At 71.4% G+C, this 46,078-nt stretch carries 43 protein-coding genes and 3 pseudogenes (1 of these 46 cut by a window edge); 23 read left to right on the top strand and 23 right to left on the bottom strand.

From position 1 onward, the window contains the following. Nucleotides 1-432: 432 nt before the first annotated feature. Nucleotides 433-1,161, bottom strand: a complete 729-nt coding sequence (gene pepE, locus ACFY3J_RS23500) for a dipeptidase PepE (RefSeq protein ID WP_384184159.1) — start codon at nucleotides 1,159-1,161, stop codon at nucleotides 433-435. A gap of 29 nt (nucleotides 1,162-1,190) precedes the next feature. Continuing rightward, nucleotides 1,191-2,030, bottom strand: coding sequence for an IclR family transcriptional regulator (locus tag ACFY3J_RS23495; protein ID WP_390841676.1), 840 nt, complete (start codon nucleotides 2,028-2,030; stop codon nucleotides 1,191-1,193). A gap of 140 nt (nucleotides 2,031-2,170) precedes the next feature. Here ACFY3J_RS23495 and ACFY3J_RS23490 point away from each other — a divergent pair, with 140 nt between their 5' ends. From ACFY3J_RS23490 to ACFY3J_RS23480, 3 genes are read left to right on the top strand one after another with little or no spacing between them, the layout of a single operon-like run. Then, the gene (locus ACFY3J_RS23490) at nucleotides 2,171-3,124 is read left to right on the top strand and encodes a DUF1177 domain-containing protein (RefSeq protein ID WP_384184153.1); all 954 of its coding nucleotides are present in this window, start codon (nucleotides 2,171-2,173) and stop codon (nucleotides 3,122-3,124) included. Between the two features lie 2 nt (nucleotides 3,125-3,126). After that, complete coding sequence (locus tag ACFY3J_RS23485) at nucleotides 3,127-4,533, top strand: cytosine permease (protein ID WP_390841675.1); 1,407 nt, start codon at nucleotides 3,127-3,129, stop codon at nucleotides 4,531-4,533. Further along, entirely contained in the window at nucleotides 4,530-5,855 is a 1,326-nt protein-coding gene (locus ACFY3J_RS23480) for a M20/M25/M40 family metallo-hydrolase (protein WP_384184147.1), read from the top strand. Before ACFY3J_RS23485 ends, ACFY3J_RS23480 begins: the two co-directional genes overlap by 4 nt. A gap of 48 nt (nucleotides 5,856-5,903) precedes the next feature. Here the strand turns inward: ACFY3J_RS23480 and ACFY3J_RS23475 are convergent, their stop codons facing one another. Genes ACFY3J_RS23475 through ACFY3J_RS23465 form a run of 3 tightly spaced genes read right to left on the bottom strand, consistent with a single transcriptional unit; the run spans nucleotide 5,904 to nucleotide 8,716 of the window. Then, nucleotides 5,904-6,272 (bottom strand): DUF4440 domain-containing protein, encoded by a 369-nt coding sequence (locus tag ACFY3J_RS23475; RefSeq protein ID WP_390841674.1) that lies wholly within the window; start codon nucleotides 6,270-6,272, stop codon nucleotides 5,904-5,906. Nucleotides 6,273-6,329: 57 nt separating this feature from the next. Then, nucleotides 6,330-7,772, bottom strand: a complete 1,443-nt coding sequence (locus ACFY3J_RS23470; RefSeq protein ID WP_390841673.1) for an MFS transporter — start codon at nucleotides 7,770-7,772, stop codon at nucleotides 6,330-6,332. Further along, entirely contained in the window at nucleotides 7,769-8,716 is a 948-nt protein-coding gene (locus tag ACFY3J_RS23465) for a nucleoside hydrolase (protein WP_141364909.1), read from the bottom strand. Before ACFY3J_RS23465 ends, ACFY3J_RS23470 begins: the two co-directional genes overlap by 4 nt. 317 nt (nucleotides 8,717-9,033) lie before the next feature. On the opposite strand from ACFY3J_RS23465, the gene ACFY3J_RS23460 reads away from it, so the two are divergent. The 3 genes from ACFY3J_RS23460 to ACFY3J_RS23450 all read left to right on the top strand — a co-directional run bounded on the left by ACFY3J_RS23460 (nucleotide 9,034) and on the right by ACFY3J_RS23450 (nucleotide 11,753). After that, nucleotides 9,034-10,077 carry a LacI family DNA-binding transcriptional regulator gene (locus tag ACFY3J_RS23460; RefSeq protein ID WP_390841672.1) on the top strand — a complete coding sequence of 348 codons (1,044 nt, stop codon included), beginning with the start codon at nucleotides 9,034-9,036 and terminating at the stop codon, nucleotides 10,075-10,077. Then, a complete protein-coding gene (rbsK, locus tag ACFY3J_RS23455; protein WP_390841671.1) occupies nucleotides 10,074-10,967 on the top strand; it encodes a ribokinase in 894 nt (297 codons plus the stop codon). The genes ACFY3J_RS23460 and rbsK overlap by 4 nt, the downstream gene beginning before the upstream one ends. Before the next feature lie 465 nt (nucleotides 10,968-11,432). Continuing rightward, on the top strand, nucleotides 11,433-11,753 hold the full coding sequence (locus tag ACFY3J_RS23450; RefSeq protein WP_384184185.1) for a hypothetical protein: 321 nt from the start codon (nucleotides 11,433-11,435) through the stop codon (nucleotides 11,751-11,753). A gap of 128 nt (nucleotides 11,754-11,881) precedes the next feature. Here ACFY3J_RS23450 and ACFY3J_RS23445 read toward each other — a convergent pair whose 3' ends face one another. Beyond that, complete coding sequence (locus ACFY3J_RS23445; protein WP_384184130.1) at nucleotides 11,882-12,679, bottom strand: inositol monophosphatase family protein; 798 nt, start codon at nucleotides 12,677-12,679, stop codon at nucleotides 11,882-11,884. A 40-nt stretch (nucleotides 12,680-12,719) separates the two neighbouring features. Next, nucleotides 12,720-12,902 (bottom strand): alpha/beta fold hydrolase, encoded by a 183-nt coding sequence (locus ACFY3J_RS23440; protein ID WP_384184127.1) that lies wholly within the window; start codon nucleotides 12,900-12,902, stop codon nucleotides 12,720-12,722. A 512-nt stretch (nucleotides 12,903-13,414) separates the two neighbouring features. Between ACFY3J_RS23440 and ACFY3J_RS23435 the strand changes: the two genes are divergently transcribed. Then, complete coding sequence (locus ACFY3J_RS23435) at nucleotides 13,415-14,542, top strand: acyltransferase family protein (RefSeq protein WP_384184124.1); 1,128 nt, start codon at nucleotides 13,415-13,417, stop codon at nucleotides 14,540-14,542. Between the two features lie 9 nt (nucleotides 14,543-14,551). Here the strand turns inward: ACFY3J_RS23435 and ACFY3J_RS23430 are convergent, their stop codons facing one another. The 3 genes from ACFY3J_RS23430 to ACFY3J_RS23420 form a co-directional block, all read right to left on the bottom strand. Next, entirely contained in the window at nucleotides 14,552-14,920 is a 369-nt protein-coding gene (locus ACFY3J_RS23430) for a helix-turn-helix transcriptional regulator (RefSeq protein WP_225078738.1), read from the bottom strand. Nucleotides 14,921-15,119: 199 nt separating this feature from the next. After that, nucleotides 15,120-15,494 carry a hypothetical protein gene (locus ACFY3J_RS23425; RefSeq protein ID WP_384184121.1) on the bottom strand — a complete coding sequence of 125 codons (375 nt, stop codon included), beginning with the start codon at nucleotides 15,492-15,494 and terminating at the stop codon, nucleotides 15,120-15,122. Nucleotides 15,495-15,685: 191 nt separating this feature from the next. Next, nucleotides 15,686-16,981, bottom strand: coding sequence for a PP2C family protein-serine/threonine phosphatase (locus ACFY3J_RS23420; protein WP_384184118.1), 1,296 nt, complete (start codon nucleotides 16,979-16,981; stop codon nucleotides 15,686-15,688). Between the two features lie 474 nt (nucleotides 16,982-17,455). Between ACFY3J_RS23420 and ACFY3J_RS23415 the strand changes: the two genes are divergently transcribed. The 3 genes and pseudogenes from ACFY3J_RS23415 to ACFY3J_RS23405 all read left to right on the top strand — a co-directional run bounded on the left by ACFY3J_RS23415 (nucleotide 17,456) and on the right by ACFY3J_RS23405 (nucleotide 20,156). Beyond that, the gene (locus ACFY3J_RS23415; protein ID WP_384184115.1) at nucleotides 17,456-19,108 is read left to right on the top strand and encodes a cellulose binding domain-containing protein; all 1,653 of its coding nucleotides are present in this window, start codon (nucleotides 17,456-17,458) and stop codon (nucleotides 19,106-19,108) included. A 210-nt stretch (nucleotides 19,109-19,318) separates the two neighbouring features. Further along, a pseudogene (locus tag ACFY3J_RS23410) lies at nucleotides 19,319-19,513 on the top strand (IPT/TIG domain-containing protein); the annotation flags it as partial. A 241-nt stretch (nucleotides 19,514-19,754) separates the two neighbouring features. Beyond that, nucleotides 19,755-20,156: a hypothetical protein gene (locus ACFY3J_RS23405; protein ID WP_384184112.1), complete on the top strand. Its 402-nt coding sequence runs from the start codon at nucleotides 19,755-19,757 to the stop codon at nucleotides 20,154-20,156. A gap of 72 nt (nucleotides 20,157-20,228) precedes the next feature. On the opposite strand, the gene ACFY3J_RS23400 is transcribed toward ACFY3J_RS23405, so the two are convergent. The 3 genes from ACFY3J_RS23400 to ACFY3J_RS23390 form a co-directional block, all read right to left on the bottom strand. Continuing rightward, nucleotides 20,229-21,005, bottom strand: coding sequence for an SAM-dependent methyltransferase (locus ACFY3J_RS23400; protein WP_384184109.1), 777 nt, complete (start codon nucleotides 21,003-21,005; stop codon nucleotides 20,229-20,231). Nucleotides 21,006-21,117: 112 nt separating this feature from the next. Beyond that, entirely contained in the window at nucleotides 21,118-23,286 is a 2,169-nt protein-coding gene (gene helR, locus ACFY3J_RS23395; protein ID WP_390841670.1) for an RNA polymerase recycling motor ATPase HelR, read from the bottom strand. Between the two features lie 145 nt (nucleotides 23,287-23,431). After that, complete coding sequence (locus tag ACFY3J_RS23390) at nucleotides 23,432-24,637, bottom strand: glycosyltransferase (RefSeq protein ID WP_390841689.1); 1,206 nt, start codon at nucleotides 24,635-24,637, stop codon at nucleotides 23,432-23,434. A gap of 363 nt (nucleotides 24,638-25,000) precedes the next feature. Here ACFY3J_RS23390 and ACFY3J_RS23385 point away from each other — a divergent pair, with 363 nt between their 5' ends. Then, the gene (locus tag ACFY3J_RS23385) at nucleotides 25,001-25,471 is read left to right on the top strand and encodes an ROK family protein (protein WP_384184103.1); all 471 of its coding nucleotides are present in this window, start codon (nucleotides 25,001-25,003) and stop codon (nucleotides 25,469-25,471) included. A gap of 92 nt (nucleotides 25,472-25,563) precedes the next feature. Here the strand turns inward: ACFY3J_RS23385 and ACFY3J_RS23380 are convergent, their stop codons facing one another. After that, nucleotides 25,564-26,703, bottom strand: a complete 1,140-nt coding sequence (locus ACFY3J_RS23380; protein WP_384184100.1) for a glycoside hydrolase family 19 protein — start codon at nucleotides 26,701-26,703, stop codon at nucleotides 25,564-25,566. A 350-nt stretch (nucleotides 26,704-27,053) separates the two neighbouring features. Here ACFY3J_RS23380 and ACFY3J_RS23375 point away from each other — a divergent pair, with 350 nt between their 5' ends. Beyond that, entirely contained in the window at nucleotides 27,054-28,667 is a 1,614-nt protein-coding gene (locus ACFY3J_RS23375) for a hypothetical protein (RefSeq protein ID WP_390841669.1), read from the top strand. 71 nt (nucleotides 28,668-28,738) lie between these two features. Beyond that, nucleotides 28,739-29,308, top strand: a complete 570-nt coding sequence (locus ACFY3J_RS23370; RefSeq protein ID WP_384184095.1) for a DinB family protein — start codon at nucleotides 28,739-28,741, stop codon at nucleotides 29,306-29,308. Nucleotides 29,309-29,316: 8 nt separating this feature from the next. On the opposite strand, the gene ACFY3J_RS23365 is transcribed toward ACFY3J_RS23370, so the two are convergent. Next, nucleotides 29,317-29,859 (bottom strand): hypothetical protein, encoded by a 543-nt coding sequence (locus ACFY3J_RS23365; protein WP_384184093.1) that lies wholly within the window; start codon nucleotides 29,857-29,859, stop codon nucleotides 29,317-29,319. A gap of 183 nt (nucleotides 29,860-30,042) precedes the next feature. On the opposite strand from ACFY3J_RS23365, the gene ACFY3J_RS23360 reads away from it, so the two are divergent. The 6 genes from ACFY3J_RS23360 (at nucleotide 30,043) to ACFY3J_RS23335 (ending at nucleotide 36,582) form a co-directional block, all read left to right on the top strand. Beyond that, nucleotides 30,043-30,390: a DUF1330 domain-containing protein gene (locus ACFY3J_RS23360; RefSeq protein ID WP_384184090.1), complete on the top strand. Its 348-nt coding sequence runs from the start codon at nucleotides 30,043-30,045 to the stop codon at nucleotides 30,388-30,390. A gap of 110 nt (nucleotides 30,391-30,500) precedes the next feature. Beyond that, nucleotides 30,501-31,178 (top strand): FadR/GntR family transcriptional regulator, encoded by a 678-nt coding sequence (locus tag ACFY3J_RS23355; protein ID WP_384184179.1) that lies wholly within the window; start codon nucleotides 30,501-30,503, stop codon nucleotides 31,176-31,178. A gap of 11 nt (nucleotides 31,179-31,189) precedes the next feature. Further along, a complete protein-coding gene (locus ACFY3J_RS23350; protein ID WP_390841688.1) occupies nucleotides 31,190-32,242 on the top strand; it encodes an asparaginase in 1,053 nt (350 codons plus the stop codon). A 37-nt stretch (nucleotides 32,243-32,279) separates the two neighbouring features. Then, nucleotides 32,280-33,692: an aspartate ammonia-lyase gene (gene aspA / locus ACFY3J_RS23345; RefSeq protein WP_390841668.1), complete on the top strand. Its 1,413-nt coding sequence runs from the start codon at nucleotides 32,280-32,282 to the stop codon at nucleotides 33,690-33,692. Nucleotides 33,693-33,979: 287 nt separating this feature from the next. Then, a complete protein-coding gene (gene mptB, locus ACFY3J_RS23340; protein WP_390841667.1) occupies nucleotides 33,980-35,368 on the top strand; it encodes a polyprenol phosphomannose-dependent alpha 1,6 mannosyltransferase MptB in 1,389 nt (462 codons plus the stop codon). Then, nucleotides 35,365-36,582, top strand: coding sequence for a glycosyltransferase 87 family protein (locus ACFY3J_RS23335; RefSeq protein ID WP_384184081.1), 1,218 nt, complete (start codon nucleotides 35,365-35,367; stop codon nucleotides 36,580-36,582). Before mptB ends, ACFY3J_RS23335 begins: the two co-directional genes overlap by 4 nt. A gap of 637 nt (nucleotides 36,583-37,219) precedes the next feature. Here ACFY3J_RS23335 and ACFY3J_RS23330 read toward each other — a convergent pair. From ACFY3J_RS23330 to ACFY3J_RS23305, 6 genes and pseudogenes are all read right to left on the bottom strand, one after another. After that, a pseudogene (locus ACFY3J_RS23330) lies at nucleotides 37,220-37,615 on the bottom strand (site-2 protease family protein); the annotation flags it as partial. Between the two features lie 362 nt (nucleotides 37,616-37,977). Continuing rightward, on the bottom strand, nucleotides 37,978-38,634 hold the full coding sequence (locus ACFY3J_RS23325; RefSeq protein ID WP_390841666.1) for a multicopper oxidase domain-containing protein: 657 nt from the start codon (nucleotides 38,632-38,634) through the stop codon (nucleotides 37,978-37,980). 124 nt (nucleotides 38,635-38,758) lie between these two features. After that, a complete protein-coding gene (locus ACFY3J_RS23320; protein WP_390841665.1) occupies nucleotides 38,759-39,403 on the bottom strand; it encodes a dihydrofolate reductase family protein in 645 nt (214 codons plus the stop codon). Between the two features lie 577 nt (nucleotides 39,404-39,980). Next, nucleotides 39,981-41,048, bottom strand: a complete 1,068-nt coding sequence (locus ACFY3J_RS23315) for a Gfo/Idh/MocA family protein (protein ID WP_384184073.1) — start codon at nucleotides 41,046-41,048, stop codon at nucleotides 39,981-39,983. A 1-nt stretch (nucleotide 41,049) separates the two neighbouring features. Then, entirely contained in the window at nucleotides 41,050-42,099 is a 1,050-nt protein-coding gene (locus ACFY3J_RS23310; protein WP_384184070.1) for a Gfo/Idh/MocA family protein, read from the bottom strand. 436 nt (nucleotides 42,100-42,535) lie between these two features. Further along, nucleotides 42,536-42,862: a hypothetical protein gene (locus tag ACFY3J_RS23305; protein ID WP_384184068.1), complete on the bottom strand. Its 327-nt coding sequence runs from the start codon at nucleotides 42,860-42,862 to the stop codon at nucleotides 42,536-42,538. A 49-nt stretch (nucleotides 42,863-42,911) separates the two neighbouring features. Between ACFY3J_RS23305 and ACFY3J_RS23300 the strand changes: the two genes are divergently transcribed. The 3 genes from ACFY3J_RS23300 (at nucleotide 42,912) to ACFY3J_RS23290 (ending at nucleotide 43,843) form a co-directional block, all read left to right on the top strand. Further along, entirely contained in the window at nucleotides 42,912-43,154 is a 243-nt protein-coding gene (locus ACFY3J_RS23300) for an FxLYD domain-containing protein (protein ID WP_384184065.1), read from the top strand. A 72-nt stretch (nucleotides 43,155-43,226) separates the two neighbouring features. Further along, complete coding sequence (locus tag ACFY3J_RS23295; protein ID WP_384184062.1) at nucleotides 43,227-43,466, top strand: hypothetical protein; 240 nt, start codon at nucleotides 43,227-43,229, stop codon at nucleotides 43,464-43,466. Further along, nucleotides 43,466-43,843 carry a fic family toxin-antitoxin system, toxin component gene (locus ACFY3J_RS23290; protein ID WP_384184060.1) on the top strand — a complete coding sequence of 126 codons (378 nt, stop codon included), beginning with the start codon at nucleotides 43,466-43,468 and terminating at the stop codon, nucleotides 43,841-43,843. The genes ACFY3J_RS23295 and ACFY3J_RS23290 overlap by 1 nt, the downstream gene beginning before the upstream one ends. A 220-nt stretch (nucleotides 43,844-44,063) precedes the next feature. Here ACFY3J_RS23290 and ACFY3J_RS23285 read toward each other — a convergent pair. Beyond that, a pseudogene (locus ACFY3J_RS23285) lies at nucleotides 44,064-44,558 on the bottom strand (alpha/beta hydrolase); the annotation flags it as partial. A 353-nt stretch (nucleotides 44,559-44,911) separates the two neighbouring features. Between ACFY3J_RS23285 and ACFY3J_RS23280 the strand changes: the two are divergent. Then, entirely contained in the window at nucleotides 44,912-45,361 is a 450-nt protein-coding gene (locus tag ACFY3J_RS23280) for a DNA-binding protein (RefSeq protein ID WP_390841664.1), read from the top strand. 90 nt (nucleotides 45,362-45,451) lie between these two features. Here the strand turns inward: ACFY3J_RS23280 and ACFY3J_RS23275 are convergent, their stop codons facing one another. After that, nucleotides 45,452-46,078, bottom strand: partial view of a hypothetical protein gene (locus ACFY3J_RS23275; protein WP_390841663.1) — the 3' portion only. Its footprint extends 6 nt past the window's final position; the window shows 627 of its 633 coding nt (coding positions 7-633); the start codon falls outside the window, past its right edge; it ends in the stop codon at nucleotides 45,452-45,454.

The raw sequence follows: 46,078 nt of genomic DNA, 5'->3' as shown, positions 1-46,078 counted from the left end.
GGGCCTCTGCTCGTGCTGGGCGCCTGGGTGTTTCGGGCCTGGCTCGTGTGGGTTACTGGGTGTTCCGGGCGGTTCGGCTGTCCCGGTCGGTCCGATTCGCCGTCGTGCCGCCTGGTGCGGGCCTCTGCCCGTGTCGGGCGCCTGCCCGTGTGGGGCCTCTGCTCGTGCTGGGCGCCTGGGTGTTTCGGGCCTGGCTCGTGTGGGTTACTGGGTGTTCCGGGCGGTTCGGCTGTCCCGGTCGGTCCGAGTCGCCGTCGCGCCGCCTGGCGCGGGTCCCTGGTCGTTCCGGGTGTCCGGTCGACCCGAATCCCGTCACGCCGCTCAGCGCGGGCGCCCGGCGGTGCCGGGTGTGCGCGCCGCCGCGGGCCCGCGGTTGTCCAGGGGCCCCGCGCCGTCCCGGCCTCCCGGGTCCTCCCGGGCTTGCTCTCCGGCTTACCGCGCCGGTGTGTCGTACTCCGGTGTGACGGTGAGCAGTTCGGACACGTCCGAGCCGACCGGCACCTCCCGCGGCGCCGTGCCGCGGCGGAAGAGGCGCGCGTCGTTCTCGCCGCCGACCGTGGCGCGGGTTCCGGCCACGCGCAGCCAGGAGCCCTCGCGCAGGCCGAGCACCGGTACGTCGTTCTCCTCGAGGAACTCCGTCAGGCGCTCCTCGCGGGTCTCCCCCTTGTGCGTGGAGCGCGGGTCGGGGTCCAGGTAGTGCGGATTGATCTGGAACGGGACCAGTCCCAGGGCCTCGAAGGACGGGGGCTTGACGATCGGCATGTCGTTGGTGGTGCGCAGCGTGGGCGCGGCCATGTTGGTGCCCGCGCTGGCGCCCATGTAGGGCAGCCCGTCCCCGACCGCCTTGATCAGCGCGTCCCGCAGACCCGTCCGGTACAGGGCGGTCAGCAGCCGGAAGGAGTTGCCGCCGCCGACGAACACGGCGTCCGCCTCGGCGAGCCGGCCGACCGGGTCACCGTCCTCGTGCACACCGTGCACGTCGATGCCGGCCCCGGCGAGCGCGTCGCGCACCTTGGCCGTGTAGGCGTCGTGGTCGGCGAGCGCGTACGGCACGAACGCGAGCCGTGCCCGGGCCGGCAGGAACGCGGTCACGGTGTCGAGGGCGTGTTCCAGGTAACCGCGGCCGTGCTGGGTCGAGTTGGACAGAAGAAGCAGGTTCAAGGGGTGTTCCTCACCATGGGTTCGTTGCGTCAGGCCGTGCGGGTGCGCGGGCGGTGATGGTGCTGGGGCGGGTGCGTCAGCCGCTGCTCCAGCAGGCGGGCCGCCTTGCGGAGCGCGTCGAGCCGGTCCTCGGGGCCGTCCGGGAAACGCTCCCTGGCGGCCCCCAGGCTGAGGCTGCCGTAGGGCTCGGCACCGAGGAAGACCGGCACGGCGACGGTGCCGATGCCGGCGTCGTACTCGCCGACCGTCCATGCGTAGCCCTGCGCCCTGACCTGGCGGAACTCGCGTTCCAACTGGTCGGGGTCGGTGACCGTGCGCTCGGTGAAACGGGCCATGGGGCGGCCGCGGAAGAGCCGGTGGCGCTGCTCGTCGGGCAGGAACGCGTAGTACGACTTGCTGGTCGCCCCCGCGTGCGCCGGGTACAGCTCGCCGACGAGAGGGTAGTACCGCAGCGGCCCCTCCTCGCCCTCGACCGCCGCCACGCACCGCATGTGGAAGCTGTCGGGCAGACAGAACAGGACCGTGTCCCCGGTCGCCGCGCGCAGTTCCTGAAGGACCGGTTCCGCGAGCAGTTCCAGCGAGCCGGAGCGCTCCCAGAGGCGGCCCAGCCGCAGGGCGGCGGGACCGATCCGGTAGCGGCGGGTCGCCGGATCGGACACCAGGAAGCCGCGCCCGGCCAGGGTGGACAGCAGCCGCTGTGCGACGGAGGTGTCCCAGCCGAACTCGGTGGCGACCTCCGTCACCCCCCAGTCGGGCCGGGTGCGCTCGAACGCGAGCAGCACCAGCAGGGCGCGGTCGACGGTCTGCAGTGCCCCGGCCGGGGTCTTCCGGTCGACGGGGATGTCAGGCACGGCAACTCCTCTCCGCATGACGTCCGCATGGACGTCCGTCCGCCCATCTCGCCATTCAGACCTGAATTGCAGATAACGGGAAATAGTTGCGAAGAAGGTTAACGGATCCCGAATCTTCTGTCAGCACCGCCTCAGGTGCGGATCAGGAGAAGCTGCCCATGTTGAAGTACGTCCTGGACATCGTGGATCTGCTGGACGATCCCGATGCCGACGGCAAGCGAGTCGCCGCCTACCTCGACTCCGTGGCGGGCCCCGCCGGCTCCGGCGCCCAGGTCACCACCGTCACCGGTGAGCGGGGCTCCACGGACTTCGTCCTCGTGCGCGTGGCCGGCGGCACCGGCCGCAGCCGCGGTGGCGCCTCGCGCACCCTCGGCGTGGTCGGACGGCTCGGTGGTGTGGGTGCCCGTCCGGAGATCACCGGCCTGGTCTCCGACGCGGACGGCGCGATCGCCGCCATCGCCACCGCCGCCAAGCTGCTGGACATGCGCCGCCGCGGCGACGTGCTCGACGGCGACGTGATCGTGGCCACCCACATCTGCCCGAACGCCCCGACCGCACCGCACGACCCGGTGCCGTTCATGGACTCGCCTGTCGACATCGCGACCATGAACCGGCACGAGGTCACGGACGAGATGGAGGCGGTGCTCTCCATCGACACCACCAAGGGCAACCGGATCATCAACCACAAGGGCCTGGCCCTGTCGCCCACCGTCAAGGAGGGCTGGGTGCTCAAGGTCGCCGAGCAGCTGGGGGAGCTGCTGGCGGTGGTCACCGGTGAGCCGTTGGTCACGTACCCGGTGACCACGCAGGACATCACCCCGTACGGTAACGGTGTACACCACATCAATTCGATCCTTCAGCCGGCCACGGCGACGTCCGCCCCGGTCGTCGGCCTCGCGGTCACCTCGGCCGCGGCGGTGCCCGGCTGCCAGACGGGCGCGAGCCACGAGACCGACATCGCGGCCGCCGCCCGGTTCGCCGTCGAGACCGCCAAGGCCTACGGCGGCGGACGCCTGGACTTCCACGACGACGTGGAGTTCGACCAGCTCGTGTCCCGTTACGGCTCGCTGGCGCACCTGCAGACCCTCGGCCGCGCACCCAGGGAGTCGTGATCATGGCCGCTCACAAGAACACCGCCACCGCCCCGGACACCGCCGGCCACAGAGACCTGGGCAGCGACGACTACGCCCTCGCCCGCGTCCCGCGCGACGAACGGCTCGGCTTCTGGACGATGCTGCTCCAGTGGCTCGCCCAGTCGGGGTCGATCTCGCAGTTCACGCTCGGCGCCACGATCGGCGTCGGAATGTCCTTCGGCAACGCCTTCCTCGCCTTCACTCTCGGCGCCGTGATCCTGGAAGTCGTGATCTTCGCGATCGGCCTGGCCGGGATGCGCGAGGGCCTCGCGACCCCCCTGCTGACCCGCTGGGTCGGCTTCGGCCGCAACGGCTCCGCGTTGGTCAGCCTCGTCATCGCCATCAGCCTCGTCGGCTGGTTCGGGGTGCAGAACACGATCTTCGGCAACAGCGTCTCCGCGCTGGTCGGCGGCCCCTCGTGGCTGTGGTGCGTCGTCGCGGGACTGGCCATCACCGTGCTGGTCGTCTTCGGCTTCCGGTACATGGCGGTCTTCGCGAAGATCGTCACCCCGCTGTTCTTCGCGATGGTCGCCTGGTCCGTCACCGACGCCCTGACCGAGCACTCGATCTCCGACCTCATCCACTCGCCGGCCCCCGGCCCCGCGGTCCCGCTGTCGGTCGCCGCGACCGCCATCGCGGGCGGCTTCATGACCGGCGCGATCGTCGCGCCCGAGATGACCCGCTACAACAAGAAGGGCGCGCACGTCTTCGTGCAGAGCGCCTCCTCCATGATCCTGTCCGAGTACATCGTCGGCATGACCGGCGTCCTCCTCGGCCACATGGTGGGCAGCAACCAGGTCTCCCAGATCGTGCTCTCCACCTCCGGCGTCTTCGGTGTGCTGGTCGTCCTGATGTCCACGGCGAAGATCAACGACTGGAACCTGTACGGCTCCTCGCTGGGCGTCGTGAACTTCTTCCAGGTCGTCTTCCGCAAGCGTCTGAGCCGCGGCGCGGTCACCATCGTCCTCGGCCTCGTCGGCACCCTGCTGTCCGCGGTCGGCATCATGACCCACTTCACCGACTTCCTGACGGTGCTCGGCGTGGCCATCCCGCCGGTCGGCGGCATCATCGTCGCCGAGTACTGGGTGGTGCGCCGCATGCGCGGACCGCTCGACGCCACCCGCGAGACGCAGACCCTGCCCGCCACCTCACCGGTCTGGGTGCCGATGTCCCTGGTCATCTGGGCCGCGGCGTTCTGCGTCGGCAAGTTCTACGACGGCGGGATCCCCGCACTCAACTCCCTGCTGACCGCGTTCGTCCTCTACTGCGTGCTCGGGCTCGCCGGCTGGGTCAGGACGTACGGCACCACCACCCTCGACGACGAGCCCGCCGACGGCACCGGGCAGGCCCCGGCCGCCACCGGCACGGCCCCCGTAGGAGCGTCATGAGCACCACCCCCGCACTCGTCGCCGCCTCCGAGGAGGCGCAGCGCGAGGTCATCGAACTGTGCGCGGAGCTGATCCGCTTCGACACCTCCAACCCCACCAGCGACGAGCGGGCCTGCGCGGACCGCGTCGTCGAGCTGCTGGCCGAGGCCGGCATCACCTCGGAGCTGGTGGAGAGCGCGCCCGGCCGCGCCAACGTCGTCGCCCGCATCACCGGCGGCGATCCGGACCGCGGGGCCCTGCTCGTCCACGGCCACCTGGACGTCGTACCGGCCGACCCGGACGAGTGGCAGGTCCCGCCGTTCTCCGGCGAGATCCGCGACGGCTACCTGTGGGGCCGGGGCGCCATCGACATGAAGGACACGGTGGCGGTCATGCTGGCCACCGCCCGGCACTTCGCCCGCACCGGCACCCGGCCGTCCCGCGACATCGTCCTGGCCTTCCTCGCCGACGAGGAGGCGGGCGGCAGATACGGTGCGCACTGGCTGGTCGAGCACCGGCCCGAGCTGTTCGCCGGAGTCACCGAGGCGATCGGCGAGGGCGGCGGGTTCAGCTACGCGCTCGACGACACCCGGCGGCTGTACCCGATCGAGAACGCCCAGCGCGGTATGGCCTGGATGGAACTGACGGCCACCGGCCGCGCGGGCCACGGCTCCTCGCCCAACGACGAGAACGCGGTCACCGACCTCGCCGAATCGCTCACCCGCATCGGCCGCCACACCTTCCCGATCCGCCTGATCGAACCGGTGCGCGCGCTGCTCGCCGAGGCCGCCCGGCTCCAGGGCGTCGACATCGACTTCGACGCCGAGGACCTTGACAAGGAACTCGCCAAGCTCGGTCCGGTCGCCGACTTCATGCAGGTGGTGCTGCGCAACTCCGCCAACCCCACCATGTTCTCGGCGGGTTACCAGACGAACGTGATCCCGGGCCGGGCCACCGCCCGCGTCGACGGCCGCTTCCTGCCCGGCCACGAGCAGGAACTCGTCGACACCGTCGACGCGTTGCTCCTGCCGTCGGTCGCCCGGCAGTGGGTCAACCACGACATCGCCATGGAGACCTCCTTCGACGGCCCCCTCGTCGATGCGATGTGCGCGGCCGTACGCGCGGAGGACCCCGACGGCCATCCGGTGCCGTACTGCAACCCGGGCGGCACCGACGCGAAGGCCTTCACGAAGCTCGGCATCCGCTGCTTCGGCTTCAAGGGCCTGAAACTGCCCCACGACCTGGACTACGGCCGCCTCTTCCACGGAGTGGACGAACGAGTCCCCCTCGAAGGCCTCCGCTTCGGCGTCCGGGTGATGACCCGCCTGTGGCAGAACTGCTGACCGCTGCCCTCGCCCTCACCTCCGCGCCGCCCGCAGGGGTGAGGGCACTCAGCCGGCCGGTGTGCCCTGGTGGAAGTACATGCGCCAGCCTGTCTCCGTCAGTCGCCACAGGGAGCTTCGCCATACGCGGCGGCCCTGGTTGTCGGCGAAGTACTTGAGTTGGACGAGACCTGGGGCAAGGACGGCTCCGGACATCTCGCTGACCTTGACCGGAGACTCGGGGGAGACGGAGCCGCCGCTCGTCACCGCGAGGATCGACTCCACGTCCCACCGGCGTCCGGAGGCCCCGATCTCGGTGAACTCCGGGTCAAGCAGCTCCAGGACGCGGTCCGGGGAGGCGCGCACCTCGGGATCGAGAAGCCGCAACTCTCCGTCGATGGCCGCCTGTACGGCCTGTTCCCGCTCGTCACTCGTCATGCGGGAATCCTATGCGCGGGCCCCGCCGGGAGTGAACTCCCGGCGGGGCCCGCGTGTTCAACGCGCTTCCGCAGCCACCGGTTTGGGGATGAGGAACGACGTCACGACGGCGAGGGCCATGATGACCGCACCCGTGATCATGGCGGTCGTGTAGTCGCCGGTCGACGCCGGGTCCGCGGGCGCGGCCGCGGTCTTGACCGCGTACAGCACCGCGAAGCTCAGACCGGCGCCGAGGTTGAACGCACCCGCGTTCAGACCGGGCAGGAACCCGGGGTTCTCACGCGGGGACAGCACGATGCCGAGCCCGTTGAGCACGATGTTCCCGATCCCGGCATAGGTGATCCCCACCAGGATGGACGCCGTCAGCAGCAGGGCGCGCGAATGGCCGTGCAGCGTGAGGATCATCAGCACGACGGTCGCCGCGGCCCCGATGAGCCCGATCCGCAGGATCCGGCCGTATCCGAAGGTGGCGGCCAGCCGGCCCGCGATCGGGCCCATGGCCAGTCCGGCCAGGGCGTACGGCGTGAGGGTCCACCACGCGGACTGCTGCGCGGACATGCCCAGTCCGGCCTGCGCGTCCTCGGCGAACGCCGGGATCAGCCCGTTCATGACGGCGAACACACCCGTCATGGTGAGCACCGTGGTCAGCAGGAGCGCCCATGTGGAGCGCTGCCGCAGATGGCGCGTGGCGACCAGGGGGTGCCCGCTGCGGTCCTCGGTGCGCCAGAACAGCGCGAAGGCGGCCGCGGCGACGACGACGAGCAGGGCGATCAGCGGCCAGTTGGCCGCGGCGAGCTTGCCGGCCTCGTTCAGCGCGACGAGCAGTGAGCCGACCGAGACCACGAGGAGCACGACGCCGGGCCAGTCCATGCGTGCCGCGATCGGCGCCCTGGACTCGCGGGTCATCAGAACGACCATTCCCGTGGCGACCGCCGCCACGACGGCCATCGCCCAGAAGACCGACTGGAACCCGTGGTGGTCGGAGAGGTAGCCGCCCGCGAGGGAGTCGACACCGGCGACTCCGCCGTTGAAGGCGGTGATCACACCGAGCAGGGTGCCGTAGCGCTTGGGCTCGGACACCTCCTCCCGCAGCATGATCAGGCACAGCGGGACGACCGGGCCGCACACGCCCTGGATGACACGCCCGGCGAACAGGACCGGGACGTTGTGCGCGAACGCTGCGACGACACATCCGACGGCCATCAGGGCCAGCATGCCGGCGAGGACCTTGCGGCGGCCGATGACATCGCCCAGCCGTGGCAGGAACAGCGAGAACAGGGCCGCGGAGGTGAAGAACGCGGTCTGGGTGAGCCCGATCTCGGCTGAGGTGGCGTGGAGAGCGCCCTCCATGCTCTTCAGCGCCGGGCTGATCATGCTGGCGTTGAGCTGGAAGGCCACACAAGCGGCGAGCAGCGCGGTCAGCAGCACACCGATCCGGACGGGGGAGCCCTGCCCCGAGCCTGGCGGTCTGTCGGTTGTGGAAACGCTGGGAACGGTCATGCCTGGACGTCGCCGATCCGCTCGAGGGCGTCCACCACCAGGTTCCAGAACCGCTCGTGGTCGAGCTTCACCGCGACCTGGGTGTGGCAGTCGTCCGGGGCGGGCGCCCGGAAGTCCGCCACGGTCATGCCGAGGGTCAGGGTGCCGGTGAGCTCGATGTCCACCGGGGCCTTGCGCACCGTCATGACCTCCGGGTCGATGACGTAGGCGACCGCGCAGGGGTCGTGCACGGGCGGGAACTCGAAGCCCTGGGCCTGCTCGTACATCGCGCCGAAGAAGTCCAGCAGCTCCAGGACGAACTTGGCGGGCGCGGTGCCGACCGCGGCGATCTTCTCGGTGACGGCGGGCGTCGCGAGCGCCTGGTGCGTGAGGTCGAGACCGACCATGGTGACCGGCCAGCTCTCGTTGAAGACGATGTGCGCGGCCTCGGGGTCGATCTTGATGTTGAACTCGGCGACCGCGCTCCAGTTGCCCTCGTGGTAGCCGCCGCCCATCAGGACGACCTCGCGGACGCGCGAGGCGATGCGCGGCTCCTTGCGGACCGCCATGGCGATGTTGGTCAGACCGGCGGTCGGCACGATCGTGATCTCGCCCGGCTCGTGCGACATGACCGTGTCGATGATCAGGTCGACCGCGTGGCGGCGGTCCAGCTCCAGGGTCGGCTCGGGCAGCACGGGTCCGTCGAGCCCGGACTCGCCGTGGATGTCCGGCGCCGTCTCGATGGCGCGCACCAGAGGCCTGGGGCAACCCGCGGCGAAGGGCACCCCGGTGATCCCGGCGATGCGGGCCACGGACAGGGCGTTGCGGGTCACCTTCTCCAGAGTCTGGTTCCCGACCACGGTCGTGACGGCCACGAGCTCGATCTCGGGATTGCCGTGCGCCAGAAGCATGGCGATGGCGTCGTCGTGCCCCGGGTCGCAGTCGAGGATGATCTTTCTGGCCAACGGAGAGCCCCTTTGCTCGCTTACCTTTGGTGAAACCGATCTCCGGGGACGCCCAGGGGCGGACGCGTCCGGAGGGCGCCGAGTGGTCCGGCGCCTCGGGAGACGTTAGGGAAAACGTTCTCCCGAACATTCGCCCATTCCTCGCCGATGTGTCAATGGCGGTTACATCTTTCTTTCACCTCGCCCTGCTCGGTGGCGGCCTGCGACGGAAGGGGCGGGTGATAACGTTCTCCGGCATCGGTGCTGGTCGGTGCTGGAGGCCCCTGTGCCGACCAGGAAACCGAACCGGCAGAAGGGGGCGGAGTACGGTGACCGAGGTGACATTGCGCGACGTGGCTCGCGCGTCGGGCTGCTCCGTCGCCACGGTGTCCCGCGTGCTGGCCGGCACGCGCCCGGTGGGAGCGGAGACGGCACGCCGTGTGCGGGCCGCGGCCGAAAGCCTCGGCTACCGCCCCAACCAGGTCGCCCGCGCCCTGCGCAGCCGCTCCACCGGCACCATCGGCCTGGTGCTGCCGCAGATCACGAACCCCTTCTTCCCCTCCCTCGTACGTGAGGTGGAGCACGCCCTGCACGCCGGGGGCCGCGCCCTGCTGCTCGCCGACTGCGACGACGACCCGCGGACCGAGGCGGCCCGGATCACCGCCCTGCTGGACCGGCAGGTGGACGCGCTGCTGGTCATCCCTGTCGATGAGACACACAGCCGCGAGGCCGTCGAACTCGCCGCGGCCCGCGTCCCGTTGGTCCTGCTCGACCGCTCCTGCGGTCCCGGCGTCGCCGACTCGGTGGCCGTCGACAACGCCGCCGGCATGGCCCTCGTCCTGGAGCACCTGGCCCGCACCGGGCGCCGCCGGTTCTGCTTCCTCGGCGCCGCCGGGACCGCCTCGACCGCCGTCGAACGGCGCATGGCCTACGCGGCGGGCGTCGCCGCCCTGGACCCGACGGCACCCGACCGCACCGAACTCGGCGACTTCTCCGTGGAGTGGGGGCGTGCAGCGGTCGAGCGGATCTGGCCGGCCCGCCCGGACGCCGTCATCTGCGCCAACGACCTCATCGCGGTCGGAGCGGTGCAACGCCTCGGACAACTCGGCGTCGACGTGCCCGGCGAGGTCGCCGTCACCGGCTTCGACGACATCCCCATGGCGAGCCTCGCCGAACCGAACCTGACCACGGTCCGCCAGCCCGCCGCCCAGGTCGCGGCCGAGGCGCTCCGGCTCCTCGACCAGCGGCTCGCCGACGGGGGAGCCGAGGCGTACCGGTCCGTCCGCCTCTCACCCGAACTCGTCGTACGCGCCTCCAGCGCTCCCCGCGCCATCGCGCCCACGACCATCCCCGGCAGCAGAACCCCAGAGGAACACCAGTGATCGCAGTCGTCGGAAGCCTCAACCTCGATCTCGTCACACCCGTTCCCCGGCATCCGGTGCCGGGGGAGACAGTGCTGGGCGGGGACATCGTCGAGCACCCCGGCGGCAAGGGGGCCAACCAGGCGGTCGCCGCGGCCCGGCTCGGCGGACGGGTCGCCCTGATCGGTCGCGTCGGCGAGGACGACGCGGCCGACGTGATGGCCGCCGCGGTGCGCGCCGAGGGCGTCGACACCGCGCACCTGTCCCGTACCCCCGGAGTGCCCACCGGGCGCGCGCTGATCGCCGTCAACCCGTCGGGCGAGAACTCGATCATCGTCAGCCCCGGCGCCAACTCCCGCCTGACCGCGGCCGACTGCCGGGCCGCCGCCGACGTGCTGAACCGGGCCAAGGTCACCGTCCTCCAGCAGGAGGTCCCCGACGAGGCCAACCACGCGGCCGCCGAGCTGGCCGGAGGCATCGTCGTGCACAACCCCGCACCCGCCGTCGAGGGCGCCGTCCCGCCCCGCCACGTCGACGTACTGGTCCCCAACCGCACCGAACTGGCCGCCCTCACCGGCACCCCGGTCCCGGAGACGATCGACGAGGTCGCCGCCGCCGCGGGCAAACTGAGCGGACCGGGCGCGGTCATCGTCACCCTCGGCGGTGACGGCGTGCTGCTCCTCGAGGGCACCGCGCGGCTGCACATCCCGGCCTTCGCGGTCCAGCCGGTGGACACCACGGCGGCCGGTGACTGCTTCTGCGGCGCGCTCGCCGTAGCCCTGGCCGAGGGCCGCACCCTGGAACAGGCCGTCCGTTGGGCCTGCGCCGCGGCGGCACTCAGCACCATCCGCCCCGGCGCCCAGCCATCGCTGCCCCACCGCGACGAGGTGGAGGCATTCCTCAAGCGCTGAGGACCTTCGGTGATCGAGGGCTTGTCGTGGCGGAATACCCGCCCTCGACGCGACTGCCAGGGGTCTGACAGCCGACACGGACGTCGACCGGCTGCGCTCCGATCTCCTCGCTGCCGTCGCACAAGCGGCGGGCCGGTTGGCGGAGTTGCTGCGACCAGGCCGCTACGTCGGCGAGTTGTCGGAGCTCCAGGACAAACGGTTGGGCCACTGGGAGGCGCTGGCGGTACTGCTCGCCGAGCGAGGGCCCTCACCGGAACTGCATGCCGCGCGCGCCGGAGTGCGCGCAGCCTCCGCCGACCGCCCCTTGGCCGCCCGAAGCATCGACGCCCTCATCAAGCGGGCACCGGCGACTGCACGCCGAGTCGGCGGGCGTGCCTGGGATATTGCGTTGTGGGACCAGGAACAGCCCCGTAGGGTCCCGGCATGTCCCTACGTGTACGTATGCGTCAAGCCCTGCCGGAAGCGATGCGCGCCCGCGACAAGGCCGCGGTGAGCGCCCTGCGCGCGACACTCGCCGCCTTGGACAATGCGGAGGCGGTGCCCGTGGGCGAGACCGAGACACGTGGCCTGGCCCTGGAGCAGTCACCGGTCGGTGCCGGTGCCACCGAGGCCGTGCGACGCGAGCTGAGCGAGAGCGGCGTGGCGGACATCGTGCGTGCCGAGGCCACCGAACGACTCGAAGCCGCAGCGCAGTTGACCACCCCCGCCCACGCCGACCGAGCCGCCCGACTCCGCGAGGAAGCCTCCGTACTGCTCCGCTTCCTGGACGGCCACGGCACCGCGTAGCACGGGGCGGACCCGTCGTGACCAAGGCTCGAAGATCGACCGCATCGGGACGATGACCGCCCTGTCAGGTCAGGTCAGGCAGAGCACGCACCGGACGCCGCTCCTTGACTTGCTTGCCTGCCGCGACACTAGCCACCGCCGCGGATCATCGCCATCAGCGCCCGGTGGGTATCGGCGTCGGCGGCCGCGACGAGTCCGCGGCCCGCCGGCCCGATCGGAGCGCCGTCGATCCCGGTGACCACGCAGCCGCCGGCCCGGCACAGAGCGATGCCGGCGGCGAAATGCACGCTCCCGGACAGGTCCCCGCCGTCGGTGACGTACGCCGCGCGCTTGCCGGCGGCGACCCAGGCCAACGCGAGCGTCGTGGAGACGACCCGCGGCCGGAACAGCTCGACGAACCCGGGGCGGGCCAGCAGGTCCACGGCCCGGAAGCCGGGCGCGCTCGGGAACGGCGGGTCCAGGTTGACGTCCACCAGCCGGGTCGCGGACGTGGGCGTCAGCGGCGCGGAGGCCCCATCCCGCCGCACCCAGGCGGTCTCGCCGCTGGTGAAGAAGACCTCGCCGCTGAACGGATCGGCCACCGCCGCCGCCCCGTCGCGCAGCGCCACGTTGACGGCGACCAGCATGTTGCCGACGGCGTGGTTCAGCGTGCCGCACAACGGATCCACCAACCACTGACGCGCGGCGTCGGAAGCGCCCTGCTGTCCGCTCTCCTCACCGAGCACCGCGTCATCCGGCCGGGCGGCCCGGAGGACGGCGAGGATCGCCTTTTCGGCCTCCACATCGGCGGCCGTGGCGAAGTCCCCGGCACCCTTGTCGATGCGGGCGAGCGGTCGGCCGTACAAGGTGCGCACCACGTCCGCGCCCGCACGTGCCGCAGCGACGGCAACCCCGGCATCATCAAGTCCCGCGTACGAGTCGATCACGCCCTGCAGAGTAGTCGAGACCGGGAACAGCCCCGCCGATTCACCGGCACCGGTCGCCCACCGCGGGCAGGAACGCAGGAACCGCCTCCGTGAACGCCTCCGGCGCCGCATCGTGGATCAGGTGTCCGACCGGGATGGTGACCACGCTTCCGTCGGGGACGCGGCGGGCGAGCTCGGCGATGCCGTCCTGGGGGACATGACTGTGCGGACCGCCGGCCGGCACGAGGGTCTCGGCGGTGATCCGGCCGAATCGCTCCAGTCACCGGGGGTTCGGGTGGCCGATCCGACGTCTGACGGCCGGCGCCATCTCCCAGTCGAAGGCCAGTGCTCGGTGGGTGGACGACGGCGACCGGGGGTGTTGATCGAGTTGACGCTGTCGGGGGCGGGCGGCGACGGTGTTCGGCCGGGAGTTTCCGGGATGACCAGGGCGCCCCGGCGGGGGAGGGGTCGCTCCTGTGTGCGGTCCGTGTCACCCCGGCGGTCCCGTATCCCATCGGAGACATCGGGTAGGCCCCCTCTGTGGGCCAGGGCGGTGCCGGCACTCGCCCCGCAGCGGAATGAGTGCAAACTCGGCGAAATCGCCATCCGCCCGTCGGGCACAGTGATCCGGATTCCAGGGCCCTTTCGGTAAAGGACGACTCTGGAACGGGAGATATGACCCACACGGATCGCAGGGCATCGGCCGGTGCAGCCACGCGACCGCGGAACGAGGGGGCGGTCACAGAGGAAGTGCTGGTGCCGCAGGCGTCCCCTGCGGCACGGGTGATCGTCGCCGGCAAGGGCACCGGAAGAGACCGGCTCGCCGCACTGGACGGGCTGCGGTTCCTGGCGGCGCTGTCGGTGGTGCTCTTCCACTTCGTCGGCCAGACCCCGGAGGCGATGAAGGGCATCTGGGGGCGCCCCTACCAGAGCGTCTTCCCGGAGCTGCACGGCTATTTCGCCTTCGGGCGGCTCGGCGTCGACCTGTTCTTCCTGATCAGCGGCTTCGTCATCTGCATGAGCGCGTGGGGGCGCACACCGCGTGACTTCTTCATCTCACGCGTCACCCGCCTGTACCCGATGTACTGGATCGCCATCGCGGTGTCGGCGTGCGTCATCTACTTCGCCGACACGCCCTTCGGGCACCCGCACCCGCGCGTCCTGCTGGCGAACTTCACGATGCTGCAGACCCCGCTCGGTGTGCCCAACCTGGACCCGGTCTACTGGACCCTCTGGCCGGAGCTCTGCTTCTACCTCACGTTCGCGGTCGTGGTGTGGAAGGGCCTCACCTACCAGCGCGTGGTGATCTTCTGCGGGTTGTGGACGGTCGCCGCGGTACTCGCGCCCGCCGCCCACATCCCGCTGCTCACGCTCGTGGTCAACCCGACGTCGGCCCCGTACTTCATCGCGGGCATGGCCTTCCACCTCATGTACCGGTACCGGCCGACACCTCTGCTGTGGGGCATCGTCGCCATGTCGTGGCTGCTGGCGCTGCACTTCCTGCTGGCCCCCACCGGTGGCCGCAACAACTGGGAGACCTGGTCGCCGTGGCGCGGCTGGCTGGTCCTGGCGGTCACGGTCTTCTTCCTGATGGTCGGCGCCATCGCGCTCGGCTGGACCCGCCGGCTTCGCTGGCGCGGGCTGACCGTCATGGGCACGATGACCTTCCCGCTGTACCTGCTGCACGACACGCTCGGAATGACCGTCGCGCACCACTTCGGCGACCGGGCCGATCCCCTGCTCCTGGTCGGGGTCACGGTCGCCGCGCTGGTCGTGCTGTCCTATCTCGTGCACCGGTTCGTGGAGCGCCCGATGGTGCTGGCCATGCGACGTTCGCTGAAGACCGCCGCGTTCGCCCTGGAGCCGCCGACTCGGCGCCGCTGAGCGACTCGGCTACATCTGCTGTCCACCCGGGGCGCCCGCGGTCGCGGCGCCGTCGGTCTGCCGGAGTTCGGCGAGCAGTTCGTTCTGGCCGGCCAGGAGCTCGGTGAGGATGCGGCGGGCCGCGCGCAGCAGTTCGGCGACATCGCCGCCGGCGAGGGCGTAACGGACCGTGGATCCTTCCCGGATGGACACGACGATGCCGGAGCGTCGCAGCACGGCCAGTTGCTGCGAGAGGCTGGACGGCTCGATCTCGATGTCGGCGAGCAGATCACGTACGGGCACGGGACCGTGCTGGAGCAGCTCCAGGACCCGGATGCGCACGGGGTGTCCGAGCATGCGGAAGAACTCCGCCTTGGCCTGGTAGAGGGGGACTTGCATGAGTGCGTGCTCCCTGCCGCATCGGGAATGGTCCAAGGACGCGGTGGCGCCCCGGAGGGCGCCACGCGGAAACGTGCCTTGCAGAGCAGATCCTTCTCGCCCCGGGCCGCGTGCAACCACGAGTTGGAATCATGCTGATGTGGTGACTTGAAGAAGTTTTCACATCATGGGCGCACGTCGGCCCGGGGCGCGGAAAGACCTAGACCTCGAGCTGTTCCTCGACGCGCTTGAGCTGGTGGCGGGCCATCGCCAGATTCGAACGGGACTTGTCCAGGACCAGATAGAGGAACAGGCCGTTGCCGTTGCGCCCGGTGACCAGGCGGATCAGGTGGTACTGGTCGCCGAGCGTGATCAGCACGTCCTGGATCTGACTGTTCAGGCCCAACTGCTCCATGGTGCGGACCTTGGCGCGGATGACGTCCGTGTTCCCCGCCGCGGCGATGGTCAGATCCAGGTCCTTGCCTCCGCCCAGGGTTCCCAGGGCCATTCCGCTGGTGTAGTCGACGACCGCCGCGCCCAGCGCCCCCTCGACCCCGGTCATCATTTCCTTCAGCGACACTTCCACACTCGCCACGGTGCCTCCCCTTGATCGTCGGCTGAGTCCGGACGGCCCGGGCCGACCGGTGATCGCACCGTAGGCGCGCAGCCCGGGAGTTCGAGGAGAGGTCTTCAAGACTGACGTCCATTGATCGAAGCGTGTCGTATACGAACACTTCGGCGACTGCAACTGACTTTTAGCTTCTCTGTACCCATGCGTGCCGGAGGTCAGGGGACGCGCAGGGCCAGGATGGCGATGTCGTCGTGCTGGTCGTCGCTCAACCGGGTGAGCAGCTCGTCGCGGAAGACCGTCAGCGGTTCCCGGGCCAGCGCGGCCGCGTGCTGGCGCAGCCGGGTGAGGCCGCGGCCGATGTCCTCGCCGGGGCGTTCGATGAGGCCGTCGGTGTAGAAGAGCAGAGTGCCTCCGGGAGGCAGGGCGACCGCCGCGGTCTCGCGCTCGAGCGCGGGGTCGACTCCCAGCACGGGGGCGTGCCCTTCCTCCAGCAGGAGAGTGCGGCCGTCGGGCTGGGCGAGCAGCGGCGGAAGGTGGCCGGCGTTGCTCATGAGCAGCCGCCACGGCGCGTCGGGGGGCGTCTCGATGCGGGCGATGACGGCCGTGACGAGTTCGATGCTGGTCAGGCCCTGCATGACCCGGTCCAGGCGGTTCATCACTCCGGCCGGGTCGTCCCCGCTGTCGTAGGCGAGCGCGCGCAGCATGTTGCGCAACTGGCCCATGCGGACCGCGGCCGCCAGGTCGTGGCCGACCACGTCCCCGATCGCGAGGATCACCGAGCCGTCGGGGAGTGGGAAGGCGTCGTACCAGTCGCCGCCGACCTCGGCCCGCTCGCGGGCGGCCACGTAGCGGGTGGCGAGCTGGAGGTGCCCGAGCCCGGTCAGGTCGGGCAGGAGGGAGAGCTGGAGCTGCTCCGCGGTGTGCTGTTGCAGCGCGTACAGGCGCGCGTTGTCCAGCGCGAGGCCCGCGCGGTGTCCCAGGTCGGCGGCGAGAACCTGCTCCTGCTCGTCGAAGGGAACGGCCGGGGCGCGGCGGACGAAGGTGAGCGCCCCGAGGGCCTCCCGCCGTACGCCCATGGGCACGATCAACGCGGTCTCGGCGCCCAGCATGCGGTAGAGGGCCCACTGGGCGGCGTGCAGGGAGTCGTCCGGATCGGGCATGTCGAAGTCGGTGACCATCATCGGGCCCGCACCGCGCAGCACCTTCGCCAGGGCGGCGGCCGAGTCGTCCGGCCCGGGCAGGAACCCGCCGGGCAGTACCCGCAGCACCCGTTCCGCGTCCCGGTCCGTGACGGTGAGACGGCGCAGCCCGTTTCCCTCGACCATGTCGACGACGCAGGCGTCGGCCAGATGCGGAACCACCACCCGGGCCAGGCGGCGCAGCGACTCCTCCGCGTCCAGGCCCGAGGCCAGTGCGCGGCTCGCCTCGGCGAGCAGACGCAGACGGGCCGCAGCGACCTCCGGCGTGGATCCCGCCTTCGGTTCCGTCGACGGTGAGGGTTTCCGCTTCATCACGTTCCTTCCCTGTGCGCCTGTTGTCATACTCTGTCATCCGTCGCCGGGGGTGCTGCGCCGTCCGGTGCGGTGAAGGCTCGCGAGCGGTTCGCCGTAGATGTCCGGTGGAAGCGTCGAAACTTTCGCTTTTTCCTAAACGGCCGGAACTTCCCGTTGCGTGGCGCCGCAGGCGCCCACAGGTTTCGTCGGTTTCCCCTCATCCGCCCCCTTTGCTGGCCCTGTCGAGCGCCGACGGCAGTGCCGGAATGGCCAAACTGGGGCGGCCCACTTCCCGGGTGTTGTCATGAACCAACCCCGTTCCTACGCTTGGGAGCGCTCCCAATGCTGGCCGTGACGACCCGCGTTCCGCGCAACATTCGAAGCGGGAACCCCAAGTTTCCTCCGGTCGCCGTCCCCGCGGCGGCACTCCGTCGTGCCGGCCGGGCAGGGTCCGTCCCCCGTCGATCGCGCACCTTCCTCTGGAGGTCCCCAATGCGCTTCCATCGGTACCGATATCGGCCCCGGGTGTGGGCGGCCGCCGCCCTGGTGGCCGCCGCGAGCCTGATCACGCCCTCGCTCACCGCGCAGGCGGGCGCCGCCGACCGGCAGGTCGTCGCCGCGCAGGTGCAAGCCGGCGGCGAGGACGACGGCGCGGACTGCGCAGTGCCCAACCCGGGCTCCCCGGCGGCCAGTTCCATGCTTCCCGATCCCTTCAAGAGGCTGAACGGTACGCGCATCTCCGCCACATCCGACTGGCGGTGCCGCCGGGCGGAGATCAGAGATCTGGCGCAGAGATCCGTCTACGGCCAGAAACCCGCGAGACCCGCCGGTGTCACGGGCACGGTGTCGGCGAGCAGCATCACCGTGAACGTGTCGGACCAGGGCAGGAGCGCGAGCTTCTCGGCGAGCGTGAGCCTGCCGAGTGGCTCGGGACCCTTCCCGGCCGTCATCGTGCTGGGCGGGCTCGGCGCGGACACGGCCACCATCAAGGCCTCCGGTGTCGCCGTCATCAACTACGACCCCTACACGGTGGGGAAGGAGGGCACCGCGCGGAACAACAAGCAGGGCGCCTTCTACAGCGTGTACGGCTCGTCCAGCAGCACGGGCCTGCTGATGGCCTGGTCCTGGGGCGTGAGCCGGATCATCGACGTCATCGAGCAGTCGGGCGGCAACATCCTCAAGGCGAGCGCGACCGGCGTCACGGGATGCTCGCGGTTCGGCAAGGGTGCCATCGTGGCCGGCGCGTTCGACCAGCGCGTCGCGCTGACCATGCCGATCGAGTCCGGGAGCGGCGGCGTTCCCATCCTCCGCGGTATTCCGGGGGAGAACGGCGCCCAGCCGCTGAGCAGCGCCTACTCGGAACAGCCCTGGCTGGGCGACGCGTTCAGCTCCTACACGGGCAACCCGAACTCGCTGCCGGTGGACACCCACGAGATCCTGGGCATGGTCGCGCCGCGCGGGCTGTTCGTCATGGAGAACCCGTACGTCGACTGGCTTGCCGCCAGGTCGGGCAGCGTGGCGGCGCTGGGCGCGGCCGAGGTCTACAAGGCGCTCGGCGCGGGGAGCAACATCAGCTACTGGTCCGACGTCCAGGACGGGACCCACTGCGCCGTCAGGTCCGAGTGGAAGACACCTTTGCAGCAGAACATCCAGAAGTTCCTGCTGGGCACGGGAAGCGGCTCCGGCGTGTTCAGGATCGCCCCCGGCAAGTCCGGCAACCTGTCCACGTGGCGGGACTGGCAGACCCCGACCCTGACCGACGGCGGAGGCGGCAACGGCGGTGACCCGGGCGGCGGCACGGGAGGCGACCCGGGCGGTGACCCGGGTGGCGGTGGCACCAACGGCACCTGCACCGCCGCCTACCGCAACGTCAACAGCTGGCCCGGTGGCTTCCAGGGCGAGGTGACCATCCGCAACAACGGCACCAGCACGCTCAACGGCTGGACCGTCGGCATGAGCCTGGCCTCCGGTCAGTCCATCAGCAGTCTCTGGGACGGGGTGAACACCGGGACCAGCGGATCCGTCACGGTGCGCAACAGCGCGTACAACGGCACCCTCGCGTACAACGGCACCGTCACCTTCGGCTTCACCGCCACCGGCAACTCCAGCCCGGCGCCGGGAAACATCACCTGCAAGAGCCCCTGAATCCCGCTGCGCTCTGATTCAGGAGTACCACCGGGTCAGCCGGCACCTGGACGACACCGGCCGGCCCGATCCAAAGCCCTCTGCGGGGGTGCCCATCATGGCAAGCCGGCACCCACGCACTTCCTACGGCAATGGGTTACTCCATGCGGGTGATTACGGTGAATTGCCTCCTGTCACTCGATCGGACGTGTGGGTCACTGAGAGTGCGACACCGGCGGAGGCACGCTGGTGACCATCACCGGTACCGACCTCTCCAACATCAGCGCGGTGCTGTTCGGCACAGGGCCCGCCGCGAGCGTCACCGACGTCTCACCGACCCAGGTCACCGCGGTCTCCCCCTCGGGGGCGGGCTCGGTCGGGGTCACCCTGACCACCCCGGGAGGGACGAGCAACCCGGTGTCGTTCTTGACGGCCCTGGTCACGGCGGTGCGGCACGGCCGGGCCCTGATGCGGCACCGGCCGAGCCGGCTCGGTTCGTGACCGTGAAGTGAGCGGGCGCGGGGCCAGGCCGAGTCGTCCGGGTTCGCCGCGAGGGAGCTGCTATGGCGGACGGCGCGCGAGGATGGAAGAGAGGACGGATGAAGAGACACATCCAGACACATCCATACCGGCTCACATACCGGCTCACAGGAGAGGAGGAGTGGGGATGGTTACGGCAGCCGAGACCGTGCTCGAGCCCACCGAGCGTGTCCGGGCCCAGAAGAAGATGTCGGACGCTGGACTGACCACGCTCGAGCCCGCGGCACGCGTGCGGGCCCAGAAGGGGCAGTACGGGAGCCGGAGCACGCGAGTGTTCACTGAGCGTACGCAAGCCCGGAACGGGACCGGTGAGGCTCACCCTGACGGGGGTGTCCACCTGCGCACTCGCATGTTCCGCGCCCCGGTTCCGATCCCGTACCTCAGCCTGGAGAACGTGCCCACCCGGGACCTGGTCTTCTACGGGGGCCTGGGAGCCCTCGCTGTCGCGGGGGCCCTTGAGTGGCCGGTCGCCCTGGCCGTCGGAGGAGCCACCTGGCTCGTGCGCAGCAGGCGGAAGGAAGGGCGCTGAACGCGGTGGAGCCAGTGGGCGGTGCCCGGCAGCGCGAGGCTGTCGGGCGCTCCCAGTGACACCGCCCGATCCTCAGTCCACGGGAACGAGGGTCAGGTAGGCCATGCCCAGGACGCCGCGATAACCCCGCAGCCACATGCCGCGGTGGCGGTCGACGCGGTCGCGGGTCTCCTTCGCCAGGGGATGACCGGGATGGGCTGCGAGCCATTCCTCGACGTCGGACTGGTAGGCGGACTCGAATTCCTCCCATTCGTCGTCGTTCGCGGTCTCGATCCACGCCGGACGGAACCCCGCGGCGACGGCGAGGTCGACGAGGTCGGCGACGTGGTGGAACTCGGAGGCGGACGCGTCAGGCCACATGGCCGCCAACTCGCCCGGAGCAGGCGGGCGTTGCCAGAACCCCTCACCGAGCAGAACACGGCCGCCCGGGGTGACCAGACGCCGAAGGGCGTGCAGGGCGGCCGTGGTGTGCTCGGGGGGCCGGGCCTCGCTGAGGGCGTGACTGGCGCTGAGGCAGAGTACGAGGTCCGCGGGGCCTCGGGCGGTGTCGACGGCGGACTCCTCGACGAAGCGGGCACGCTCGGCCAGCCCGCGGCTTTCGGCGTTGGCACGCCCGCGGGCGAGGTCCACCTCGTTCAGGTCGACACCGACTCCGGTCGCTGCGGGCATCGCCTCGAGAAGGCGGAGCATGAGCTCGCCCCAGCCGCAGCCGATGTCGAGCACGGTGGCCGGGGCTGTCGGACCGGCCGGGGAGGTGAGCCGCCGGATCATCCTGGCGGCCCGATCCTCGGAGAGCGGGCCGTGGAAGGTGAGCCGGGTCAGCCGTGGCGGGGCAGTGATGTCATCCATGATCCTGAACGGTAGGGAGGACACGACGGCCGGCGAAACCTGTTTTTTTCCCGCGCCGGTGCCGAGGTGGGCGGTCGCCGGCCGCCTCGCCCGGCCGGCGTCCGGGCCGACGTCACGGGCTCGTGAGGATGACGAGCTGCTGGGTCGCCCTGGTCATGGCGACATAGCGGTCGATCGCTCCTTCGACGCCCTCGCCGAACGTCTCCGGGTCGACGAGGACGACCAGGTCGAATTCGAGTCCCTTGGACAGTTCCGGGGTGAGCGACCGGACGCGAGCCGTGCTCGGGAGAGCCGGATCGCCGATGACGCAGGCGATCCCGTCGGCATGAGCGGCGAGCCAGGTGTCGAGGAGCGAGCGCAGGTCTGCGGTGGATCCGTGCACGACGGGGACGCCGCCGCTGCGGACGGAGGTCGGCACGTTGGCATCCGGGAGCACGGCCCGGATGACCGGCTCGGCTTCCGCCATGATCTCTTCCGGCGTCCGGTAGTTGATGCTCAGGGACGCCAGGTCGATCCGTTCGAGCCCGATCCGTTCGAGCCGTTCCCGCCACGACTCCCTGAACCCGCGCCTGGCCTGGGCACGATCCCCGACGACGGTGAAGCTCCGGGACGGACACCGCAGCAGCAGCATCTGCCACTCCGCGTCGGTCAGTTCCTGAGCCTCGTCGACGACGATGTGCGCGAACGGGCCGGCGAGCTGGTCCGGGTCGGCGACGGACAGTTCGGACTCGTCCACCAGGCTGACCTCGGCGTCCTCACCGCGCAGCATCGTGACCAGGCCCTCGCCGTCGTCCCCGTCGGCCCCGGAGTCGGCCGCGGCGGCGATCAGGTTGTCGACGACCTGCGCCATGCGCTCGCGTTGGGCGGCGATGACGGCCTCGTGCCGGGCCTTGCGCCGTGACGTCTCCGGGTCACCGAGGCGCTGCCGCGCCGCGTCCAGCAGCGGCAGGTCGGACACCGTCCAGGCCTGGGCGTCCGGGCGCTGGAGCTTCTCGACGTCGCCGGGGCCGAGCCAGGGAGCGCACATCCGTAGATAGGCGGGCACGGACCACAGATCTCCGACGAGGTCGGCCGCTTCGAGCAGCGGCCAGGCACGGCCGAAAGTCGTTCGCAGTTCCCTGTTCTGCCGCAGCGATCCGCGCAGCAGGTCGTCCGGGGCGTCGCCGTCGTGCTTGTCCACCAGGATCGTGAGCAGTTCCTCCCAGACCTGGTCGCGTGCCTCGTTGTGCGGGGTACCGGGGTCCGCCGCCTCGAACGCGGCGGCCCAGTCGTCGGCGGTCAGCCGGATGTCGGACCAGTGGGTGGAGACCGTCATCCCCTTGGCGGGCGGCTCCTCGTAGAACCTGACGGCCGGCTCGATCGCCTTCACCAGATCCGCGGACGACTTCAGACGGGCCACGTCCGGATCGGCCTCGACCGCCGCCGTGGCCCCTTCGGCGACGAGGTCGCGCAGGGTGCAGGTCCGTACGCCCTCCTCGCCGAGGCTGGGGAGGACGTCGGCGACGTAACCGAGGTAGGGCTGGTGCGGGCCGACGAACAGCAGGCCGCCGCGGCGGTGACCGAGGCGGGGGTCGGAGTGGAGGAGGTAGGCGGCGCGGTGCAGGGCGACGACGGTCTTCCCCGTGCCCGGACCGCCGTCGACGACGAGAGCGCCGCGGGATCCCGCGCGGATGATGGCGTCCTGGTCGGCCTGGATGGTGCCGAGCACGTCGCGCATCCGAGGCGCACGGCTGCTGCCCAGGCTGGCGATGAACGCGGACTGGTCGTCGAGCGCGGCGTGCCCGGCGAAGTCGTCCGCGGTGAACACCTCGTCCCAGTAGTCGCCGATCCGGCCGCGGGTCCAGCGATACCTGCGGCGGCTCGTCAGACCCATCGGGTTGGCGTGGGTGGCTCCGAAGAACGGCTCAGCCGCGGGGGAGCGCCAGTCGAGCAGCAGCCGGCGGCCCGTGCTGTCGGTGAGGCCGAGCCGGCCGACGTACACGGGCCCGGAGTGGTCCGCGCCGACCATGCGGCCGAGGCACAGGTCCAGGCCGAAGCGGCGCAGTGTGCGCAGGCGAGCGGTCAGCCGGTGGATCTCCAGGTCCCGGTCCAACGCCTGCCGGCCTGTGCCGCCGGGCGCCCTGCGTTCGGCGGCGAGGCGGTCGGACACCTCGGCGATCGACTGCTCGAGGCACTCCGCGATGGCCGCGAAGTGCTGCTCGTCGTCGGCGATCAGTGTCGGGTCGGCCTTGGAGGAGAGGCGGTCGGGAAGGTCGAAAGCGCTGGTGGTGAGGGGGTTCATGGTCTTCGGTTCCGATCTGGGGTCGCTTGCGACCGTTGCGTGCGGCAAGGTGTCCGGCCCGGCCTGACCTCGGGCCGGCGGGTTGTCGTGTTCCGGGTCCCGGCTCGGCGATCCCGCGTGGCTCACGCGGGCACCGGTGGACTTCTCAGCTGATCGCGTCGAGCAACAGCTTCGCGGCCACCGCCGCTCCGTCGGCGCGGATCATGTCGGCCACGGCGGTCGCGCGTGCGCGGGTACCGGGGGCGAGGGCCGTCCCGAGCGCGGCCGACAGGGACTCGAAGGTCGGAGTCGGACCGTCGTGTGCCGCGCCGATGCCGAGATCCGCCACCCGGCCGGCCCAGTACGGCTGGTCCGCCGCCTGGGGCACCACCACCTGAGGCGCGCCGGCCCGGGTGGCCGTCGTCGTGGTGCCCGCGCCGCCGTGGTGCACGACGGCGGCCACCCGGCCGAACAGCGCCTGCTGGTTGACCTCGCCGACGGCGAAGCAGTCGTCACGGTCGTCGATCAGGGACAGGTCGGCCCAGCCACGGGCCACGACCGCGCGGCGGCCCTGTGCTCGGATCGCGTCGACGGCCGCCTGGGCGACGTCCGTCGAGGTGCGCATGGGCATGCTGCCGAAGCCCACGTACACCGGTGGCGTCCCGGCGTCCAGGAACGCCGTCAACTCCGCCGGGAGCGGGCGCATGTCGGGCAGGATCCACGCACCGGTCTGGACGACGTCGAGGTCCGGCGTCCGCTGCCACGGGTCCAACGCCGGGTCCGTCGCCAGCCACGGCCGGTCGCCGATGACGTAGTCGCGGACGTCGTCCACCGGCGGCAGGCCGATCGACGCGCGGTTCGTGTTGAGCGCCTCACCGAACAGCGAGTTGATGCTCTGGGCGTCCAGGTCCCACAGCTCCCTGTTGTCGGTCACGTCCGGCGGGAACGGACGGCCCGGATACGCCAGCGGTGCGCGGTGCGGCGACGGCAGGGTGAGCTGCTGGAAGGTCACGGACACGGAGCGGATGCCCAGCTTCTCGGCCACCGACAGCGCGCCGGCCGCGGCCGGCATCATGCCGGTCGCCACCACCGCGTCGCATCCCCCGGCCGCCGCGGTGACCGCGTCGAGCTGGCCGGCGATCAGCTCGGCCGCGCGCTGGGGCAGCGACGACGGCGACGGCGCCGCGGTCGTCAGCGCGCGTGCCGACCGGCCGACCGGCACCAGCGGTACGCCGACACCGGCCAACCGCTGTGCGAAGTCCTCGTCCGGTGGCGCGCACACCCGCACCTGCGCGCCGAGTTCCCGCAACCGCACCGCGAGTGCCACCAGCGGTTCGACGTCCCCACGCGATCCATACGTCGACAACAACACACGCACTTCGCGACACCCACCCTCGTTTTCTGGCTTCGGCCGGCGATTCTGCGGCACGACGGGGGCCTTGCCGCAAGCCCCCCAGTGCGCTATACGTTGAGAGTGGAAAGGAGCGGGTGACCTCCTTTCCCTTTCTTTTTGTCCGTCCGATGCCGATGGACGATGCCGGTTTTGCGCATATTGCGTACACCGGCTCCGCTGCGCACGTCGCCGAATCGCCGGGAGCAGGCAGGACGGCACACAGGCCCGCGTCCTGCTGAGGGAGCCTCAGGGGACGCGGGCCGGGGCCGGGTCAGGCCCGGGGGTGGGGTGAGCAGCGGGCGCTGGGCCTTCTTGTGCTGCTCGTAGGCGGCGCGGGCCGCGGTGGTCGACGGCAGCGCGGAGACCTCGGCGACCGGGACGTCCCACCAGGCGTCCGAGTCGGGCGCCGGCACCAGGGGGTCGGTCTCCACGTGGACGACGGTGGTGCGCTCTGCGGCCAGCGCGGTGGCGAGTGCCTCGCGGAAGCCGTCCAGGCCCTGGGCGCGGATGACCGTCCTGGCCCGGTCCGGCGACCCGGCCGCGGCCAGGGTCCTGACGACCGCCGGACAGGCGCTGGGCACGGTGCTCGGCCAGCTCGTCCGCGTTCTCGACCCCTCGGCGATCGTGCTCGGCGGCGGGCTCGGCACCGGCGACGGACCGCTGCACACCGCCCTGCGCGAGGCCTACGCCCACACCACCCGCACCCGCCCCGTGCCGCCGCCCATCCACCGGGCCGCCCTCGGCCCGGACGCCGGCCTGATCGGCGCCGCGGCACTCCCGGCACTCAGAGGGCTCACGGCGTCCCTTTCCTGACGCCGCGTGCCGGCTTCTGACGCCGGCGACAGGCGGGGCGTGGACCGGAACTCCATCGGTCCACGCCCCGCCTTCCGGAGGAAGGAAGCCGCTCAGCAGTAAAGGTTGTTACCGGGGCTCACGCCGAGGATGGAGGCGAAGCGCTGGTAGGCGTCCACGCGGCTCTGCACCTGGGCGGGATTCCTGCCGTCGCACTCCAGGGAGCCGTTGATCGAGCGGATGGTCTGCCCGAAGCCGGCGCCGTTGACCATGGCGGCGTGCGGGGTCATGGTGCCGGGACCCGACTGGGTGTTCCAGTACCACAGGCCGGTCTTCCAGGCCACGGACGCGTCGTTCTGCACCAGCCAGGGGTTGTTGAGCAGGTCGATGCCGAGCGCGTCGCCGGCTGCCTTGTAGTTGAAGTTCCAGCTGAGCTGGATCGGCCCGCGGCCGTAGTAGGCCGCCTGCCCGGCGGGGCAGCCGTACGGCTGGTTCCAGTCGCAGTAGTGGGGGTAGTTGGCGGTGTTCTGCTCCACGACGTAGACCAGGCCGCCCGTCTCGTGATTGACGTTGGCCAGGAACGCGGCCGCCTCCTGCTTCCTGGTCGTGTCGCTGCCCGTACCGGCGAAGCCGGGGTAGGCGCCGAGCGCGGCGGTGAGGCCGCTGTACGTGTAGAAGGAGTTCCGGTTCGGGAACATCTGGTTGAACTGGGCTTCGGAGACGACGAATCCGGACGGGTTGCCGCCGCCGCTCGCGGGAGCGTTCCACTTCTGGTTGGCGCCTCCGGTGCAGGTCCAGATCTGCAGGCGAGTGCCGTTGGCACTGTTGTTGTCCCGGACGTCGAGGCACTTGTTCGCGGCCGGGTTGACGATGTCGCGAGCGCCGGTGACGACCCACTGCTGGTTCGCTCCGCCGGAGCAGTCCCACAGTTGGACGGCCGCGCCGTTGGCCGTGCTGCGGTCGACGACGTCGAGGCACTTGCCGAGCGCCCGCAGGGTTCCGTCGCCGGAGTTGGACCACTTCTGGGCGTTCGTGCCGTTGCAGTCGTAGAGCTGGACGGCCGTGCCGTTGGCGTTGCTCGCGGCGGCGACGTCGACGCACTTGCCCGCGAGGCCGGTGATCTGCCCGTCCGCCGCCCAGGCGGGCGAGACGCCGAACAGAGCGGAGAGGGCGAGAGCGAGCACCGCGCTGACCGTGAGCCTGGCCAGGGGTGAGCGTCTGCGGAGATCGGTACCGGGGTGGGGGGTGGACATGAGGAGTGCTCCTCCTGAGGAAGAGGTGATGGAGTGACGACGTGGCCGCCGGGCTCCGGTGGGGCTCGGGGCGGCCGCGAGGGCGGGGGTCGAGCGCGAGCCGGCCAAGATCGTCGTTGCGACACGAGCACTCAACCCGGCGCTGTCGGAGGGGCCTGACGGCCTGGAATCTAAAGGTCTAAACCAATACGGTCAAGAGCTGTACATGACATCTGGCCGATAATCGAGGGGCGGCCCCGTAAGCCCTGATGCCGTTGCCCCACCAAAATGGCTCGCGCAAGCCGTGGGCCGAGAGGATCCTGAATGCCCCGCCGCCCGAGCGGCCGACCCACTGATCGGACCGGAGCATCGTGGTCCCCAGCCTTGGACGGCAGTTGCTGCGGCGGCTGCGTGGCCGCCTCGAAGTCCTCGGCGTCACGCCGCACCTGCGCGAAGACCGCCTGCCTCTTCGGCCAACGGCGGGTCAACTCCGGCTCGAGGCAGCCGCCATCGAGTCCGGGCGTGTCCGAAACGCCGACGAACTGGCCGTCCTGCTGCTCGCCGTCGACCGCGATGATGACCCGAAGCTGCTTGCCGACACCGGACAGTTCCTGCTCCGGGCAACTCCCCGTTTGTGGCTCATGCTCGACGTGGCGGTACGCCGTGCTTGGTGGCGGGCTCCACGCTGGTCGGCGGCCGCGGTACAACGGCTGGTCCAAGGTGAACCCTCACCGCTGGGGCTCACGGTCGCCGCGTTCCACTCCGACGGCCATGTCCGTGAGGCGGCCGTCGCGTGTCTGGCCGAACTCGACGACACGCCGGCGGTGCCCGCACTGGCGCTGCGGGCCTCGGACTGGGTGCCGCAGGTCCGTGACCGTGCCCGCGCGGCGCTCGAGCGCCGCCTCGCCGAGCCCTCCGGTGCGGCGTTGGTCGCGGCCGCGGCCGTCGCCCTGGCCCTGCGGGACCGGCGCGAGGGCCGCTGGCTGGCCGAACGCGTCGAAGCCGTCATGCGAGAAGGCCCGGACGAGCTGCTGACCGCCCTCCTCGCCACTCCGGACCGGCTCACCCGCCGCACCGCGCACCTGACCGCGCTCGGCGCCGGCCGGCTCGACCTGGAGCAGATGCTCCACGCCGCCGAACACGACGACGACCTGCCCACCCGGATCCGCTGCGCCGAAGCCGCGGTGAAAGCCGCGGTCGCGGCCGGAACCGTCGACCGCGTCCGCCCCCTGATGTCCAGCGGCACCGCGAGGGTTCGCGCAGAGGCCGTGCACGTGCTGGCCCGGGAGGGCGACATCACCCCTGCCACCGCCGCGCTCGCCGACCGCAACCCGATCGTGCGGGCGGTCGCTCAGGCGGCACTGCGCCGCGCCGGATCCGACCCGGCGGAGCAGTACCGGCGCATCATCACGGCGTCCCGCCCCGAGCCGGGAGCCATCGCCGGCCTCGGTGAGACGGGGACCGCTGACGACGCCGTCCTCGTCGCGGCCTGGCTGGAACACCCGCGGCCTCGCGCACGAGCGGAGGCTGTGCGCGCACTGCGCCGTCTGGGCACGGCCGACCCGGAGCCCCTCTTCGCGATGCTCACCGACCCGTCCGGAGCGGTGACCCGGCAGGTCACCATCGCACTGCGCCCCTGGACGTCCCGCCTCGACCTGCTGCGCCTCCGCCAACTCCTCACCGCGGGCAACCCGCAGCACATCCGCATGGCCGCCTACCGTTTGCTCCACGAACGGGACACCTGGACTCGACTGCTCGTCGACCTCGAACTCGTCGCCGACCCGTCACCCCCGATGCGCAACCGCGCCCGTGGCGACATCGCGACCTGGCTCGCGCGTGAAGCCGTCACGACGTACTCGATGCCGCAGGGCCGCACGCTCGACGCGCTCCGTGAGCAACTGCTCGCCGCCGAAGGCGTGCTCGGCCCGGACCGGGTGCGCCTGCTGCGCTTCCACCTTGGGCTCGGAGGTTCGTCAACCACCTGAGCTCCTAAGCCGGTTCGCCATCGCTGGCCCGCCTGATAAACCACTTGCCCGGCGGACCGCCGCTCAGGATCATGCACTCGGTGAGCGACATACCCGAGCGGTGGAGTCAGGCCAGCGTCTACCCCGACATGTGGGCGGACCCCGACGAGGACCCCCGTAACAATGACAAACCCAGTCCCGATGGCGAGTTGGCGACCTTGCTGGACTACCTGACGGGCTATCGGCTGACCCTGCGGATGAAGTGCGAGGGACTGAACCCGGAGCAACTGGCACGCCGGTCGGTGCCGCCGTCGACCATGTCCTTGCTGGGACTGGTCCGCCACCTTGCCGAGGTGGAGCGGGACTGGCGCAACTGGATCGTGCCGGGGGACCCGGCGCCGAAGCTGTACGGAGCGGATGACGGCGACTTCGAGGGAGCCGTCGGGGAACAGGGTCTGGTGGACAGCGCGCTCACCGATCTGGCCCGTGAACAGGCGGCGACCGACGCGGTGTTGGGCGAGTACGCCGATCTGGGTGCGAGGGTGGGCCGCGACCGCAACTCTGTCCGGGAGCTGTGGGTCCACCGGATCGAGGAGTACGCCCGCCACTGCGGGCACGCTGATCTGCTGCGCGAGCGCATCGACGGCCGGGTGGGGCAGTAGCGCGCGTCTTACGTGGCGTCAGCCGGGGCGACAGCGCGGTCCGCGCGGCGCAGTTCCCCGGCTGTCAGCGCGGCATAGGCGCCGCCGAGGCAGAGCACGCCCGGCACGGCGAGCATGATGCGCTGATCGCTCTCCAGCACATCCTCGTAGCGGCGCCGGGAGACCTCGACCACACCGCGCGCATCGGGCGACGTATCGAAGGCGACGTAACGGCCGTCCCTGATCTCGGCTGATTGCAGGTTGGTTTCCGTCAGTGTGTCGAGCACCAACAGAACCGCACCGCCCACGATCAACGCCCCAAGTGCCATCTGCGCTGTGCCCGGCAGGCACCGGAAGGCCAGCCACACCGCGTCCTTGGCCGCACGCGTCAGGGCCAGTCGCGCCAGAGCGGAGACACAGGTCGAGAAGGTGGAAGCGAAGATCGCGGCCTCCCACCAACTCGCGCCCGGCAGCGGCAAGGTCCCGGGCAGCCATGTGAGCGCGGCCAGCGAGAGGAGCGCGGCGCCCAGCCCGGCCGCAACACCACCATGCAGTTTGAAGGTCCACCCCATGCTTCACAGCGTGTCACAGAGATGAAGTCACACCGGCTCGCGCCTGGGGCGTAGGAGCCGGTGCGGCGGCTTTGGCCCTGCCCGTGCGTGCGGCAGGCACTTACCTGTCAGGTCATCGCCCCCAGCGCACCCACCTGCCAGGATCGCCGGGTGTAACAGAGCCCGACCGGCCGGAAGGACGACATGCCCGCTTACGCCATAGCTCACTTGCAAGAGGTCGCTCCGCACCCGGAGATCGCCGAGTACATCGAGCGCATCTCCGCCACCTTCGAGCCGTACGGTGGCCGTTTCCTCGTGCACGCCGCGCGGCACGAGGTGAAGGAGGGCAACTGGCCCGGGCGCGTCGTGGTGATCTCCTTCCCCGGGATCGCCGAGGCGCGGGCCTGGTGGGACTCGCCCGCGTACCAGGAGATCGCACCGCTGCGCTCCCGGCACATCGACGGCGACATCATCCTGGTGCCAGGCGTCCCCGAGGACTACGACCCGGCCGGCGCCGCGAAGGCGATGCGGGAGGCGCTGCCCGCCGGGTAGCTCTCGGATTCGGGCACGCCTTGACAGTCCGGCCCCGTCACCCGCAGGATCACTCCGTGAACCTGTCAGACAGCCAGACAGGTGGTCCGGGGCCGCGGCGCGTCAGCGCCATGGAAGCGGTGCTCGGCCACCTTCGCGGCGCCATCGAGCGCGGTGACTACGCCATCGGCGACAAGCTCCCCTCGGAGGCGGAGCTGTGCCGCACCCTGGAGATCAGCCGGCCCGTGCTGCGGGAGGCCCTGCGGGCCCTGCAGACGATGGGGCTCACGGTGTCCAGGACCGGCAAGGGCACCTTCGTCGTCGCCAACGCCGTCGAGGACCCCACCTTCGGCGACTACGCGGCCAGCGACCTCCTGGAGGTCCGCCGCCACGTCGAGATCCCGGTCGCCGGGTACGCGGCGCGGCGCCGCACCGCGGAGAACCTCGACCACCTGGCCCACCTCCTGGACCGGATGGAGCAGGAGACGGACACCACTGCCTGGGTCGCGATGGACACCGTCTTCCACCTGGCCGTGGCCGAAGCCGCCCAGAACCCGGTCTTCCGCCGGGTGATCGAGGAGATCCGGGACGCGCTGGCCCGCCAGTCCGCCTTCCTCAACGAACTCGGCGGCCGACGCGAGCAGTCCAACCGCGAGCACCGGGCGATCGTCGAGGCGCTGATCGACGGTTCCGAGCACGACGCGGTGCAGGCCATGACCCACCATCTCGACCGCGTCGAGACGACCCTCACCGAGATCATGCGCCCGAGCCGCACGGACGCCCCCACGGAAGACGGACCCGAGGCATGAACCAGGCAGTGATGTACGGAAGTTCGGTGGCCGGGGCTCCTGCGGTCCGGGAGCCCCTGCACGTCCCCGTCGCCCACCTCGTCCGCGGCGGGGTCGTCGAGGGCATCCACTACGGCTCGGTCGTCGTCCTCGGCGCCGACGGAGCCGTGGAGCTGCAACTCGGCGACATCGAGGCCGCCTTCTACCCGCGCTCGGCGCTCAAGCCGGTACAGGCGGTGGCGATGCTCCGGGCCGGGCTGCCGCTCGACGGGGAACTGCTGTCGCTGACCGCGGCCAGCCACTCCGGGGAGGAGCGGCACCTGGCCGGCACCCGGCGCATCCTGGAGCTGGCCGGAGTCACCGAGGACGACCTGCGCAACGTCCCCGACCTGCCGTACGACCCGGTCGTCCGTGACGCCTGGGTGCGCGAGGGGCGGCTGCCGTCCCGGCTCGCGCAGAACTGCTCCGGCAAGCACGCGGCCATGCTCTACACCTGCCGCCTCAACGGCTGGCCGCTGGAGGACTACCTCGACCCGGGCCACCCGTTGCAGCGGGCCGTCGCCGAGACCGTAGAGGACCTCACCGGGCAGGCGATCGCCCGCGTGACCGTCGACGGCTGCGGAGCGCCCCTGTTCGCCGTCTCGCTGCACGGGCTCGCGCGCGCCGCGGCCCGCATCACCACCGCGCCGGCCGGCACCCCCGAGGCGCGGGTGGCGGACGCCATGCGCGAGCACGCCGAGACGGCCTCCGGGTCCGGTCGCGACGTCGCGGCGCTGATGCGCGCCGTGCCCGGGTTGCTCGCCAAGGACGGCTTCGAGGGCGTCCAGGTCGCCGCGCTGCCGGACGGCAGGGCCGTCGCCGTGAAGATCGCCGACGGAGCGAACCGGGCGCGCGTCCCGGTCGCCGCCGCGGCCCTCGCCCGGGCCGGGGTCGACCCGGCCGCGCTCGCCGAGTTCGCCGGGGAGCCTCTGCTCGGCGGCGGCCGACCGGTCGGCAGCGTCCGCCCCGCCCGCGCGCTCGATCCCGCCCCGGGCTCCGGGCTCCGCTCGGGCGGGGGCGGCCCCCACGCTCAAACGCCCGCCTGACCGCACCGTCCACCTCCGAAAGAGGATCCGCACAGCCATGACCGCCGCAGCCCACCGCAGCGAGCACGACCTGCTCGGCCACCGCGACGTACCCGTCGAGGCGTACTGGGGCATCCACTCCCTGCGCGCCAAGGAGAACTTCCCCATCACGGGGACGCCGATCTCCGCCTACCCGCACCTGATCGACGCCCTCGCCGCCGTCAAGGAGGCCGCCGCCCTCGCCAACGAGGAACTCGGCCTGCTGGAGCCGCGGAAGGCCGCCGCCATCGTCGAGGCATGCCGCGAGATCCGCGACGGCAAGCTGCACGACGAGTTCGTCGTCGACGTCATCCAGGGCGGCGCCGGCACCTCCACCAACATGAACGCCAACGAGGTCGTCGCCAACCGCGCGCTGGAACTGCTCGGCCACGCCAAGGGCGAGTACCAGCACCTGCACCCCAACGAGGACGTCAACCTCGGCCAGTCCACGAACGACGTCTACCCGACCGCCGTCAAGATCGCCACGGTGTTCGCCGTACGCGGCCTGCTCAAGGCGATGGCCGTACTCCAGGACGCCTTCGCCGGGAAGGCCGTCGAGTTCCGCGACGTACTCAAGATGGGCCGTACCCAGCTCCAGGACGCCGTGCCGATGACGCTGGGCCAGGAGTTCTCCGCGTTCGCGGTCATGCTCGACGAGGACCGTCTCCGGCTCGCGGAGGCCGTCGAACTGATCCACGAGATCAACCTCGGCGCCACGGCGATCGGCACCGGTCTCAACGCCCCCGCCGGATACGCCGAGTCGGCCCGCCGTCACCTCGCCGAGATCACCGGCCTGCCGCTGGTGACGGCCGCCAACCTGGTGGAGGCCACCCAGGACTGCGGTGCCTTCGTGCAGATGTCCGGCGTGCTCAAGCGGATCGCCGTCAAGCTCTCCAAGAGCTGCAACGACCTGCGCCTGCTGTCGTCCGGTCCGCGCGCGGGCCTGAACGAGATCAACCTGCCGCCGGTGCAGGCCGGTTCGAGCATCATGCCCGGCAAGGTCAACCCGGTGATCCCCGAGGTCGTCAACCAGGTCGCCTTCGAGGTGATCGGCAATGACGTGACCATCACCATGGCCGCCGAGGCCGGTCAGCTCCAGCTGAACGCCTTCGAGCCGGTCATCCTGCACTCCCTCTCCGAGAGCATCACGCATCTGGAGCACGCCTGCCTGACCCTCGCCGAGCGGTGCGTGGCCGGCATCACGGCCAACACGGCGCAGCTGCGGGCCGCGGTGGAGAACTCCATCGGTCTGGTCACCGCCCTCAACCCGTACATCGGGTACGAGGCGGCCACCGGCATCGCCAAGGAGGCCCTGGCCACCGGCCGCGGCGTCGCCGAACTCGTCCTGGAGAAGGGCCTGCTCCCGGCCGAGCGCCTTGAGTCACTGCTGCGGCCCGAGGTGCTCGCGGGCAGCGGCTCGCCGGAGGTCTGAGCCACCAGCCGCCCGGCGAGTCGGCCATCCGGTGCAGGTGCCGGTGCTCCCAGGGCGGCGTCGGCCTCGCCGCCACCGGCGTCGTGCCGGCCACCGTATGCCGTGCGTGCGGACCGGTACCTCGGCGGCCTCCGACCAGGGCCGCTCATACGGGGTCAGGCGCGCACGCCGCTCATACGGGGTCATGCGCGCGCCGCTCACACGGCGGTCACGCGCACGCCGCCCGGCCGAGGGGCGTGCGTCGCCTTCCGGTCACCACGCGTTGACACGCTTCCCGAGTGTTGGCCATGGCTTTCCCCGTCGATCTCCGCCGCTGCCAGGCCCTCGGCCTGGCCGGTACCGCCTTCCTCGCGTTGGGCGGTCAGACCGCCGGGGCCCTGCCGGTCGCGGACCTGGTCTCTCCCGAGTCCGGGCGCGCCGCGCTCGGACTGGTGGGGGTGTACTTCGGGGTCGTTCTGCTGATCGCCGCGTGGGCGCTGCTCGGCCGGGTGATCCGCGGCCCCGAGCCGCCCACGCCCCGCGCCCTGCTGCTCGTCCTCGCCGTGTGGTCGGCACCGCTGCTGCTGGCGCCGCCGCTGTTCAGCCGGGACGTGTACAGCTACCTCGCGCAGGGCGCCATGGTCGACGCCCACCTCGACGTGTACACCCACGGGCCGGCGCAACTCGGCGGACCGCTCGCGGCCGAGGTCGCGCCGGTGTGGCGGGACACCGCGGCCCCCTACGGTCCGGTCTTCCTCGCCGTCGCCTCCGCCCTGTCCGGTCTGACCCGAGGGGAACTGCCGGCCGGCCTGATCGGCATGCGGCTGGTCGCACTGCTCGGCGTGGCCCTCATGGCCGTCGCGCTGCCGCGGCTCGCCCGACAGTGCGGTGCCGATCCCGCCGCCGCGCTGTGGCTCGGCGCCCTCAACCCGCTGGTGCTGCTGCACCTGGTCGCCGGCGCCCACAACGACGCCATCATGCTGGGGCTGCTCGGCATCGGACTGCTCGCCGCCCGCGGCCGCCTCCACGTCCTCGGTGTCGTCCTGATCACGTTCGCCGCGCTGGTGAAGGCACCGGCCGCGCTCGGCCTGCTGGCCGTGATCGCGCTGCGCCGGCACACCGGAATGGCACGCGCGGTGGCGACGACCACCGCGGTCGCGCTCGCCACCACGGTCGTGGCAACCGCCCTCACGGGCACGGGATACGGCTGGATCGCGGCCCTGCGGACACCGGTCTCCCCGCACAACTGGTCGCCCACCAGCGTCCTGGGCCGGGTCACGGGCGACGTCCTCGCACAACTGGGCAGCGGCCTCGCGCCCCTCGCCACCCCGGTCTGGCACGCGGCGGGACTTCTCGCGACCACGGCCGCCGTGCTGTTCATCTGGCTCCGGCTGCGCCCCGGCCCGATCTACGCGCTCGGCCTGAGCCTCGCCGCCGTGGCCGTCCTCGGCCCGGCGATCCGGCCCTGGTACGCCCTGTGGGGCCTGTTCCTCATCGCCGCCGCCGCGCCCAGCGCCTCCGTCCGGCACCGGGTGGCCGCCGCGACCGCCGTCCTCGCGCTCGCCGTTCTGCCGAGCGGCGGCCCGCCGGACCTCGCCCAGGTGGCCCTGGCGGTCTCCGGAGGCGCGCTCGCCCTGGTCGTCCTGTGGCAGGCCCACCAGACGGCTCAGGCACCGGTGCTGGGAGGGACCGCGTGAGACCGCCGCGCACCGACAGGGGACGGCTCGTCCTCGTCCTGTGCCTCGCCGTGGCCGTGACCGTCTTCACCGCCACCGTGCCGCTGCTGCGCGGCTGGTTCGACCTGCGCGTCTACTACGGCGCCGTGAACGCCTGGGTGCACCACGGCGGCCGCATCTACGACTACCAGGTGCCGGGGACCACCTACGGTTTCACCTACCCGCCGTTCGCCGCCCTGAGCATGCTGCCGATGGCACTCGTCGGCCTCAACACGGCGATCACGGCCGCGCTGCTGCTCAACCTCGTCGCCGTCGCCGCCGTGCTGTGGATCCTCGTCGGCCGGGAACTGCGCCGCCACGGCTGGTTCGGCTGGGCCCTGGCGGCCTGCGCGCTGGCGCTGCTCGAACCCGTACGGGACACCATCAGCTTCGGACAGGTCAACCTCCTGCTGCTGGCTCTCGTGCTCGCCGACGGTTGGCTGCTGTCCAGCGGGCGCGGCCGCTGGGGCCGCTGGGCGGGGGCGGGCATCGGGCTCGCCGCGGCCGTCAAGCTCACGCCCGCGGTCTTCATCGGCCTGCTGCTGCTCGCCCGGCGCTGGCGGGCCGCCGCCGTCGCGACCGCCGTCACCGTAGGCGCCACTGTTCTCGCGGCCTGGGCGGCACCGGACGCGTCCCGCTTCTACTGGACGCATGCCGTCTGGGACACCACCCGCGTCGGCCGCCTCGGCTACGTCTCCAACCAGTCCCTCCAGGGCGTCGTCGCCCGGCTCGCGGCACCCGGCGAACCCAGCCGCGCCGTGTGGGCCCTGGCCGTCGTCCTCGTCCTGGCGGTCTGGGTGTGGCGCACGCGCCGGGCCCTGGGCGCCGGTGACTGGCCGGCCGCCCTCGCCCTCACGGGGCTTGTGTCCTGCCTGATCAGCCCGATCACCTGGGTGCACCATCTCGTCTGGCTGCTGCCGTCGTTCGCGGTGCTGGCGCACGCACGCCGCCTGCGGACCGCTGCCGTCCTGTACGGGCTGCTGTGCAGCAGCGTGGTCTGGCTGTGGTTCGACGACTCCTCCGGACTCGACGGCTTCCTCGGCAGCAACACCTATGTGTGGATCACCCTGGGCCTGCTGCTGACCCTGCCGACCGGTCGGCCCCACACCAGGAGCCGGCCCCTCGTCGGCAGCACCGGAGAACCCGCGCCCGCGACCGGCGAGCCGCACACCCGCCCGTACACGACGCGGCCGTAGGCCATGACCGCGGCGGCTGTGGTTCCACGGCGTCAGGCCCGTCGCACCCAACACGCGGGGAGCGCCCAGCCTCTTACGCCGGGTGCTCCCTGTGGGCCGACGGGTCTCGGTAGCGTCGGCGGGAGCGGTCGATGTCGTGCGCGGTGACGATCCCGCCGAGGCGGCCGTCGTCCATGACCAGGATGGGCAGTCCACCGCCCGCGGCGCCGAGGCGCTCCAGTACGGAGTTCAGCAGCTCGTCCGGTGTGGCGAGGGTGCACCGGGACAGCGGGGTCGCGAGGTCCCGTACCCGCAGGCGCTCCCGCTGCCCGGGCGGTACGGCGGCCAGCCGGCGCAGTTGCAGGAGGCCGCTGGGGTGACCGTCGAAGTCCAGCAGCGGTACCACCGAGTGCCCTGTCTGTGCGGCCACCTCGGACAGGAAGCTGTCCACGGTCAGCCAGTCGGGACCGGTGACCACCGGAGTGGTCATCGTCTGCCCCACCCGTACGCCACGCAGGGCGGTGACCAGCTCCGCCCACCGCCGTTCGGTCGCGGCGGTACCGGCCACGAACAGACCGATGGCCATCAGCCACAAGCCGCCGGTCGTGCCCCTCAGGAGCACCACCCACCCGCCCGCGGCCAGCGCCATTCCCACGACCTGTCCGCTGCGACCGGCCGCCCGCTGGGCCCGCTCGCGGTCCCCCGTACGCCACCACACCACGGCCTGGACCAGCCGCCCTCCGTCCAGGGGTGCGGCGGGCAGCAGGTTGAAGACACCCAACAGCAGGTTCGTGCCGCCCAGCCAGCTCAGCACGGCAACCGGAATCCGCCATCCCGTCGTGGCGTCCACACCGGCCGCCGCGCCCAGCCAGAGACCGCCGAGCAGCAGGCTGGCGACCGGCCCGCTCACGGCGACCGAGAACGCCGTGCGTGCTGTCGTCGGCCGGTCCATCCGGGTCAGTCCGCCGAGCGCCCACAGCGTCACGTCCCGCACCGCTATCCCCGCCTTGCGGGCTGTCAGGGCATGCGCGGCCTCGTGCACCACCAGACTCATCAGCAACAGCGAAGCACCGACGACCCCGGCGGCCGCGTACACGACCGGTGCCAGGCCCGCCTCATACCTGGGCAGCGTCCAGCTGGCCAGACCGTACGCGAAGAAGAGCATGACCAGCGGCACGCTCCAGTGAGCCTCAATCGCCAGCCCTCGGATGCTTCCGATCCGGATCGAACCCTTCATTCCCATCACCGCCGACAGGTCACGCCCTCCGGCCGTACCCCCACATTCCAGGGTCCGCCACAGACCAACGAAAGGAAACATCCATCCGAACCCCGGCAGTGATGGCCGTCGCGGGCGTACGGCGGCCGGCCGTCCAGGTCCGTCGGACACATGGCGGCCGACCGCCCGGCGTGCGGGTGCTACCGGGTGACGAAGTCGCCCATCATGGCCATGTCCTCGTGCTCCAGGTTGTGGCAGTGGAGCATGAAGGGGCCGGTGCAGTCGGTGAAACGGACGACCACCTCCACGGCCTCGGCCGGACGCAGGGACACGGTGTGCTTCCAGCCGTGGTCGTACGCCCCCGGCTCCCCGTTGTTCCGCGAGACCACCTGGAAGTGGTTGAGGTGGAGATGGACCGGGTGGTGGAAGTTGGTGGTGAACCGCCACACCTCGGTCTGTCCCGGCCTGGGCCTGGCCAGAGCACGGCCCGGCTGGTACTCCGGGCCGTTGATGGTCCACCCCTCGACCGAGCCGCGGAAGTGGAAGTCCCGGGTGACCGCGGCCCGACCGGGCTCCAGCGCGACCACCTCCGGTTCGCTCACGGTGGAGCCGGTGGCCCCCTCGTCGTCCGCGCTGCCGTCGGCCACGAAAGCGAGTCGGGCGGTGCGTGAGACGTCATCAGCCGCGTGACCGGCTCGCGCGCTGTGTTCCTCGGCTGCCTCGATGCGGTCGACCAGCCGCTTGTACTGGAACTTCGTCCCGCCGGGCAGCTCGAACAGGGCGGCCAGCCACGGCACTGCGGTCACCGCGAGGAGTACCGCGGTGACCGCGTCGATCTTCAGACCGGGTTTGGCCACGTGAACGAGCGCGGCTCCGATCACCAACCCCTTCGGCAACGCGAAGGCGGCGTCGGCCCGTTGTTGCCGCCTGCGTGGTGCGGCAACTCGGGGCCGGTGAGCCGCTGCCCGGTGGGCCCTCGTGTCAATTCCGCCAGAACAGGTGGTGCGCCACGCCGCTCGGGCTTGGCACGACCTCGAGGTGGAACCGGTCGAGCAACTCGTCGGGTGACTCCCAGAGCCGTAGCCCGGAGCCGAACTTCACCGGGGAGACGGCGACGTGCAGGGTGTCGACGAGGTCGGCGTCGAGGAACTGCCGGACGGTGGTGACCCCGCCGCCGAGCCGTACGTCCTTGCCCTGCGCCGCCTCCTTCGCCTGCTCGAGGACCGTGGCCGGGTCTCCGTCGACGAAGTGGAAGGTGGTGTCGGAGAGCGTGAACGAAGGACGCTTGTGGTGCGTCATGACGAACACCGGGGTGCGGAACGGGGGTTCCTCACCCCACCAGCCGCGCCACTCGTGGTCGTTCCAGGGCCCGCGCTGGGGCCCGAACTTGTTGCGGCCCATGATCTCGGCGCCGATGTTGCGCGCGTAGTCCCGCGTGAAGTAGTCGTCGAGGCCCCGGCTGCCGCCGGGGTCGGTGCGCATGGGCCAACTCGCCGTGGCACCGGCCCAGGCGAACAGCTTCTCGGGGTGGACGTGGCCGAACGGACTCTCGAAGCTCTGGTCCTCCCCGGCACCGATTCCGTCACTCGAGACGTTGAAGTTCTGGACCCTCAGTAGCTGAGCCATGTGTTCCTCCGGTGGTGTCGACAACGGTGGTGAGACTCTCCGGGCGGGGAAAACTCATCGCCGCGCCGCGTGGGCTGCCGACTACAACTATCCGGTGAAGACCAAGCTCATGAGTGGGACGAACACGCGGATCCGCTGCACGCGTTCGCCGACATGATCGGCCGGACCGTCAGCGGCCAGGTCACCAGGCTCCGGCTTGTGTCAAGGCCGTCGAAGCAGGTTCGGTTGGCCCCCGCGTGGCCCGCCGCCCAGGTTCGGCGGGCCGGTGCCTCGAAGGCACCTACGCGAGGTAAGCGGAACGTACGCCTCCACCGTCCGAATCGGAAGACCCGCAGCTGTGTGCTGCCGCTCACACGGGTTCGGTGGACTCGCGGACCGTGGGTGTGGGAACCCGGGGTCAGGACGTGTCTCGGGCCGGCGCGGCCAGGGTCTCGTAGTCCCAGGTGAGGGTGCCGGAGCGGAGGTCGGACGTGACCGCCTCGAGCGGAGCCGCACGACTCCGGCAGTCATGAACTCGCCGGGGTCGCGTGCTGCCGCGCGCCGCCCGCGCCCCCCTGCGGCAGCTGCGGCGGGAGCGTCATGCCGGCGTCGTGCCCTCTGCTCGGACCGCAGGAGCGACGGGGGCGCCGTTCCTGCGCGCCGAGCTGAGCGCGGCCTCGACCACCGCGACGGCCGCGTGGATGTCGGCCGCCGTGACCAGGGGAGTGCGCCCGTGGCGGATGTCGTCGCAGAACTCGGTGAACAGCCGACGCAGTGCCGTCACCCCGGCGGGTCCGCCGACCTGGCGGGAGACGCCGGCGCCGTCCGTACCGCGTACGGAGACGGAGGGAGCGTCCTCGTCGGCGAGTACGTGGCCGTGCGAGCCGAGTACGCGCAGGCTGGACGAGACGGGGGCCGGGCCGATGCCGGCGGGTGTGCGGGCCACGGTGGCGGTCGCCACCACTCCGTTGCGCAGGCGGAGCGAGAGCACCGCCGCGTCCTCGACACCGTGGGCACCGTGCGGGCCGTCGAACAGTGGCGCGTGGGGCGCGGCACTGCTGAAGGCGACGACCTCGTCCACGTCCAGGCCGGTCAGGTGCCGGACCGCCAGGGCCGGATACCACCCGAAGTTCATCAGTTCTCCGCCGCCGGACAAGGCGGGGTCGCAGACGAGTTCGGGGCGCTCGACCGTGGTGCCGTCGAGTCCGCCGGCCGCGAGCCACTCCGCGTCGACGGCCAGGGGCAGGCCGATCGCGCCGGAGTCCACGATGCGCCGGGCCCGTACGAGTTGGGGAGAGTAGAGGCGGTGGACGGCGGTGAGCAGTCCGCGGGAGCGGTCGGCGGCGTCCCACAGGCGCTGCGCGCCACGGGTGTCCGTCGCGGCGGGCTTGTCGACGATGACGTGGCGGTCCGCTTCGAGCGCTCTCAGCGCGAGTTCGACGTGCCGCGTGGGTTCGCTGCACACGAGGGCGATGTCGCAGGAGGCGAGGCCCTGGTCCAGGTCGAGCAGCGGAATGCCCGTCGTACGGGCGAGGGCGGCACTGTCCTCCGCGAAGGGGCTGTCGGCGGAGTCGGCGCAGCCGATCACTTCGATGCCGGGCAGGGACTGCAGCAGCGGCACGTAGTCACGGGCGTGCCGGACCCCGGATGCGATGAGGATCCTCATGTCAGCAGACCTCCTTGACGTCGACGGGGCGGCCTTCGTCCGCGCTGAGCTGTGCCGCCAGGGCGGCGGCCAGAGCGGCACGTACCTGGTGGGGCGCGGTCAGCGGGGCGGCCACCCCGTCGAGCACGTCGCGCAGGTGCCTGGTCTGTTCCGTCATGGCGCCGTCGATCGAGGCGGGGGCGGCGGGCGGCGCGGAGTGCGCCCTCGGCTCGTCCTCACTGCTGTGGTGCAGGGTGCCGGCCGTGCCGGACAGCACGAGCCTGCGGACGAACGTGCCGCGTGCCGCCAGGGCGTAGCACAGTTCGACGGTGGCGAGGGCGCCGCGGGCGAAGCGTACGAGGATCTGGAAGCTGTCGGGGGTCGGCATCCCGGGCGCCCATGTGCGGCAGGGGCGGGCGAAGACGCGGACCGGCTCGTCGTCCATGAGCCAGGTCAGCAGGTCGAGGGCGTGCACGCCGTTGTGGGCGACATGGCCTCCGGAGCGGGCCGGGTTCAGTTGCCAGCCGCGCCAGCCTCCGGGCCAGACGTGCCCGGTGTACCAGGTGAGGTGGGCCAGGCGGGGTGTGCCGATCGCGCCCTCGGCGACGGCCCGGGCGATTTCCAGGTGGACGGGCTGGAAGCGGGCCGTCTGGGCGACGAGCAGGGGCCGGCCGGCGGCCTCCGCGGCCGCGAGGACTTGGTCGACGTCGGCCACCTTCAGCGCGGCGGGCTTCTCCAGGAGGACAGCGCGTCCGGCCTGGAGCGCCGCCACGGAGAACTCGGCATGCGATTCGGGGGAGGTGCACACGGCGGTGACGTCGATGCCGTCGGACCACGCGCTCGCCGGGTCGGTGGACCAGGTGGCTCCCTCGGCGAGGGCGGCCAGCGCGGCGGCCCGCTCGGGATGCCGGTCGACGACGTGGGCGAGTCGCATTCCCGGCACATCCGCGAGCGCGGATACGTGGTCACGGGCGATGGCACCGGCACCGAGGACGGCCACGCGATGGTCGCGCGGCCGCTGTTCTGGGTCCCGCGATTGCTTCTGCCCGGGCTCTGCGGGCTCTCGGGGCACGGCGGCCTCTCCTGGCACGGGGACAGAGCGCACGCACGGCTCCTCACACTCGGCTTCTCGGCTTGGAGTTCAGACGTCAGACATCATATGTCCAGATCGTGAATTCCGGGAGGGGTGCCGTACACCGGCCGTCAGGAAGGGATGGCCGGCCCGATCCGCGCCATGAGGCGGGAGGGTTTGAACTGCTGCTGTTCGGCAGCGGTTGGGCGTGTTCTGGTGTGCGTGAGTGGACTTCGCGGTTGCGGTGTGCGGCGTGGGAAGGCGGTGCGATCGTGTGGGGGATCGGACCGTCCAGGCAGCGCCGGGCAGCCCGGGGCGCGAGGGACCCCGCCCCGAACGGTCACCCATCAGGACCGGTCTGCGTCGCGTACCGGACACGCAGTGCGGACGATGAGGCCATGCGCCCTCAGCCGACGGAAGACGTGCCGCCGTCCCTTCACCGTGTCCGCCCGCACAGGCAGTACTTCTCGTGGGCCTCGGCCACCGTGACGTTCGCTCTCGCAGCCGGCGTGCTGACGGGATGCGGCAACAGCGGCGGCGGTGGTTCCACGGTCAGCCCGAGGCCGACTCCTCCCAACACGGGGTCGTTCTCGTCCCAGCCGCTGCCGTCGGCGCTGGCGTCCTCCGCGTCGTCGGCCATCGCCTCCGCCCGTGCCTCGGCGTCGGCGGCGGCCTCGTCCGCGTCCGCGCGTGCCTCGGAGTTCGAGGCGTCGGTGTCGGCCGAGACCGCCCGGCGGGCCGCGGCCGCCGAGAAGGCGCTCAAGGGTGTCGAGGGAGGCGGCAACGCGCGGTCGGAGGTGAGCCTGACCGGAGTGCCCAGGACGCAGACCGGAGGTGTGCTGGCATCCCTGGTCACCATCACCAACAAGACCGACCGCAAGGCGTCCTACGCCGTGCAGGTCGACTTCGTGGACGCGCAGGGGCACGTGGTCGAGACCCGCTACGCAGGCGCGGAGAACCTGGAACCCGGCAAGCGCGAGCAGCCCATCGTGTTCAGCCGGAAACCTCCCGAGCCCAAGCTGACGCCCCGACTGACCAAGGCCGAGCGCTACTGAGCGGCTCGACGGTGTGCGGAAACCCCGTCCGCGTTGGGCCGCGCGAGTGGTAACAGCTGTTACCATCGGTGGATGGCGAAGACACAGCTGGGCGTGCGCGTCGACGACGACATCAAGGAACTGGCCGAAGCCCGTGCGAGGGACCGCGGCCTGAGCCTCGGTGACTACATCGCCGGCCTGGTGCGGGAGGACACCAGCGGGCTGCGACAGCGGGGCCTGGATGCCGCGCGGCGCTTCCTCGACGAGCACCAGAGTCTCTTCGACGAGACGGAAGAGGCCGATCGCCGCCCCCGGGGAGCGCACGCCGCGTAATGGAACTGCACATCGACGTCCCCTGGATCCTGCAGGTCGCCGAACTCGCGGGAGCGGGGGACCCCGCCCCCGAGGACTACGGGGTGCCCGTGGCCGCGGTCGCCTGCCACCGTGCCGAACTCCTGGGAACACCCGTCTACGACGGGCCCTACGCCCGTGCCGCCGCCCTCGTGCACATCCTCGGCCGCTGTCGCTGGCTCGAGCGCTCCAACATGGCCGTGGCCGCGGCGACGGGTGTGATGTACCTGGAGGCCTCCGGCATCCCGGTCAAGCCCACCCGCGAGGACGCCATCGCCCTGCGCGACCTGCTACGCGATCCCGGCTGCACCGCCAAGAGGATCGCCGGCCTGCTGCGCGCCTGGCCGCAGGCCACCTGAGCCGCGCTCCTCGGGCAGCCGCCCGACCCGCGCCCTCCCGCACCGGCCGCATGAGACCTGCCGAGGGCTTCGCCGGTCCGGTCCGTGACCATCTGAGGGGCCCGATCCGCCCCGGGCACCCACCGTCCGATCCGGGGCACAGGGTGCCCGCCGGCACGGCGCTGATCCCCGCTCGTACGACGCAGAGCGGGGATCAGCACCGGGTCGGCGGGCCTGGGCCTCACACCTCGCCGCGCGCCATCGCGATCAGCCGGTCCAGCACGGCGGCGTCGGCGCGGACGCCGTCGTGGGCACGGGTGTTGGTGATCCACGGTCGCAGACCACGGACCACCTCGGCGGTCTCCAGGGACTGCTCGCGGTCGACGAACATGTCGTCGAAGTACACGGCCGCCGCCACCGGGACACTGTTGCCGGCGAGTTGGTACAGGTCGTACAGGGCGGGCCAGTCGGTGCGCGCGGCCAGCAGATGCGCCGCCTCACGCAGCGGAACCAGTGCGGGGTCCTCGTCGAACTGCCAGGGGTAGATCATCTCGCCGGTGAAACGGAACGGGCCGTCACCGTCCGCGTCGAACTCGGGGAACTCCTCGCGGACGCGGTGCGCCGACCATGCGGTGGCCCGGCCGGCCTGGGCGTAGATGGGCTCGTGGAGCACCGCGTACAGGGGCCGCGGCGCGAAGGGCAGCGTGGCCTGGGCGCCGTGCAGGAAGGCGGGCGATCTCGCTCACGCCCCACTCGGGCCGCCGCTCGGTGAACGAGAGCAGGGCGACCAGGGCGCGGTCGGCGCTCTGCAGCACCCCGCGAGACGCTGGTGTACCCGGTTCGTCAGTCGGCTCGGCCATGAGACTCCTCGATCATCTGGTGCCCCGCACCGGGCGGCTCAGCCGCCTTCCGGTGCGCTCGGCGCAACGCCGTGGCGCTGAGCGGCCAGAAACCATCCGCCGGCCGGCCGGCCGGGTGAAGGTGTCAAGGGTTCCAGGCGCACTTTTCCACATGGGCGGGCACGGAATTGAACGAGTTGTTTAAAATGTTCTGTTGACTTCCCTGCGTGTGCTGGCCCATCCTCGTCTCATGCCGTCGACTTCTGATCAGGACACCGACCCCTTCACGCCTCCGCGGCCGGAGCAGGCGCGGGCGCGGCGCGTCTACGCGTCCCTGCTCCGCATCGCCGAGCGGCACGCGGCCACCGACGAGCAACGCCGGCGACAGGTCCACCCCTCGGTCATCGCACCGCACGAGGCCGTCCGACTCGTGTCGTTCCTGCTCAGCGGGGCGGCAATGCCGGATGACGGCGAACCGGAAGTGGATCGCGCCGACATCACGGCCGCGTTGAGTCTCGTCCCGTTGGTTCGCGGGGAAATGGACGAACTGGAGGCCGGACTGCTCCAGATGGCACGAGGCCGTGGCATGACCTGGCAGGAGATCGCCTTCGGGCTCGGGCTCGGCACCCCGCAGGCGGCCAGGCAGCGATACGAGCGACTGGCCGGCCGTACCGCAGCCGACGCGGAGGACCCGGAGTAGCGGAGCCGGCCTCGGGGCTGCCCAGCCTGCTTCCTCGGGTCTGCCGACTCCGCGTCGGGCCGCAGCGGTTCAGCGCTCGACGAGCGTGGCCTATTCGGCGGGTACGGGCTGGGCCTCGGTCTTGGGGGCTGCCGTGGGCTCCGGCGGGTTGGGAGCGGTGTAGAAGACGGACGTGCCCTGCTTGCTGCGCTGAGCCTGGCTCCTGGCCACAAGGTTTTCGAGAGTGGTGCGTACGACGTTGGTTTTGATCCCGCGGTCAGGGTGTGCCTGGCCGAGTGCCGTGGCGATTTCCGCCGCGGAACGCGGCTCGCTCTGATCGGTCAGGTGGCGGCGGACGAGTTCGGCCAGTGTGGGTTGTGCCTTCTTCGCGGCGGCGTCGTTCTTGGGCGCGGGGCTTTTGGCTGATTGCTTCTTGGCCGTGGGCTGTTTCGCGATCGCCGTCTTCGCCTTCTTGCGAGGCTCGGCAGTGGTCTTCTTCCGGGGAGAGGGGACGGAGACGCCGCCGGCGGGCGCGGGCTCAGGGGCCGTTGCCGCGATACCGAGTGCCTGCTGCATGCTCACCAGCAGGGTGTGGTCGTGCTGAAGGGCGTCCAACTGTGACTGCAACGCCGTGATTTCCGCCGTGATGCGTTCCTGTTCCTTGACGTTGCGCTCAAGGTCGCTGGTTACCTGGTTGATGTACTGCGACGTCAACTCGGTGGCGGGAGCCGTGGTTTC

The organism is Streptomyces sp. NPDC001231, assembly GCF_042896885.1.
Classification (GTDB): Bacteria; Actinomycetota; Actinomycetes; order Streptomycetales; family Streptomycetaceae; genus Streptomyces.
The sequence above is the reverse complement of the archived record's forward strand: the minus strand, read 5'-3'. Positions and strand labels throughout refer to the sequence as shown.

Bases quoted from the DNA above. Each gene is read 5' to 3' on its own strand.
- ACFY3J_RS23495 (WP_390841676.1), bottom strand. From the start codon at position 2,030: ATGCGGAGAGGAGTTGCCGTGCCTGACATCCCCGTCGACCGGAAGACC.
- ACFY3J_RS23490 (WP_384184153.1), top strand. From the start codon at position 2,171: ATGTTGAAGTACGTCCTGGACATCGTGGATCTGCTGGACGATCCCGAT.
- ACFY3J_RS23485 (WP_390841675.1), top strand. From the start codon at position 3,127: ATGGCCGCTCACAAGAACACCGCCACCGCCCCGGACACCGCCGGCCAC.
- ACFY3J_RS23480 (WP_384184147.1), top strand. From the start codon at position 4,530: ATGAGCACCACCCCCGCACTCGTCGCCGCCTCCGAGGAGGCGCAGCGC.
- ACFY3J_RS23475 (WP_390841674.1), bottom strand. From the start codon at position 6,272: ATGACGAGTGACGAGCGGGAACAGGCCGTACAGGCGGCCATCGACGGA.
- ACFY3J_RS23470 (WP_390841673.1), bottom strand. From the start codon at position 7,772: ATGACCGTTCCCAGCGTTTCCACAACCGACAGACCGCCAGGCTCGGGG.
- ACFY3J_RS23450 (WP_384184185.1), top strand. From the start codon at position 11,433: ATGCGCGCCCGCGACAAGGCCGCGGTGAGCGCCCTGCGCGCGACACTC.
- ACFY3J_RS23430 (WP_225078738.1), bottom strand. From the start codon at position 14,920: ATGCAAGTCCCCCTCTACCAGGCCAAGGCGGAGTTCTTCCGCATGCTC.
- ACFY3J_RS23420 (WP_384184118.1), bottom strand. From the start codon at position 16,981: ATGAAGCGGAAACCCTCACCGTCGACGGAACCGAAGGCGGGATCCACG.
- ACFY3J_RS23415 (WP_384184115.1), top strand. From the start codon at position 17,456: ATGCGCTTCCATCGGTACCGATATCGGCCCCGGGTGTGGGCGGCCGCC.
- ACFY3J_RS23405 (WP_384184112.1), top strand. From the start codon at position 19,755: ATGGTTACGGCAGCCGAGACCGTGCTCGAGCCCACCGAGCGTGTCCGG.
- ACFY3J_RS23400 (WP_384184109.1), bottom strand. From the start codon at position 21,005: ATGGATGACATCACTGCCCCGCCACGGCTGACCCGGCTCACCTTCCAC.
- helR (WP_390841670.1), bottom strand. From the start codon at position 23,286: ATGAACCCCCTCACCACCAGCGCTTTCGACCTTCCCGACCGCCTCTCC.
- ACFY3J_RS23380 (WP_384184100.1), bottom strand. From the start codon at position 26,703: ATGTCCACCCCCCACCCCGGTACCGATCTCCGCAGACGCTCACCCCTG.
- ACFY3J_RS23370 (WP_384184095.1), top strand. From the start codon at position 28,739: ATGCACTCGGTGAGCGACATACCCGAGCGGTGGAGTCAGGCCAGCGTC.
- ACFY3J_RS23365 (WP_384184093.1), bottom strand. From the start codon at position 29,859: ATGGGGTGGACCTTCAAACTGCATGGTGGTGTTGCGGCCGGGCTGGGC.
- ACFY3J_RS23360 (WP_384184090.1), top strand. From the start codon at position 30,043: ATGCCCGCTTACGCCATAGCTCACTTGCAAGAGGTCGCTCCGCACCCG.
- ACFY3J_RS23355 (WP_384184179.1), top strand. From the start codon at position 30,501: ATGGAAGCGGTGCTCGGCCACCTTCGCGGCGCCATCGAGCGCGGTGAC.
- ACFY3J_RS23350 (WP_390841688.1), top strand. From the start codon at position 31,190: ATGTACGGAAGTTCGGTGGCCGGGGCTCCTGCGGTCCGGGAGCCCCTG.
- aspA (WP_390841668.1), top strand. From the start codon at position 32,280: ATGACCGCCGCAGCCCACCGCAGCGAGCACGACCTGCTCGGCCACCGC.
- mptB (WP_390841667.1), top strand. From the start codon at position 33,980: ATGGCTTTCCCCGTCGATCTCCGCCGCTGCCAGGCCCTCGGCCTGGCC.
- ACFY3J_RS23320 (WP_390841665.1), bottom strand. From the start codon at position 39,403: ATGGCTCAGCTACTGAGGGTCCAGAACTTCAACGTCTCGAGTGACGGA.
- ACFY3J_RS23315 (WP_384184073.1), bottom strand. From the start codon at position 41,048: ATGAGGATCCTCATCGCATCCGGGGTCCGGCACGCCCGTGACTACGTG.
- ACFY3J_RS23295 (WP_384184062.1), top strand. From the start codon at position 43,227: ATGGCGAAGACACAGCTGGGCGTGCGCGTCGACGACGACATCAAGGAA.
- ACFY3J_RS23290 (WP_384184060.1), top strand. From the start codon at position 43,466: ATGGAACTGCACATCGACGTCCCCTGGATCCTGCAGGTCGCCGAACTC.
- ACFY3J_RS23280 (WP_390841664.1), top strand. From the start codon at position 44,912: ATGCCGTCGACTTCTGATCAGGACACCGACCCCTTCACGCCTCCGCGG.